47 protein-coding genes and 1 pseudogene (2 of these 48 only partly in view) are annotated in these 57671 nt (G+C 65.9%); 17 read left to right on the top strand and 31 right to left on the bottom strand.

Annotation, left to right across the window (positions count from 1 at the left end; translation table 11 throughout):
• The 4 genes from nirB to LQV39_RS04385 all read right to left on the bottom strand — a co-directional run.
• Window positions 1–1830, bottom strand: partial view of a nitrite reductase large subunit NirB gene (gene nirB, locus LQV39_RS04400; RefSeq protein WP_230020526.1) — the 5' portion only. Its footprint begins 714 nt before the window's first position; only the first 1830 of its 2544 coding nucleotides appear in the window; it begins with the start codon at window positions 1828–1830; its stop codon lies off the left edge, out of view.
• Between the two features lie 13 nt (window positions 1831–1843).
• Entirely contained in the window at window positions 1844–3136 is a 1293-nt protein-coding gene (locus LQV39_RS04395) for an MFS transporter (protein ID WP_230020525.1), read from the bottom strand.
• A 213-nt stretch (window positions 3137–3349) separates the two neighbouring features.
• Window positions 3350–4513 carry a CmpA/NrtA family ABC transporter substrate-binding protein gene (locus LQV39_RS04390; RefSeq protein ID WP_230020524.1) on the bottom strand — a complete coding sequence of 388 codons (1164 nt, stop codon included), beginning with the start codon at window positions 4511–4513 and terminating at the stop codon, window positions 3350–3352.
• A 103-nt stretch (window positions 4514–4616) separates the two neighbouring features.
• Window positions 4617–5249 (bottom strand): ANTAR domain-containing response regulator, encoded by a 633-nt coding sequence (locus LQV39_RS04385; protein WP_230020523.1) that lies wholly within the window; start codon window positions 5247–5249, stop codon window positions 4617–4619.
• Between the two features lie 211 nt (window positions 5250–5460).
• Between LQV39_RS04385 and LQV39_RS04380 the strand changes: the two genes are divergently transcribed.
• From LQV39_RS04380 to LQV39_RS04365, 4 genes are all read left to right on the top strand, one after another.
• Complete coding sequence (locus LQV39_RS04380; RefSeq protein WP_230020522.1) at window positions 5461–5700, top strand: hypothetical protein; 240 nt, start codon at window positions 5461–5463, stop codon at window positions 5698–5700.
• A gap of 13 nt (window positions 5701–5713) precedes the next feature.
• Window positions 5714–5857 (top strand): hypothetical protein, encoded by a 144-nt coding sequence (locus LQV39_RS04375; protein ID WP_230020521.1) that lies wholly within the window; start codon window positions 5714–5716, stop codon window positions 5855–5857.
• A 169-nt stretch (window positions 5858–6026) separates the two neighbouring features.
• Window positions 6027–8426, top strand: a complete 2400-nt coding sequence (locus LQV39_RS04370; RefSeq protein ID WP_230020520.1) for a prolyl oligopeptidase family serine peptidase — start codon at window positions 6027–6029, stop codon at window positions 8424–8426.
• Window positions 8427–8480: 54 nt separating this feature from the next.
• On the top strand, window positions 8481–10715 hold the full coding sequence (locus LQV39_RS04365; RefSeq protein WP_230020519.1) for a hypothetical protein: 2235 nt from the start codon (window positions 8481–8483) through the stop codon (window positions 10713–10715).
• An 18-nt stretch (window positions 10716–10733) separates the two neighbouring features.
• On the opposite strand, the gene LQV39_RS04360 is transcribed toward LQV39_RS04365, so the two are convergent.
• The 3 genes from LQV39_RS04360 to LQV39_RS04350 form a co-directional block, all read right to left on the bottom strand.
• Complete coding sequence (locus tag LQV39_RS04360; RefSeq protein WP_230020518.1) at window positions 10734–11252, bottom strand: DUF2726 domain-containing protein; 519 nt, start codon at window positions 11250–11252, stop codon at window positions 10734–10736.
• Window positions 11253–11319: 67 nt separating this feature from the next.
• The gene (locus tag LQV39_RS04355; RefSeq protein ID WP_230020517.1) at window positions 11320–12552 is read right to left on the bottom strand and encodes a M20/M25/M40 family metallo-hydrolase; all 1233 of its coding nucleotides are present in this window, start codon (window positions 12550–12552) and stop codon (window positions 11320–11322) included.
• Window positions 12553–12570: 18 nt separating this feature from the next.
• Entirely contained in the window at window positions 12571–13791 is a 1221-nt protein-coding gene (locus LQV39_RS04350; protein ID WP_230020516.1) for a urate hydroxylase PuuD, read from the bottom strand.
• Between the two features lie 119 nt (window positions 13792–13910).
• Between LQV39_RS04350 and LQV39_RS04345 the strand changes: the two genes are divergently transcribed.
• From LQV39_RS04345 to LQV39_RS04335, 3 genes are all read left to right on the top strand, one after another.
• Window positions 13911–14849 (top strand): LysR substrate-binding domain-containing protein, encoded by a 939-nt coding sequence (locus LQV39_RS04345; RefSeq protein ID WP_230020515.1) that lies wholly within the window; start codon window positions 13911–13913, stop codon window positions 14847–14849.
• 94 nt (window positions 14850–14943) lie between these two features.
• Entirely contained in the window at window positions 14944–16689 is a 1746-nt protein-coding gene (locus tag LQV39_RS04340; protein ID WP_230020514.1) for an allantoate amidohydrolase, read from the top strand.
• 198 nt (window positions 16690–16887) lie between these two features.
• Window positions 16888–18093 carry an ammonium transporter gene (locus LQV39_RS04335; RefSeq protein ID WP_230020513.1) on the top strand — a complete coding sequence of 402 codons (1206 nt, stop codon included), beginning with the start codon at window positions 16888–16890 and terminating at the stop codon, window positions 18091–18093.
• Window positions 18094–18105: 12 nt separating this feature from the next.
• On the opposite strand, the gene LQV39_RS04330 is transcribed toward LQV39_RS04335, so the two are convergent.
• The 10 genes and pseudogenes from LQV39_RS04330 to LQV39_RS04280 all read right to left on the bottom strand — a co-directional run bounded on the left by LQV39_RS04330 (window position 18106) and on the right by LQV39_RS04280 (window position 33301).
• On the bottom strand, window positions 18106–19419 hold the full coding sequence (locus LQV39_RS04330; RefSeq protein ID WP_230020512.1) for an NRAMP family divalent metal transporter: 1314 nt from the start codon (window positions 19417–19419) through the stop codon (window positions 18106–18108).
• 75 nt (window positions 19420–19494) lie between these two features.
• Window positions 19495–21068: pseudogene (locus LQV39_RS26475) on the bottom strand (protease pro-enzyme activation domain-containing protein).
• A gap of 47 nt (window positions 21069–21115) precedes the next feature.
• Window positions 21116–23074, bottom strand: coding sequence for an MHYT domain-containing protein (locus LQV39_RS04315; RefSeq protein WP_230020509.1), 1959 nt, complete (start codon window positions 23072–23074; stop codon window positions 21116–21118).
• A 148-nt stretch (window positions 23075–23222) separates the two neighbouring features.
• Entirely contained in the window at window positions 23223–24464 is a 1242-nt protein-coding gene (locus tag LQV39_RS04310; protein WP_230020508.1) for a Zn-dependent hydrolase, read from the bottom strand.
• Window positions 24465–24581: 117 nt separating this feature from the next.
• Window positions 24582–26003: a dihydropyrimidinase gene (gene hydA, locus LQV39_RS04305; protein WP_230020507.1), complete on the bottom strand. Its 1422-nt coding sequence runs from the start codon at window positions 26001–26003 to the stop codon at window positions 24582–24584.
• Window positions 26004–26047: 44 nt separating this feature from the next.
• Window positions 26048–27535: an NCS1 family nucleobase:cation symporter-1 gene (locus LQV39_RS04300; protein ID WP_230020506.1), complete on the bottom strand. Its 1488-nt coding sequence runs from the start codon at window positions 27533–27535 to the stop codon at window positions 26048–26050.
• A 105-nt stretch (window positions 27536–27640) separates the two neighbouring features.
• Complete coding sequence (preA, locus tag LQV39_RS04295) at window positions 27641–28915, bottom strand: NAD-dependent dihydropyrimidine dehydrogenase subunit PreA (RefSeq protein ID WP_230020505.1); 1275 nt, start codon at window positions 28913–28915, stop codon at window positions 27641–27643.
• Window positions 28903–30276 carry an NAD(P)-dependent oxidoreductase gene (locus LQV39_RS04290; RefSeq protein WP_230020504.1) on the bottom strand — a complete coding sequence of 458 codons (1374 nt, stop codon included), beginning with the start codon at window positions 30274–30276 and terminating at the stop codon, window positions 28903–28905. The genes preA and LQV39_RS04290 overlap by 13 nt, the downstream gene beginning before the upstream one ends.
• Window positions 30277–30475: 199 nt before the next feature.
• Window positions 30476–31972, bottom strand: a complete 1497-nt coding sequence (locus LQV39_RS04285) for a CoA-acylating methylmalonate-semialdehyde dehydrogenase (RefSeq protein WP_230020503.1) — start codon at window positions 31970–31972, stop codon at window positions 30476–30478.
• 12 nt (window positions 31973–31984) lie between these two features.
• Window positions 31985–33301: an aspartate aminotransferase family protein gene (locus tag LQV39_RS04280; protein ID WP_230020502.1), complete on the bottom strand. Its 1317-nt coding sequence runs from the start codon at window positions 33299–33301 to the stop codon at window positions 31985–31987.
• A 170-nt stretch (window positions 33302–33471) separates the two neighbouring features.
• Between LQV39_RS04280 and LQV39_RS04275 the strand changes: the two genes are divergently transcribed.
• From LQV39_RS04275 to LQV39_RS04260, 4 genes are all read left to right on the top strand, one after another.
• Complete coding sequence (locus LQV39_RS04275) at window positions 33472–34956, top strand: PLP-dependent aminotransferase family protein (RefSeq protein ID WP_230020501.1); 1485 nt, start codon at window positions 33472–33474, stop codon at window positions 34954–34956.
• A gap of 10 nt (window positions 34957–34966) precedes the next feature.
• A complete protein-coding gene (locus LQV39_RS04270) occupies window positions 34967–35647 on the top strand; it encodes a TetR/AcrR family transcriptional regulator (RefSeq protein ID WP_230020500.1) in 681 nt (226 codons plus the stop codon).
• On the top strand, window positions 35640–36194 hold the full coding sequence (locus tag LQV39_RS04265) for a GNAT family N-acetyltransferase (protein ID WP_230020499.1): 555 nt from the start codon (window positions 35640–35642) through the stop codon (window positions 36192–36194). The genes LQV39_RS04270 and LQV39_RS04265 overlap by 8 nt, the downstream gene beginning before the upstream one ends.
• Before the next feature lie 164 nt (window positions 36195–36358).
• The gene (locus LQV39_RS04260) at window positions 36359–37558 is read left to right on the top strand and encodes a transposase (protein WP_230020498.1); all 1200 of its coding nucleotides are present in this window, start codon (window positions 36359–36361) and stop codon (window positions 37556–37558) included.
• Here LQV39_RS04260 and LQV39_RS04255 read toward each other — a convergent pair.
• From LQV39_RS04255 to LQV39_RS04235, 5 genes are all read right to left on the bottom strand, one after another.
• On the bottom strand, window positions 37555–37968 hold the full coding sequence (locus LQV39_RS04255) for a VOC family protein (RefSeq protein WP_230020497.1): 414 nt from the start codon (window positions 37966–37968) through the stop codon (window positions 37555–37557). The genes LQV39_RS04260 and LQV39_RS04255 overlap by 4 nt on opposite strands.
• A gap of 31 nt (window positions 37969–37999) precedes the next feature.
• Window positions 38000–38398: a VOC family protein gene (locus tag LQV39_RS04250; protein ID WP_230020496.1), complete on the bottom strand. Its 399-nt coding sequence runs from the start codon at window positions 38396–38398 to the stop codon at window positions 38000–38002.
• Between the two features lie 112 nt (window positions 38399–38510).
• Window positions 38511–39128 (bottom strand): glutathione S-transferase family protein, encoded by a 618-nt coding sequence (locus LQV39_RS04245; protein WP_230020495.1) that lies wholly within the window; start codon window positions 39126–39128, stop codon window positions 38511–38513.
• Between the two features lie 60 nt (window positions 39129–39188).
• On the bottom strand, window positions 39189–39881 hold the full coding sequence (locus tag LQV39_RS04240; protein ID WP_230020494.1) for a YafY family protein: 693 nt from the start codon (window positions 39879–39881) through the stop codon (window positions 39189–39191).
• Window positions 39878–40414, bottom strand: coding sequence for a DinB family protein (locus LQV39_RS04235; RefSeq protein WP_230020493.1), 537 nt, complete (start codon window positions 40412–40414; stop codon window positions 39878–39880). Before LQV39_RS04235 ends, LQV39_RS04240 begins: the two co-directional genes overlap by 4 nt.
• Window positions 40415–40580: 166 nt before the next feature.
• Here LQV39_RS04235 and LQV39_RS04230 point away from each other — a divergent pair, with 166 nt between their 5' ends.
• The 4 genes from LQV39_RS04230 to LQV39_RS04215 are packed head-to-tail and all read left to right on the top strand — an operon-like array spanning window position 40581 to window position 42998.
• Window positions 40581–40835 (top strand): hypothetical protein, encoded by a 255-nt coding sequence (locus LQV39_RS04230; protein WP_230020492.1) that lies wholly within the window; start codon window positions 40581–40583, stop codon window positions 40833–40835.
• A 12-nt stretch (window positions 40836–40847) separates the two neighbouring features.
• A complete protein-coding gene (locus tag LQV39_RS04225; RefSeq protein WP_230020491.1) occupies window positions 40848–41738 on the top strand; it encodes a sensor histidine kinase in 891 nt (296 codons plus the stop codon).
• Window positions 41738–42523 (top strand): LytTR family DNA-binding domain-containing protein, encoded by a 786-nt coding sequence (locus tag LQV39_RS04220; RefSeq protein ID WP_230020608.1) that lies wholly within the window; start codon window positions 41738–41740, stop codon window positions 42521–42523. The genes LQV39_RS04225 and LQV39_RS04220 overlap by 1 nt, the downstream gene beginning before the upstream one ends.
• A gap of 52 nt (window positions 42524–42575) precedes the next feature.
• A complete protein-coding gene (locus LQV39_RS04215; protein ID WP_230020490.1) occupies window positions 42576–42998 on the top strand; it encodes a VOC family protein in 423 nt (140 codons plus the stop codon).
• Here the strand turns inward: LQV39_RS04215 and LQV39_RS04210 are convergent.
• Window positions 42995–43780 carry a DUF2076 family protein gene (locus tag LQV39_RS04210; protein WP_230020489.1) on the bottom strand — a complete coding sequence of 262 codons (786 nt, stop codon included), beginning with the start codon at window positions 43778–43780 and terminating at the stop codon, window positions 42995–42997. The genes LQV39_RS04215 and LQV39_RS04210 overlap by 4 nt on opposite strands.
• Before the next feature lie 60 nt (window positions 43781–43840).
• Window positions 43841–45727, bottom strand: a complete 1887-nt coding sequence (locus tag LQV39_RS04205; RefSeq protein WP_230020488.1) for an ABC transporter ATP-binding protein/permease — start codon at window positions 45725–45727, stop codon at window positions 43841–43843.
• 333 nt (window positions 45728–46060) lie between these two features.
• On the opposite strand from LQV39_RS04205, the gene LQV39_RS04200 reads away from it, so the two are divergent.
• Window positions 46061–47224: a PEP-CTERM sorting domain-containing protein gene (locus tag LQV39_RS04200; protein WP_230020487.1), complete on the top strand. Its 1164-nt coding sequence runs from the start codon at window positions 46061–46063 to the stop codon at window positions 47222–47224.
• A 4-nt stretch (window positions 47225–47228) separates the two neighbouring features.
• Here the strand turns inward: LQV39_RS04200 and LQV39_RS04195 are convergent, their stop codons facing one another.
• The 7 genes from LQV39_RS04195 to xapA form a co-directional block, all read right to left on the bottom strand.
• Window positions 47229–48830, bottom strand: coding sequence for a murein L,D-transpeptidase (locus tag LQV39_RS04195; RefSeq protein ID WP_230020486.1), 1602 nt, complete (start codon window positions 48828–48830; stop codon window positions 47229–47231).
• Between the two features lie 51 nt (window positions 48831–48881).
• Entirely contained in the window at window positions 48882–49286 is a 405-nt protein-coding gene (locus LQV39_RS04190; protein ID WP_230020485.1) for a cytidine deaminase, read from the bottom strand.
• 104 nt (window positions 49287–49390) lie between these two features.
• On the bottom strand, window positions 49391–50713 hold the full coding sequence (gene deoA / locus LQV39_RS04185; RefSeq protein WP_230020484.1) for a thymidine phosphorylase: 1323 nt from the start codon (window positions 50711–50713) through the stop codon (window positions 49391–49393).
• Window positions 50714–50847: 134 nt separating this feature from the next.
• A complete protein-coding gene (locus tag LQV39_RS04180; protein ID WP_374199400.1) occupies window positions 50848–53226 on the bottom strand; it encodes an aldehyde dehydrogenase family protein in 2379 nt (792 codons plus the stop codon).
• A 16-nt stretch (window positions 53227–53242) separates the two neighbouring features.
• Window positions 53243–54211, bottom strand: a complete 969-nt coding sequence (gene deoC / locus LQV39_RS04175; RefSeq protein WP_230020483.1) for a deoxyribose-phosphate aldolase — start codon at window positions 54209–54211, stop codon at window positions 53243–53245.
• Window positions 54208–55401 carry a phosphopentomutase gene (locus tag LQV39_RS04170; protein WP_230020482.1) on the bottom strand — a complete coding sequence of 398 codons (1194 nt, stop codon included), beginning with the start codon at window positions 55399–55401 and terminating at the stop codon, window positions 54208–54210. The genes deoC and LQV39_RS04170 overlap by 4 nt, the downstream gene beginning before the upstream one ends.
• A gap of 117 nt (window positions 55402–55518) precedes the next feature.
• Window positions 55519–56355 (bottom strand): xanthosine phosphorylase, encoded by an 837-nt coding sequence (gene xapA, locus LQV39_RS04165; RefSeq protein WP_230020481.1) that lies wholly within the window; start codon window positions 56353–56355, stop codon window positions 55519–55521.
• A gap of 322 nt (window positions 56356–56677) precedes the next feature.
• Here xapA and LQV39_RS04160 point away from each other — a divergent pair, with 322 nt between their 5' ends.
• On the top strand, window positions 56678–57671 hold the 5' portion of the coding sequence (locus LQV39_RS04160; RefSeq protein ID WP_230020480.1) for a carbohydrate kinase. 107 nt of this gene lie beyond the right edge of the window; 994 of the gene's 1101 nt are visible here — the first part of the coding sequence; it begins with the start codon at window positions 56678–56680; the stop codon falls past the right edge of the window.

The raw sequence follows: 57671 nt of genomic DNA, 5'->3' as shown, positions 1-57671 counted from the left end.
GCGGGCGCCGAACATGTCGACCCGCGCGCCGCCCGTGATCTTGGTGTACAGGCCGTATTTCTTGGCCACCTGCCCCACCGCGATCAAGCCGTCCGGCGTGACTTCGCCGCCCGGCATGCGCGGCACCACGGAATAGGTGCCGTCCTTCTGGATATTCCCGAGGAAGTAATCGTTCGAATCCTGCAGGCTGGCGTGTTCGGGCTTCAGCACGAAATCGTTCCAGGTCGAGGCCAGGATATTGGCGGCGACCGGCTTGCAGATGTCGCAGCCCAGGCCCTTGCCGTGCTTGCCGAGCAGCTCGCCGAAGCTCCTGATCTGGCCGATGCGCACCAGGTGGTGCAGCTCCTGGCGCGAATAAGGGAAGTGCTCGCACAGGTGATTGCTGACGGCCAGCCCGGCCTTCACCATCTCCGCCTTCATGATCTGGTTCACCAGCGGCACGCAGCCGCCGCAGGAAGTGCCGGCCGTGGTGCAGGCCTTGACGGCAGCGATATCGCAGGCGCCGCCCGCCACCGCGTCAAGGATGGCGCCCTTGCTGACGGCATTGCAGGAGCAGACCTGGGCCGTGGCCGGCAAGGCATCCACGCCGATGGCCGGCGCCATACCCCCTTCGCTCTGCGGCAGGATCAGGAACTCAGGCGCGCCTGGGAGCTTCAGGCCGTTCAGCATGGTCTGCAGCAGATTGCCGTATTCCCCGGCATCGCCGACCAGCACCGCACCCAGCAGGCGCTTGCCGCAATCGGAAACCACGATTTTCTTGTACACGCGCTTGCGCTCGTCGCTGAACTGGAAGCTGCGGCTTCCTTCAGTATGGCCGTGCGCGTCGCCGATCGAGGCGACATCGACGCCCATCAGTTTCAGCTTGGTGCTCATATCTGCGCCGGCGAAGGTCCCTTCCTTGCCGAGCAGCGCACGCGCCACGGTGCGCGCCATGTCGTAGCCCGGGGCCACCAGGCCGAAGGTCTGGCCCTGCCAGGCCGCACACTCGCCGATCGCGTAGACGTGCCGGTCGGATGCCAGGCAGGCGTCGTCGATGGCGATGCCGCCGCGCGGGCCGAGTTCCAGTCCGCAGGCGCGCGCCAGCTCGTCGCGCGGACGGATGCCGGCCGAGAACACGATCATGTCGGTCTCGAGGAAGCTGCCGTCGGCGAATTCCATGCGGTGGGCGGCGCCTTCGCCGTCGACGATGCGCAGGGTGTTCTTCTGCGTGTGGACCGTCACGCCCAGTTCCTCGATGCGGCCGCGCAGCATGCGCCCACCCAGCTCATCGACCTGCACCGCCATCAGGCGCGGCGCGAATTCGACCACGTGGGTGTCGAGCTGCATGTCGCGCAGGGCCTTGGCGCATTCGAGGCCCAGCAGGCCGCCGCCGATCACGACGCCGGAACGCGCCTTGGCGCCGCTTTCGCGGACGACCCAGGCCAGCATCGCTTCCAGGTCTTCGATGGTGCGGTAGACGAAGCAGCCGGCGCGCTCGCGGCCCGGCACTGGCGGCACGAAGGGCGAGGAACCGGTGGCGAACACCAGTTTGTCGTAGCCGAGGACTTCGCCGCTGGCCAGGGTGACGGTTTTTGCCAGGCGGTCCACCGCCGTCACCTTCGCGTTCAGCTTCAAGCTCAGGCCCGGGCGTTCGAAAAAGCCCGGCGCCACCAGCGACAAGTCGTCGGCGCTGCGGCCGGCAAAGAATTCCGACAGGTGCACGCGGTCGTAGGCGGGACGCGGTTCTTCACACAGCACGGTGACATCGAAGGCCGACGCGCTGGCATCGCCGTACAGGGTTTCGAGGAATTTGTGGCCCACCATGCCGTGGCCGATGACGATCAGTTTCATGATTCAAGAGTCCTTATGCAGCGGCAGGCGCCGGGGTTTCAGCCGCGGCGGCGCCGAAGCGCACGCCGATGGCGCACACGCTGGCCACCAGCACCACGCCGCCGAGGATGAGCAGGGTCTGGCGCACGTCGCCCGTGCCTTTCATGAGGAAGCCGGCCAGCACCGCGCCGACGTTGCCGCCGGCGCCGACGATGCCTGCCACGCCGCCCAGCGCCTTGCGGTTTACAAAGGGCACCAGCGCATAGGTGGCGCCACAAGCCATGTGGGTGCACATGCCGAAGGCCAGCATCGCCACGATGGCCAGCGACACGCTGGCGATCTGCGAGAACCAAAGCAGGCCCAGGCCCTCGCCCACCATCAGGATGAAGAGCAGGTTGACGCGGCTGTTCAGGCTCCCTTTCGCGGCCGCCTTGTCGGACAGCCAGCCGCCGAGGGCGCGGGCGAACAGGGCCAGCAGGCCGAAGCTGCCGGCCGCCATCCCCGCTTCCTTCAGGGAGAGCTTGAAGTGGTCGACGTAATAGACCGCGGCGACGTTGTGGATGAACAGTTCGATGCCGAAGCAGGCGCCGTAGGTGACGAACAGCAGCCACGCGCGGTAGTTGCGGCAGGCCTCGATGAAGCTCGCCATGCCGCCCTTGCCGCTGGCTTCGAAAAGGATGTCGGCTGCGCGCAGCTCGGCGTAATTCCCTTCCGGGCAGTCCTGGGTGAACTTCCAGTAGACCACCGCCATCGCCAGCATCAGCACGCCCGGCACCAGCAGCGCCACGCGCCAGCCCATGGTCTCGCTCACGCCCAGCATGATCACGGCGCCCATCAATAAAGGCATGCTGGCCTGGGCGACGCCGCCGCCGCTGTTGCCCCAGCCGGCCGCCGCCGCATTGGCGGTGCCGACCACGCGCGGGCCGAACATCACCGAGGTGTGGTACTGGGTGATCACGAAGCTGGCGCCGACCGCGCCGATCCCGAGCCGGAACAGCAGGAAGCTTTCGTAGCTCTGGGCCATGGCCACGCCCAGCACCGGAATCGCGCCGATGGCCAGCAGGCCGGTATAGGTCTTGCGCGGACCGAAGCGGTCGCACAGCGGGCCGACCAGCAGGCGCACGAGGATGGTGATGGCGACCGCCGCGATGTTGATGTCGGCGATCTGCGAGATCGACAGGTGGAACTCGCCTTTGATGACCGGCATCAGCGGCGCGCAGGCGAACCAGGCGAAGAAGCAGACGAAGAAGGCCACCCAGGTCAGGTGGAAGGCACGCATCTGCGGCGTATTGAAGGAGAACAGCTTGATGTTATTCGCTTTGGCCATGAATCGCTCCCGAAAAAAGAAAGGCGCCCGCTGCCTGGCCGAGCACGTGATGCGTGTTCGGGTGCAGCGGACGCCGTTGTCCTGTGCGCCGGTCCTTCGTTGGACCGGCTGGTGTTCATGGGGATCGCCGTTGATCCTCGATGGGAGTGTTTGCAAGAGCCGTGCCAGAAGCGCTTCCCTCAGGCGCGGGCGGCAATCCTCAGTGCATGCGCTTCATTGCGGTGCACCATGCGCGAAAAGGGGGCGCGGGGCTGCACCGTCAAAGGCAGAGATATAAGCGCGTGGGTCGCAGCCATTCCAGACCCGGCCGTCCATCAGTACGGAAGAACGCAGGAGGCCCGCAGGCGCCGCCACGCCCGCCAGCTCGGCGGCTTCGCGGTACAGGCCGACCCGGTTCACGCGGGCGGCGACGGCCAGGTAATCCGGGTCTTCGCGCAGCAGGCCCCAGCGCCGGTGCTGGGTCATGAACCACATGCCGTCGGACAGCCAGGGGAAGTTGGCCTCGCCATGCGCGTGGAAGTGCAGCGGATCGGGGTCGAGCCAGCCCCGTCCCAGGCCGTCTTCGTAGCGGCCCTGCAGGCGCCCGGCGATCAGCTCGCGGCCGGCGTTGACCCAGGCCGGGCTGGCGAGGATCTCGGCGGTGGCGTCGCGGTGCCCGGGCGAGGCGTCGATCCAGCGCCCCGCTTCCAGCAGCGCCCCCACCAGCGCGCGACAGGCTTGCGGATTGGCGTCGGCGAAAGCGGCGGTGGCGCCCAGCGCCTTGCCGGGATGGTCGGGCCAGATGTCCTGGCTGGCCGCCACCGTGACGCCGCAGCCGTCCTGCACCGCCCGCGCGCCCCAGGGTTCGCCGGCGCAGAAGCCGTCGATATGACCGGCCGCCAGGCTGGCCGCCATCTGCCCCGGCGGCACGGTGGCGGACTGGATGTCGCGCAGCGGATCGATGCCGGCCGCGGCCAGCCAGTAATACAGGAACATCGCGTGGTTCCCGGTCGGGAAGGTGTGCGCGAACGTGAATTTGCGGCGGTTGCGGCGCATGTGGGCCGCCAACGATGGGCCGTCGAACACGCCCTGCTCCGCCAGCGCGCGCGACAGGGTGATGGCCTGGCCGTTGCGCGACAAATTCATCAGCACCGCCATTGGCACGGCGCGCGAGCCGATGCCCATCTCGACGCCATATATGAGCCCATACAGCACGTGCGCGGCGTCCAGGCTGCCTGCGATCAGGCGGTCGCGCATGCCTGACCAGGAGTGCTCGCGGCTGAGAACCAGCTTGATGCCATGTCTTTCGTCGAGGCCAAGCACGGAAGCCATCACCAGCGGGGCGCAGTCGGTGAGCGGCATGAAGCCGGCGCGGATGGGGGTGAATGATGAGGTCATATTAGTTTCCCACCGTCGTTCCCGCGAAAGCGGGAACCCATACTGAGCCGAACGAAGACGCTCTGCATGGATTCCCGCTTCCGCGGGAATGACGTATTAATGTTTACAGTAGGTCTTCCACATCCAGCACGCGCTGCGCCACTTCCCCCAGCCTCAGCTTCCGGTTCATCGCCATGCTGCGCAGCCGCTGGTAAGCCTGCTCCTCGCTCAGGCCGCTGCGCGCCATCAGCACGCCCTTGGCTTTTTCCACTAACCTGCGCTCGGCCAGCTGGCGCCGCGTGTCGGACAACTCATCCAGCAGCTTGCGCTCGCGCCGGAAGCGCGCCAGGGCCACGTCCAGCACGGGCTTCACGCGCTCGGCCTGCAGCCCGGCCACGATATAGGCCGAGACGCCGGCATGCAGTGCGGCGTCCATGCTGGACGGGTCCTGGTCGTCGGTGAACAGCACGATCGGGCGCGGCTCGTCGCGGGTGGCGATCACGATGTGCTCGAGCACGTCCCTGGCGTCGGATTCGCTGTCGATGATGATCATGTCCGGCTGGATCTGGGCGATCCGCTCGGGCAGGAAGATATCGGCCGGCAGCGAGGCGACAATGTCGTAACCGGATTCCAGCAGTCCGATGCGCAGCGCGGTATTGCGTTGCGCCTGGGCCGCCATGGCCTGTTCGCCAGCGCCGGGCGCGGTGTTGACCACGAGGATGCGCAGGGTGGGCCGGACGGTAGGTGGCGATTTCATGCCAATGGGATATGCAATTTTCGGGCCAGACCCCTACGCGACTATCCGCCGAGATATTTCTGAAACGAATATCAGAGCCAAAGACGGACCACAGTTTTCTTTCAGAAAACATTCATGAAACTAATGAAGAACATCACAAACTAAAAGTTCCCTTATGTCTGAAGTCTACCTATACTGCACCGCAACAACACAGTATTTATCGGAGAACTTCATGAGCACCGCAACGATCACCCAGGCGCAGGACAAGGGACTGCGCCACCAGTTTGCAGAGACCGCCCGCACCATCCGCGCCTTCGCGATCGAACTCTATGTCGCCCACGGCGGCTGGTTCTCGCACGACGCCAAGCGCGCCGAGCAAACTTCGCGCCGCCAGCTGTTGTCGCTGGCCGCCGCTGCCGAATCCCATAGCCCGGCCCTGTCGGCCGAACTGCGCAACTTCGCTTCCAAATAACAAGGACACCATCATGACTCCAGTCGAATACGTCACCGTCGCCATCTCGGCCCTGGCCATCGTTACCCGCATCGTGTTCTTCATCCGCAACCCGTCCGTGACCACCCCGGCCGAACTGTGGATTGCCGATCACCCCCAGCTGAAGGAACTCGGCTAAGCATTACCTGGTCGTACCGCTCGCTTCTCCGCGCCCGGCATTGGCCGGGCGTTGTCGTTTACGGGCGTACGTACGCAGGCATGCGACGCATGCATACCTAATTCCCACCCTGCATCAATGTCGGCTGAGCTAGAATGTTTTTTTGCAATTTCTACTCCGACAACCGACGATGCGCCTTCCTCTCTCCGCTTCCGCTCTCACCGTCCTGGCCGCGCTGCTGGCCACCCCTGCAACAGCCGCGACGCCGGTAACGCTCGACCAGGCCATGGCCCATCCCGACTGGATCGGCACGCCCGTGGAAGCCGCCTGGTGGAGCTGGGACGGCAAGCAGGTCCTGTACAAGCAGAAGCGCACCGGCTCGCCGCTGCGCGACATCTGGCAGACCGGCGCCACCGCCGGCATCAACAAGGCACGCCTGGTCGGCGACGCCGAGCTGTCGAAAATCGACAGCCCCGACGTGGCCTACAACCGCGAGCGCACCCGCGCCATCCTGCTGCGTAACGGCGACCTGTTCGAGCGCGACCTGAAGACCGGCGAGCTGGCGCAGATCACGCGCGCCAGCGGCGTGGCCATCGGCGGCGTGCAGTATTCCGCCGACGGCCGCAGCGTGCAGTTCCGCGTCGGCGACGACTGGGCCAGCTGGGACCGCGCCAGCCGCCTGATCGCGCCGCTGGCGGTGCTGCGCGCGGCCAAGGATCCGAATGCGGCGCCGGAAGCGGACGCGCTGCGCGACATGCAGCTGCGCCTGATCGCCACCCTCAAGCGCCAGAAGGATGAGCGCGAAGCCCAGCGCAACCGCGCGGAAGAAGAACGCCGCGCCGACCCGACCCGCGCCCCCGCCCCGATCTACCTCGGCGACAAGCTGGCGATCGTGACTTCGCACCTGTCGCCGGATGGGCGCTGGGCACTGGTGGTGACCGGTCCGAAGGACGCCGACAAGGGCCGCGTCGGCAAAATGCCGCGCTACGTGACGGAATCCGGCTACGAAGAGACCTCGGACGAGCGCACCCGCGTCGGCCGCAAGGATCCGCGCCCGCATGGCCTGAAGCTCGTCAACCTGCAGACGCGCGAAGTGAAGGACCTGTCCTTCGACGTCCTGCCCGGCATCAAGGACGATCCGCTGGCCGCCTTGCGCGCCGAGCACAAGCTCGACGCGCTCAAGGGCAACCGCCCGGTGAAGGTCGGCTTCGGCGGCGAAACGGTGGTCTGGAGCCCGAACGGCGCGAATGCGGCGGTGATGCTGCGCTCGGTCGACAACAAGGACCGCTGGATCGCCACCGTCGATCTGCCGCGCGCCGCGCTCAAGCCTGTGCACCGCCTGACCGACCAGGCCTGGGTCAACTTCGACAACAGCGAATTCGGCTGGCTGCCGGACAACGGCACCCTGTGGTATCTGTCCGAGGAAAGCGGCTACTCGCACCTGTACACGCTGGACGCAAGCGGCCGCACCCGCGCCCTCACGGCCGGCAAATGGGAAGCTTCGGATGTAGCCTGGTCGCGCGACGGCGACACCGCCTGGGTCATCTGCAACCGCAAGGACCCGGGCACCTACGAGGTCTGCGCCGTCAACGCCAGGGATGGCGCCACCCGCGAAGTCAGCAGCCTGGATGGCGGCGTCGAGGACTTCCGCCTGTCGCCGGACCAGCGCAAGCTGCTGGTGCATTACTCCGGGCCCTACCTGCCGCCGCAGATCGCCACCCTGCCTTCGAACGGCGGCGAGGCGGTCAAGCTGACCGACACCCGCACGGCCGAATTCAAGTCCCACGACTGGATCCAGCCGCAGTTCGTGACCGTCCCCTCGACCCACGGCGCGGATGCGATCTGGTCGAAACTCTACCGGCCAGCCCGGCTGGAAGCGGGCAAAAAATACCCGGTGGTGATGTTCGTGCACGGCGCCGGCTACCTGCAGAACGTCTCGCACCGCTACACGCCCTACTTCCGCGAGCAGATGTTCCACAACCTGCTGGTACAGAAGGGCTACGTGGTACTGGACATGGACTACCGCGCCTCGAAGGGCTATGGCGCCAAGTGGCGCAACGCGATCTACCGCCAGATGGGCCATCCGGAGCTGGACGACTACCTGGACGGCGTCAACTGGATGGTCGCGAACCAGCAGGGCGATGCGAAGAATGTCGGCGTCTACGGCGGCAGCTACGGCGGTTTCATGACCTTCATGGCGCTGCTGCGCGCACCGGAGGTGTTCAAGTCCGGCGCCGCGCTGCGCCCGGTCACCGACTGGACCACCTACAACCACGAGTACACCGCCAACATCCTGAATACGCCGGACGTCGATCCGGAAGCGTATAAAGTGTCCTCGCCGATCGAGTACGCGCAGAACCTGAAGGGCAACCTCCTGATCGCGCACGGCATGGTCGACGACAACGTGTTCTTCCAGGACTCGGTGCGCATGGCCCAGCGCCTGATCGAACTGAAGAAGGACAACTGGGAACTGGCGCCCTACCCGATGGAACGCCATTCCTTCGTGCAGCCGGAGAGCTGGTACGACGAGTACCGCCGCATCTACCAGCTGTTCGAGCGCACGCTCAAACAGCCGTCATCCACGCAATAACGGTATCATCGGGGCGCCTTCGGGCGCCCTTTTCAATTCAGCTGCCGATATCCCATGCCCGCATCCCGACTGTCCTTCGCCTTCTCGAGCGCCGCCCTGCTGTCCGCCACCGCCGTCCTGGCCCAGAGCCTGCCCGAGACCGGCAAGCTTGACGACAGCAAGGTAACGCAAGCGCGCTACGGCAGCGCAGCGGCGCCGGCCGCCGGCCTGCCGCCAGGCGCGAAGGCGGCGCCACAGGCGAACGCCTCCTCGGCGCCGGCGACCTTCCAGACCACGCCGGACTGGGGCGACGCGATCACGGGCGTGGTCGTGGAAGCGGAGGACGCCGGCGGCAAGGCTTCGATTCCCGTCACCTTTGGCCAGGTGTTCGCGCCGGGCGACCTGAAACGCGGCGATGTTCTGCATGGCCGTTTGGCGGATGGCCGCGCGCTGCCGCTGCAGGTCGACGTCAAGGCCACGCACCCGGACGGCTCGGTGCGGCATGCGGTGATCAGCGCCGTGCTGCCGGGCGCCGGCAAAGCCGGATCGCAGGCGCTGGCGCTGGTGAAAGGCAAGGAGAGCGCCGCCAAGCCCGCCGCGCCGGCCTCCGTACAAGCCTTGCTCGACGCCGGCTTCAGCGCCACGGCCAGCGCCAGCATCGGCGGCCAGGCCTGGACCGCCTCGGCCGACAAGCTGCTGCGCCAGAAGCCCGAGGTATGGCTGGACGGTCCGCTGGTGACCGAATGGCTGGTCTCGGCCCCGCTCAGGAACGAGAAAGGCGTCGAGCATCCGCGCCTGAGCGCGCGCTTCGCGGTGCGCTGGTACCGTGCGCTGGGCAAGGCGCGCGTCGACGTCAGCATCGAGAACGCCTGGGCCTTCCAGCCGGCGCCGCGCAACGAAACCTACGACGCCAGCATCCAGGTGGGCGGCAAGGAGGTGTATGCGAAACAGGACCTGGTCCACTACAACCAGGCGCGCTGGCGCAAGACCTTCTGGTGGGGCGAGGTGCCGGCGGTGCACCTGCGCCACGACAGCGCCTACCTGATGGCCTCGCGCGCATTGCCGAACTACGACCGCTCGGTGCACGTGGCCGACCGCGCGCTGGCCGAGCTGAAGTCGAAATGGAGCGGCGAGAGGACGGAACCGATGGGCATCGGCCTGGCGGTGCCCTACATGCCGACCACCGGTGGGCGCAACGACATCGGCCTGCTGCCCGGCTGGGCCGCGATGTACCTGCTCAGCATGGACAAGCGCGCCGCCGAAGCCACGCTCGGCACGGCGGACCTGGCGGGAAGCTGGTCGGTGCACTACCGCGACCGGAAAACCGGCCGCCCCGTCAGCCTGATCGACTATCCCTACATGGGCATATTCGGTACCGAAGCCGACAAGCGCAACCCGAAGACCGGCAAATCCGAGGCCTTCCCGCCCTGCCCCAAGGACGCCTGCAAGACGCCTTACCACGCGGACGTCTCGCACCAGCCCAGCTTCGCCTACCTGCCGTATCTGCTGACCGGCGACTATTACTACCTGGAAGAGCTTGAATTCTGGGGAATGTACGACGTGTTCGAGTCGGTCCCAGGCTACCGCGATTTCGCCAAGGGACTGGTCAAGCAGGACCAGGTCCGCGGCCAGGCCTGGGCCTTGCGAACCTTGGGCGAAGCTGCCTACATCGTGCCTGACAAGGATCCGCTGAAGGCACATTTCAGAAGCATCGTGAAGAGCAATATGGACTGGTTCAACGCCGCCTATACGGATAATCCGGCCGCCAACAAGTTGGGCTTCATCGCCAACGGCCATGCGATCGAATACAAGAACGGTACCGGTATCGCGCCCTGGATGGACGACTTCTTTACCGCCGCGGTCGGGCATCTCACCGAGCTCGGCGCCGAGGGCGCCGGCCGCCTGCTGGCGTGGAAGGCGACATTCCCGATCCAGCGCATGACGGCGCCGGGTGCATGCTGGACCGGTGCATCGATCTATGCGCTGATCGTGCGCGATTCGTCCAGCGCACCCTTCTACCCGACCATGGCCCAGGCCTGGCGGGCCAGCCAAGCGCCAGGCATCGGCGAACTGGAATGCGGCAGCCCCGCACTGGCGCAGGCCCTCAAGCTCAAGTCCGGCGAGATGATCGGCTATGCTTCCAGCAACACCGGCTTTCCCGCCAACCTGCAGCCGGCGCTGGCCTATGCCGCGGATGCCGGCGGCAAGGCCGGGCAGGAAGCATGGCGCAAGTTCATGGCGCGCAGCGTCAAGCCGGATTACGGGATGGCGCCGCAGTTTGCGATCGTTCCGCGCGGCGCGCAGCCCTGAGCCTCAGATCTCTACCTCTCAGGTCTCTACCGCGACAGGGGCGGCAGCCGGGACCGGTCCAGCAGGAGAAACGGCAGGGGGAAGAACGGCGGCGCGGATCGCAATCGCCGGCGGCTTCTGGCGCGACTGGAACCGGACCGTCCTGTAGCCGCCCTGCTCCAGGCGCCCATCGCGCACCTTGTCCTTCACTTTCGAATGGGTGCGGTCGTCCAGCTCGACCACGGCGACGACTTCGCAGCGCTTGTTGCATACCACGTAGTCGATCCGCTGCTGCGCGATGCGCTGGCGGTCGCCGAAGGCCTGCTTGCGGTCCGTGCTGGCGGATTCGATCAGGGCCGACATGGCGACCTGGGGGAAGATGTAATGCTCAGGCAGGGCCGCCACCAGCCTGCCGAAAAACTCCATCTCGTTCTCCGTCATGATGGGGCGGCGCCTGTATTTCGCCGCGGGCCCGCGCTTGCTTGCCTGGCCCAGTACGAAGCGCATGAGCAGAATGAGCGCCAGCAGCACCGGCATGAGGTAGAAGAGATTGTTCATGACCGGCAGGATAGCAAGTAAGCATGCCCTGAAAATCCTCGCTTTGTCACCGCGCCGGCCGGCGCCTTCACGCTCCCAGCATATCGAGCAGCGTCAGCGCCACCACCTTGGTCGCCTTGCGCAAGTCCTCCAGGTCCAGCTTCTCGTCCGCCTTCTTGGCATTCGATTCGGGTACCGTGCGCGGGCCGGCGCCGTACAGCACGGCCGGGATACCGCGCTCGCCGTACAGGCGCGCATCCGCGTACAGCGGCGTGCCCCTGGCTTGCGGCGCTTCCCCCATCACGGCCTGGCCGTTGCGCTGCAGGCTCTCGACCAGCCGCTGGCCGCCCGGCAGCGGGCGCAGCGCGTGCGAGAGCAGCAGGCGGCGGATCTCCAGGCGGATGCCGGGGCAGTCCTTCACCGCATCCTCGATCAGCGCGCGCACCTGGGCCTCGACCGCCACCGGGTCCTCTTCCGGAATCATGCGGCGGTCCATCTTCATCACCACCTTGCCCGGCACGACGTTGGTGTTGGTGCCGCCGTCGATGCGGCCGACCAGCATGGTCGGCGAATCGATGCCGGGGACTTGCGACTTGATCTTCTTGAGCTCGGGCAGCTGGCCGTAGATGGCGTTCAGGATGCGCGTCGCGGCCTGCAGGGCGTCGACCGCCGTCTCCGGCATCGCGCCGTGGCCGGCCTTGCCGTGCACCGTGATCTCCAGCTGCAGGCAGGCGTTGTGGGCGGTGACGATGTCGTAGGCGAAGCCGGCGGCGATCACGAAGTCGGGCTTCGTCAGTTCCTGCTCGAGCAGCCAGCCGGGGCCGAGCAGGCCGCCGAATTCCTCGTCGTAGGTAAAGTGCAGCTCCAGCGCGCCCTTCAAGGGTGCGCCCAGCGCCTCGAGTGCGCGGGTGGCGAAGATGAAGGTGGCGAAGTCGCTCTTCGACACCGCCGCCGCGCGGCCGTAGATGAAGCCATCCTCGATCACGCCGCCATACGGAGGCTTGGTCCAGCCCTCGCCCGGCGGCACCACGTCGCCGTGGGCGTTCAGGGCCACGGTCGGTCCACCCTCGGCATAGGGCCGGCGCACGATCAGGTTGGTGATGCTCTGCATGCCGTAGTCGCGCACGCGGCCTTCGGGTACGGCGTGCTTTTCGGCCTGCCAGCCCCAGGCCGCCACCTTCCCGGCCACCGCGTCCGCGTGCGGCGCGTTGTTGCCGGGCGGGGTGTCGGTCGGGATGCGGATCATCTCCTGCAGGAAGGCCACCTGTTCATCGAAGTGGGCGTCGATCCACTGCAGCAGTTTTTCTTGTGTCGGTTTCATCAGTTCATTCCCGCTCATTCAGTTCGTTCTTGCACCGCCCTCGAACCAGGCAGCAAGCTGTGCGCGTTCGGCGTCCGTCATGTTCGTCATGTTCGCCAGCGGCATGGCCTTCAGCTGTACTGCCTGCTGGTAGATGCGCTGGGCGTTCTGCGCGATCCCGTGCGGGTCGTCCAGCATCACGCCGGCCGGCGCGGTGGCGAAGCCCGGCTGTGTCGGATGCGCCGCATGGCAGGATACGCAGCGTTGCTGGATGATGCCCTGGACTTGCGCAAACTGTGCGCCCGCGTCAACGCCTGCCGCCGCGGCCGATGCAGCCGGCGGTTTCGGCGCAATCGCAATCGCCACCGCCAGCAGCAGCACCACGCCCACCGCCGGGTACTGCCATTCGACACGGCCCTTGTGGCGCAGGTTGAAGAAGTGGCGGATGAAGACGCCGGCCAGCATGATCCCGGCCAGCACCGCCCAGGCATGCTCGTGGCGATAGGTCATCGCGAAGTGGTTGCTGATCATGATGAACAGCACCGGCAGCGTGAAGTAGTTGTTATGGACGCTGCGCTGCTTGCCGCGGATGCCGTAGATCGGGTCGGGCTTGTCGCCGGCGATCATCGCATTCACCATCTTGCGCTGGCCAGGAATGATCACCATCGCCACGTTGGCAACCATGATGGTGCCGATCATCGCGCCGACGTGGATGTAGGCCGCGCGCCCGCTCAGCCAGTGCGTGAGCACCCAGGTTGCGCCGACCAGCAGGGCGAAGATGACGGCGCCGAAGGCCAGGTCGTGCTTGCCCAGTTTCGAGCGGCACAGCAGGTCGTAGACCACCCAGCCCGCCACCAGGCTGCCGAGGCCGATGCCGACCGCCTGCCAGCTCGACAGGTCGGCCACGCTCCGGTCGACCATCATGGCCTGGGCGTTGAACCAGTAAACGATGATTAAAAGGGCAAATCCCGACAGCCAGGTCGAATAGGCTTCCCACTTGAACCAGTGCAGGTCGGCCGGCAGTTCGGCGGGCGCGACCAGGTATTTTTGCGGGTTGTAGAAACCGCCGCCGTGGACCGCCCACAGCTCGCCGGCGACGCCCTTCTTCGCCAGTTCGCCGCCGGGCGCCGGCGGGCGCAGCGAGTTGTCGAGCCAGACGAAATAGAAGGAAGCGCCGATCCAGGCGATGCCGGTAATGATGTGCAGCCAGCGAACCAGCAAATTCATCCATTCGAGGCCGTACGGAAGCAGGTAGTCCATGAACATCCTTCTGTTGAAACGGATTGCGCGCGATTACCACAAGATAAACCGGTTTCCATTTATTCAACATGAAAAATACCGTATATTCGACATAAGCACACGCATATACGAATCATCACATGAGCAGCCTCCCCCAGCACCTCGACCTGCACCTGATCCGCATCCTCTACCTGCTGCTGGTGGAGAAGAACGTGTCGCGCGTGGCCCTGAAACTGAACCAGCCGCAGCCCTCGATCTCGGCCTCGCTGCGCAAGCTGCGCGAGCTGACCGGCGATCCGCTGCTGGTGCGCGGCGCACGCGGCATGGTGCCGACCCAGCACGGCGAAAGCCTGCTCAAGCCGGCCAAGCGCATCCTCGACGAGACCGAGAGCCTGTTCATCAAGAAGTCGCCCTTCGTGCCCGAGGAGGCGGCGCGCACCTTCCACATCGCCGCGCCCGACTACCTGGACACCCAGTTCCTGCCCAGCGTGGTGGCCTCGATCCGCCGCGGTGCGCCGAACAGCAAGGTGTCCATCCACCACCTGGGCGCGGGCACGGACTACCTGCGCATGCTGTCCGACGGCGAGATCGACCTGGTGATCGCCAACTGGGACGAGCCGCCGGCGCACCTGCACATCTCGAAGCTGTTCGAAGACCCGATCATCTGCACCATGCGCGCCGACAGCGCCTACGCCAGGCGCACCGCCTCTGATGCGATGACGCTCGAGGACTACCTCAGCCTTCCGCACGTGGCGCCCTCGCCCATGCTGCCGGGCTACCACGGCGTCATCGACACCTTCCTGGAGCGCGAAGGCCTGCAGCGCAAGGTGGCGGTCGAGTCGCCCTACTTCGGCCTGATTCCCTACATGCTGACCCAGACCGACCTGGTGCTGACCACCGGCCGCCAGTTCATCCGCTTCTACGAGCGCACGCTGCCGCTGAAGAATTTCACGGTGCCGATCAAGTTCCCGCCGATGCGCTTCTACCAGCTTTGGCACCAGCGGGTGCATCAGTCACCGGAGCACAAGTGGTTGCGGGATCAGGTGACGGCGGCGGCAAAAGCATTGATCAAGCCGTAGGGTGGGCGGCCCCGGCCCACGCGGACGCGCCAACATATATCCATGATCAGGCTTGGCATATGACCGCGACACTTGCAGGATTTATCATCCCATCATGATGACACTCGACCACCTGAACAGCTGCGACCCCGCCACCTTCGCCGACACCCTGCGCGGCATCTACGAGCACTCGCCCTGGATCCCTGGGCGCGCCGCGGCCCAACGCCCCTTCGCCAGCCTGGCCGCCCTCAAGCTGGCGCTGCAGGAAGCCGTCACGCAAGCCACCGAAGACGAGCAGCTGTCCCTGCTGCGCGCCCACCCCGAGCTGGCCGGCAAGGCGGCGATCGCGGGCGAGCTGACGGCGGAATCGACCGGCGAGCAGGCCGCCTCCGGCCTGGACCGCTGCAGCCCCGGGGAGTTCGCGAGCCTGCACCGCCTGAACGCCGCCTACAACGGCAAATTCGGCTTCCCCTTCATCCTCGCGGTGAAAGGCCCGACCGGCAAAGGTCTGACGCGCCAGGCCATCATCGCCACCTTCGAGCGCCGCCTCAAGCACCGCCGCCAGGACGAGCTGCAGGAAGCGCTGCGCCAGGTGCACCGCATCGCCGAGATCCGCCTGAACACGCTGCTGGGTGTCGAACTGGCCTACGGCCCGGCCATCATGCAATGGGCCGAAGAGATCGGCGCCATCTCCGACGACGAGCAGTGCCTGACCTGCGCCTACATGACGCCCGGCCACCGCCAGACCGCGGAAAAGCTGGCGGACTGGATGCGACAGGCCGGCATGGGCGTCCACATCGACGCCGCCGGCAACGTGGTGGGCCGCTACACCGCCATCGATCCGGCCGCGAAAACGCTGATCACCGGCTCGCACTACGACACCGTGCGCAACGGCGGCAAGTACGACGGCCGCCTCGGCATCCTGCTGCCCATCGCGATCGTGCGTGAACTGCACCAGCGCGGCGAACGCCTGCCCTATCACCTCGAAGTCATCGGCTTCGCAGAAGAGGAAGGCGTGCGCTTCCGCTCCACCTTCCTCGGCAGCCATGCGATTACCGGGCATTTCGACCTGTCCCTGCTCGAGCGCCAGGATCTTGAAGGCGTCACCATGCGCGAAGCCCTGCAGCAGGCCGGCCACGACCCGCAGCAGATCCCGGCCATCGCGCGCAACCCCGCCAGCCTGCTCGGCTACGTCGAAGTCCACATCGAACAGGGACCGGTGCTGCTGGAGAAGGGCCTGCCGCTGGGCGTGGTCACGGCCATTGCCGGCAGCTCGCGCTACCTGGTCGAGCTGGAAGGTCTGGCCAGCCACGCCGGCACCACGCCGATGACGATGCGGCGCGATGCCGCCGCGGCGGCCGCCGAGATCGTGCTGCTGGTCGAGCGGCGCTGCTCGGGGCAAGCCTCGCTGGTCGGCACCGTCGGCCAGTTGCAGGTGCCGGACGGTTCGGTCAACGTGGTGCCGGGCCGCTGCCGCCTGTCGCTCGACATCCGCTCGGCTTTTGACGCCGAGCGCATCGCCGCCGTCAGGGATGTCATGGACGGTATCGCGGCCGTCTGCGCACGGCGCGGCATCGAATTCACGGTCGAGCAGCTGGTCGAGGCCCAGGCCGCGCCCTGCGCGCCGCGCCTGATGGACCAGCTGGGCGATGCGGTGCAGCGCGCCGGCCTGCCGCGCTTCGACCTGCTGTCGGGCGCCGGCCACGATGCGATGGCGATGGCGGCCATTACCGAGGTTGCGATGCTGTTCACGCGCTGCGGCAACGGCGGCATCAGCCATAATCCGCTGGAGACCATGACGGCCGACGATGCCGACATCGCGGCCCAGGTATTACTCGACTTTTTACGCCGCTACCGCTGATCGGCGCTGCATCGACCTCCAATAAGCCCATTTTGGCGCACGCGCGCACCGCGGCGGTGCGCGCGCACCCGGGCGGGGCAGCTCGCCCCGCCTGCGCAGCGGCAGTGCATCCTGGCGTCCCCCTTTCACCAAATTGGAACGCTTATTGCTATCAAGAAGTGCTCTAGCAAGCGAACTGCACTTTTTTGGAAATCATGCATGGATGCCTATAAAACCGGGGCCGACGCGCTCTTCATCCTGCTCGGCGGGATCATGATCCTGGCGATGCACGCCGGCTTCGCCTTCCTCGAACTGGGCACGGTACGCCGCAAGAACCAGGTGAACGCGCTGGTGAAGATCCTGATCGACTTCGCCGTCTCGACCATCGCCTACTTCTTCATCGGCTATGGCATCGCCTATGGCGTGCACTTCTTCGGCAGCACGGAGACGCTGACGGCGAAGAACGGCTACGAACTCGTGAAGTTCTTCTTCCTGCTGACCTTCGCAGCGGCGATCCCGGCCATCATCTCCGGCGGCATCGCCGAGCGCGCCAAATTCCATCCGCAGATGGCCGCCACCTTCATCCTGGTCGGCTTCATTTATCCTTTCTTCGAGGGGATCGCCTGGAACAACCGCTTCGGCTTCCAGCACTGGCTGCAGGCCCGCTTCGGCGCGCCCTTCCACGACTTCGCCGGTTCGGTGGTGGTGCATGCGGTGGGCGGCTGGGCCGCGCTGCCCGCGGTGCTGCTGCTGGGCGCGCGGCGCGGGCGCTACGCGAAGGACGGCCGCATCGCCGCCCACCCGCCCTCGAACATCCCCTTCCTGGCGCTGGGCGCCTGGATCCTGACCGTGGGCTGGTTCGGCTTCAATGTGATGAGCGCGCAGACCCTGGACAAGATGAACGGCCTGGTCGCCGTGAACTCGCTGATGGCGCTGACCGGCGGCACCCTGACCGCGTTCGTCATGGGCCGCAACGACCCCGGCTTCGTCTACAACGGCCCGCTGGCGGGCCTGGTGGCGGTGTGCGCGGGCTCGGACCTGATGCATCCGCTCGGCGCGCTGGTGACCGGCGCGGTAGCCGGCGCGATCTTCGTGTCGCTGTTCACGCTGGCGCAGAACCGCTGGCGCATCGACGACGTGCTGGGCGTGTGGCCGCTGCATGGCCTGTGCGGGGCCTGGGGCGGCATCGCGGCCGGCATCTTCGGCAGCCATGCGCTGGGCGGCCTGGGCGGCGTGTCGCTGGTGTCGCAGCTGTTCGGCACCCTGCTCGGCATCCTCATTTCGGGACTGGGCAGCTGGATCGTGTACGGCGTGCTGAAGAAGATGGTGGGCCTGCGCCTCGACCCCGAGCAGGAATTCGACGGCGCCGACCTGTCCATCCACCGCATCAGCGCCACGCCGGAGCGCGAGACCACCTTCCTGTAGCCGGCCGCAGCCTCAGTACAGGAACTCGGCGCCGAACATGGCCAGCACCGCGAGCGCCATCACGCCGGTGCACAGCCAGCCGAGCGCGCGCAGGAGGCCCCTGATTTTCAGGGCGCCCATGATCCGGGTGCTGGAGGCCACCGCCATCATGATCACCATGACCGGCACCGCGATCACGCCGTTCAGCACCGCGCTCCAGTACAGCGCCTTGATCGGATCGATGGGGACGAAGTTGATGCCGACGCCGGCCAGGGTAGCGACGATGATGATGGCGTAGAACTTGCGCGCCGCCGAGAATGTGCTATCCAGGCTGCTCTTCCAGTGGAAGGTGCCGGCCATCGCATAGGCCGCCGAGCCGGCCAGCACCGGAATCGCCAGCAGCCCGGTGCCGACGATGCCGGCCGCGAACAGCACGAAGGCCAGTTCGCCGGCCACCGGCTTCAGCGCCGACGCCGCCTGGGCCGAGGACTGCAGGTCCACCGCGCCGTGCGCATGCAGGGTCGTCGCCGTGGTCAGCATGATGAAAAAAGCGACCAGGTTCGAGACCGCCATGCCGACCAGGGTGTCGAAACGGATGCGCCGGAACTGGGACTTGACCTGTTCCGGCGCGCGCCGCAGCGGCTGGGCGTCGGCGTCGGCGCGCAGCTCCTCGACTTCCTGGGCGGCCTGCCAGAAGAACAGGTAGGGACTGATGGTGGTGCCGAACACGGCGACGATCGTGGTCAGGTATTCCTTGTGCCACGCCGGCTGCGGCCATACCGTCGAACGCAGCACCCCGGCCCAGGGCACGCGCACCACGAACACGGTGGCGACGTAGGCCAGCAGCACCAGGGTCAGCCACTTCAGCAGGTTGACGTAGCGCTGGTAAGGGACGAACACCTGCAGCAGCACCGACAGCAGGCCGAAACCGACCGCATAGTAGTGGGGCTTGCCGGGCGCGACGAGCACCATGGCGTCGCCCATGGCCGCGATGTCGGCCGCGATATTGATGACGTTCGCGATCAGCAGCAGGCCGACGATCAGCCAGACCAGCTGGCACGGCGCGAAGCGCTGCAGGTTGGTGGCCAGCCCGCGTCCCGTGACCCGGCCGATGTGCGCGCTGATCACCTGGATCGCCACCATCAGCGGATACGTGAGCAGCAGGGTCCACAGCAGGTTGAAGCCGAAGCGGGCGCCGGCCTGGGAATAGGTCGCGATGCCGCTCGGGTCGTCGTCGGCGGCGCCGGTGATCAGTCCCGGCCCCAGCCTCGACAGCCATGCGGAGACTTCCGGCGATGGCTTGTCGCCGGAGGCGTCAACGGCAGGTTCGGCATCTCGGGAGTTCATGCGTGCACTATGCCGGACGGCGCCGGGGCCGTCCGTACGTACGCGCACGCAACACCGCTATTGCGCGTCCGCGCTCTAGCCGCCCAGCGCCTGAAGGAGCTTGCTGTCGACCGGCGAACCCCAGCCGGTGCAGGCGTCCCAGCCCGGTGCCGCCGCATAGGCGCCGTTGTTCCCGGCGCCGATGTCGTGGAAGGCACCCTGGCCCGCCACCGGCCCGTAGAGCAGCGGATTGAGCCAGCCGACCGGCGTTTCCAGGCGCTGGTTGAAGCGCGCCACCAGGCCGGCCCACAGCGGCGAGACCGCGCTGGTGCCGCCCACCACGAAGTTCAGGAAGTCCACGCGCACGCGGTAGCCGGTGGATGGCGAGGCATTCCCGGCGACGTCGGGCAGGCCGCGGCCGATGCGCCCGCCCTGGTTCGCGGAGCGCGGCACGTTCGCACCATCCTGCCAGGCCGGCAGCGCGAACACGTCGCTGACGCCACCGCCGGTGGCGCTGGTCTGCTCATCGTCGTTCCACACTGTCTCGCTGGCGATGCTACCGCTGCTGGCGACCAGGCGGGTGCCGCCGCAGGCCAGCACGTAAGGGCTGGAGGCCGGGAAGTCGGCGTGCGCCAGGCCGTCCGGCGTGCCGTTTTGCGGATTCTGGTCGCTGGAGCCGGCGTCGCCGGAAGCGCAGCACACCGTCACGCCCAGGGCGGCGGCGGCCTGGAAGGCCTGGTCCATGGCCTGCAGGCCCTGCTCCGTCCAGTCCTTCTCGGGAGCGCCCCAGCTGATCGAAATCACCGAGGGTTTATTGACGCTGTCGTGCACTGCCGCGCCGATGGCATCGACGAAACCCTGCTCGCTGTTCGGCGCAAAGTAGACGGCGATCGACGCGCCCGGCGCCACCGCGCCGGCGATCTCGATGTCGAGCATCACCTCGGCATCCGCGCTCCACGGCAGCGAGGGGCTGTTGCGGCCGCCGTCCACCGACACCGCCGTTACCTTCGGCGTCGGCAGGCTCAGGCTGCGGAAGTAGGCGTTCAGGTCCGAGCTCCGGTAGCCGCCGCCCAGCTCGATGATGGCGATGCACTGGCCGCTGCCGTCCAGCCCTGCGGGAAGTCGTAGAGCGTGGCGATGTCGGGCGGGGTGAAAGCCGCCGTCGCGGCGCGCTCCTCGGCGGCCTGCATCGCCGGCGTCGAAAAGCGGTAGTAGGGCCGGGCGATGGGCGTGTCCTCGATCCCGAACACGCCTTCGACGATATCGCCCAGTTCCGGCGGCAGGTGGATGGGCGCGGTGCGGCGGCGCGAGATGCCGGCCGCATGCTCGACCCGCTCGATGCCGGTCTGGAAGGCCGCGCCCACCTGCGCCGCGGTGCCGGACAGGACGATGCTGCGCGCGGCCGGCCGGCGCTCGATCACGGCCATGCCGGCCTTGCGGGCAAAGGCTTCGACGGCGTCCATGTCCTCGCCGCTGGCGCCGTGACTGGCCGCGTATTGTTCGCGCGTCAGGTAGCGGCGGCGCGCAAGCTCGGCCTGCACCGCATGCAGCGGCAGGTCCGCGCGCGGGCGCAGCATCACGGTGATCTGGAATCGTTCGTCGGCCGGCACCGGGCCGATCGACTGCGCATCGGCCACGGGAGCCGGCATGCTGCCTGGAAGTTTGACCATATAGACCTCGCTCAAAATAACCAGTGTGCGCGCCACTTACAGCGAGGTTATTGATCGACGCTAAGTCCTACCACCTGTGCGATATGGGCCACCAGCGAACCCGGTTCGACCGGCTTGGCGAGATAGTCGTTGAAGCCGGCCTGCATCGCCCGGTTGCGGTCGTCCTGGCGTGTGAAGGCGGTCAGGGCGATCGCCGGGATGGCGCCGCCGGCGCCGGCCGAACGGCGGCGGATGCGGCGGATCAGCTCGAAGCCGTCGACGTCGGGCATGCCAATGTCGCTGACGATCACGTCGGGCCGCTCGATCTCCAGCAAGGCCAGGGCCTTGCCGGCGCTGGACGCGGCCATGATGGTGGCGCCGCTGTGCTGGAGGATCTGCTGCAGCACGTCGAGGGTGTCGGTGGCGTCGTCCACCAGCAGCACCTTGACCCCGGCCAGGTCGCCCTGCACCTGCGCGCGCGGCGCGGCGGCGGGCTGCGGCGGGGGCGCTACCTCGGCTTCGGCCAGCGGCAGGCGCACGGTAAAGGTGGTGCCGGCATGCGTGCCCGGGCTGGAGACGGCGATGGTCCCGCCGTGCAGCTCGATCAGCTGGCGCGCGATCGACAGGCCCAGTCCCAGGCCGCCGTGCTTGCGGGTGATGGAGGCATCCTGCTGGCGGAAGCGGTCGAACACATAGGGCAGAAAATCGGGCTCGATGCCGATGCCGGAATCGGCCACGCGGATCACCACGTCCTGGCCGTCGCGGCCCAGCATCACCTGCACCATGCCGCCGTTGGGCGTGAACTTGACCGCGTTCGACAACAGGTTCCACATCACCTGCTGCAGCCGGTTCGGGTCGCCCAGCACGGTGCCTAGGCCACGGGCGACGTCCACGCGCAAGTCGATGCGCTTGGCCACCGCCGCCGGGTGCACGGTGCCGAGGGCCGCCTCGACCACCTTGTCCGGCTCGATCAGCTGCACGTCCAGGCGCAGGTTGCCGGAAATGATGCGGCTCATGTCGAGCAGGTCGTCGATCAGCTGGCCCTGGGCGCGCGCGTTGCGCTCGATGGTTTCCAGGCCCCGCTTGACGGTCTCGTCATCCTTCCCGCCGCGCTGGAGCATGCTGGCCCAGCCCAGGATGGCGTTGAGCGGGGTGCGCAGCTCGTGCGAGAGGGTGGCCAGGAATTCGTCCTTCAGGGCGCTCAGGCGCTCGGCCTCGTCGCGCGCGGCGCGCTCGCGCATGAGCAGGTCCTCGCGCTCGGCGGCCGTGGCCTGCGAGATCTCGAGTACGCGCGCATTGGCTTCCAGGCGTGCATCGAACAAGGAGGCCAGCATGGCGAAGCCCAGCACGCCGAAGGTCGCGATCACCACCAGGGTCGCCAGGCCGTCATGATTGACGCCGCCGCGCGCGGCCATGCAGATGCTGTCGAGCGGGAAGCTGGCGGCGGCCATGCCGGTGTAATGCATGCCGACGATGGCGGCGCCCATCACCACCGCCGCGCCCACGCGCGGCAGCCAGACGTGCGGCACGTTATGGCGCAGGCGGAAGGCGATCCACAGCGCCAGGCCGGAGGCGGCGATGGCGATCGCCACCGACAGCGCGAACAGCCATGGGTCGTAGACGATGCCCGGCTCCATGCGCATGGCGGCCATGCCTGTGTAGTGCATGGCATTGATGCCGATCCCCATCAGGACCGCGCTGACGGCCAGGCGCGTCGGCCCCAGCTCGGCACGGCTGACCTGCCACAGGGCCAGGCAGGATGCGGCGATCGGGAGCAGCAGCGAGGCCAGGGTCAGCGTCAGGTCGAAGGCGATCGGGATCGGCAGGCGGAAGGCCAGCATGCCGACGAAGTGCATGGCCCAGATGCCCGAGCCCATGGCGATGGCGCCGCCGAAGACCCAGGCGACGACGGCGCGCCCACGCGATTCGCTCACGCGGCCGGCCAGGCTGAGCGCGGCATAGGACGCCGCGATCGCGACCAGGATGGAAATCAGGACCAGCGGTGTTTCGTAATGTCCAGTCAGCATCGTCAAACACCCGTCGGGGACTGAGAATCGGAGTAGCAACTTTGAACAGTATGCTACGACTTCCTCAGCTTCGGAGAGAAAGAAACATCCGAAGCGAAATTGTTACTACTTTGCAACAATTCCGCCCTCTGCGCCGCACGATTGTGTGCTAGCCCGTCGCGCGCCCTGCCCGTTCCAGCATCGCGTGAAGCAGCACGTTGCAGCCGGCTTCCAGGTGGTCCGGGCGGGCGTCTTCGATCTCGTTGTGGCTGATGCCGTCCTTGCAGGGCACGAAGATCATCCCGGCCGGCGCCAGGCGCGCTACGTAGATGGCGTCGTGGCCGGCGCCCGAGACCACGTCCATGGTCGAGTACCCGAGGGTTGCGGCGGCCTTGCGCACCGCGCCCACGCAATCCGGGTGGAAGGGACAAGGCGGATAGTAGGAGACGCGCTCCAGCTGGATCTTCAGCCCGGTCTCGCTGACCGTGCGCTGGATGAAGGCTGTCATCTCCTCGTGCATGGTATTCAGGAGTTCGTCGTTCACGTTGCGCAGGTCGATGCTGAACTTGACCCGGCCCGGAATCACGTTGCGGCTGTTGGGGAAGACCTGCACCATGCCGACCGTACCGCGGCCATAGGGCGGGTAGCGGTTGGCGATCGCCACCGTCTCCTGCATGATGGTGGTGGCCACCTGCAGCGCGTCGCGGCGCAGGTGCATCGGGGTCGGACCGGCATGCGCCTCCATGCCCTCGACCGTGCAGTCGTACCAGGACAGGCCCATCACGGCCGGCACCACGCCGATCACCTTGTCCTCGTCTTCCAGCACCGGGCCCTGCTCGATGTGGGTCTCGAAATAGGCGCCGATCGGATGCTCGCCCGGGGTCTGCTCGCCCTGGTAGCCGATTCTCGCGAGTTCTTCGCCGACGCTCTTGCCGTCGACGTCGCGCGCGGCATACGCGGTCTCCAGGCTGAAGGCGCCGCAGAACACGCCCGAGCCCATCATCACCGGCACGAAGCGCGAGCCTTCCTCGTTGGTCCAGAAAGCGACTTCGATCGGGGCTTCGGTTTTGATGTTCAGGTCGTTCAGGGTGCGCACCACCTCGAGACCGGCCAGCACGCCGTAGTTGCCGTCGAACTTGCCGCCGGTCGGCTGGGTGTCGATGTGGCTGCCGGTGACGATGGGCGGCAGCGATGGGTTCCTGCCCTCTCGGCGCATGAAGACGTTGCCGATCTTGTCCACCGTGATGCTCAGGCCTGCTTCCTGCGCCCACTGCACGACCAGGTCGCGGCCCTGGCGGTCGAGGTCCGTGAGGGCGAGGCGTTTCACGCCGCCCTTGTCGGTGGCGCCGATTTGGGCGAGGTCCATCAGGGAGGTCCAGAGGCGGGAGCCGTTGATGCGGAGTTCGGTCATGGTGCTTCCTTTATTGTTAGCAGCAAAACCGTCATTCCCGCGCAGGCGGGAATCCAAGTTGGACGAGCAGACGCAAGGCATGCAGCACTTGGATTCCCGCCTTCGCGGGAATGACGTTCAGAGTGCGGTGGCGCTATTCGCGGTCGCTTTGGCACTAGTCGCAGTAAACGCCGGCCGCTCCACATACCGCCCAGCCCCCTCCTCCGCCCGCAAATCCCCATCCGCATACGCCACGCGCCCGGCAGCCACCGTATGCGTCGGCACCCCACGCACCGTCCTGCCCTCGAACACATTGAACCCGCCCTTCGAATGCTGGGTCGCGGCGGACAAGGTCCGCGTCGCTTCCGGATCCCACACCACGATGTCGGCATCGGCGCCCGCCTGGATGATGCCCTTGCGCGGATAGATGTTGAAGATCTGGGCCGCGTTGGTCGAGGTCACCTTCACGAACTCGGAGGGCGTCAGGCGGCCGGTGTTGACGCCGGCGTCCCAGACCACGGCCATGCGCTCCTCGACGCCGCCGCAGCCGTTCGGGATGCGCGTGAAATCGTCGGCGCCGGCCGCCTTCTGCTCGGCGCAGAAGGTGCAGTGGTCGGTGGCGGTGGTGTGCAGGTTCCCGCCCTGCAGGCCCTGCCACAGCGCGGTCTGGTGGTGGCTGGAGCGGAACGGGGGACTCATCACGAAGGCGCGGGCATAAGCCGGGTCGGGGTTGGTATAGACGCTGTCGTCGATCACCAGGTGGCCGGCCAGGGCTTCGCCGTACACGCGCTGGCCGTGCGCGCGGGCGCGAGCGATGGCTTCCAGCGATTCGGCGCAGGACACGTGCACGATGTAGACCGGGGTGCCGAGCACGCCGGCAATCGCAATGGCGCGATTCGCGGCTTCGGCTTCCACCGCCGGTGGGCGCGACAGCGGATGCGCTTCCGGTCCGCGGATACCCTTGGCCAGCAGTTCGCGCTGCAGCTGGTAGACCAGTTCGCCGTTCTCGGCATGCACGGTCGGGATCGCGCCCAGCTCGAGGGCGCGGCGGAAGCTCTTCACGAGGGTCTCGTCGTCGGCCATGATCGCGTTTTTATAGGCCATGAAGTGCTTGAAGCTGTTCACGCCATGTTCCCTCACCAGGGTCCCCATGTCCGCGTGCACCGACTCGTCCCACCAGGTGACGGCCACGTGGAAGGTGTAGTCGGCGGCCGCCTTTTTCGCCCAGCCGCGCCAGGTGTGGAAGGCCTCCATCAGCGGCTGCTTCGGATCGGGGATCACGAAGTCCATGATGGTGGTGGTGCCGCCGGCCAGCGCGGCCGCGGTGCCGCTATAGAAATCGTCGGCGGTGACCGTGCCCATGAAGGGCAGCTGCATGTGGGTGTGGGTGTCGATCCCGCCGGGCATCACGTACTGCCCGCCGGCGTCGACCACCGTGCTGCCTGCCGGCGCTTCCAGGTTCTCGCCGACGGCGACGATCTTGTCGCCGCTGCACAGCACATCGGCACGGAACGCGCGGTCGGCGTTCACGACGGTACCACCGCGAATCAATACACTCATGAATAGCTCCTGGTGTCATGGTGGGCACCCCGTGCCCACGGTCGTCAATCGAGCGGGCGCGCGGCGGCCATCGCCGGCACCGCCCTGCCCTTCATCATCAGGCCGTACACCACCGCGGCGATCGCGATGCCGACGAACCATGCATAGGTATATAAGGTCTTGAATGCGGCGCCGACGTCCGGGAAGGATTCTGGAAAGGCTGCGTTCAGGAAGCCGGGAATGTTCGGCAGCACGCCGGCCACGAAGGCGACGATGGCGGCCATGTTCCAGCCGCTCCTGTATGAATAGATGCCGTCCTCGCGGTACAGCTGCTCGACCGCCAGTTCGGTCTTGCGGATGAAGTAGTAGTCGATGATCAGCACCCCGGCGATGGGCCCGAGCAGCGCCGAGTAGCCGATCAGCCAGGTGAAGATATAGCCCTGGGTCGATTCCAGGATCTTCCAGGGCATCATGGCCAGCGCGATCCCGGCCGTGAGGTAGCCGCCCGTGCGGTAGGAGATCTTGCGCGGCGCCAGCGCGGAGAAGTCGTAGGCCGGACCGACCAGGTTGGCGGCCAGGTTGACGCTGACGGTATCGACCAGCAGCACGATCAGCGCGATCAGCACGGCGGCGCCGGTCATGCGGCTGGCCAGGTCGACCGGGTCCCACAGCGCCTTGCCGTACAGGACCACGGTGGCCGAGGTGACGATCACGGCCAGCGCCGCCAGCAGGCCCATGGGCACCGGCAGGCCGATGGTCTGGCCCACCACCTGGTCGCGCTGGGTGCGGGCGAAGCGCGTGAAATCCGGGATGTTCAGCGCCAGCGTGGCCCAGAAGCCGACCATGGCCGTCAGCGAAGGCCAGAAGGTGGGCCAGAACTGCCCAGCCTTCTTGCCGCCTTCGACAAAGGCCGAGGGTTGATCGAGCAAGGGGCCGAAGCCGCCGGCCTTCTGGTAGACCCAGCCGAGCAGCACGAAGCAGATCGCGATCTTCAGCGGCGCCGTATAGGTCTCCAGCTTGCGGATCGCGTTCATGCCGTGGACGATGAAGTAGAACTGGATCGCCCAGAAGGCCAAAAAACACCCCAGCTGGGCGCCGTTGATGCCCAGGCCGGCGATCTTCGCTCCACCGATCTCGTGCCCGGCCATCACGCCCAGCAGCGTGTAGATCATACTGCCGCCGAACCAGGTCTGGATGCCGTACCAGCCGCAGGCGACGATGGCGCGCATCAGCGCCGGTAGCCGCGCCCCGCGCGTGCCGAAGGAAGCGCGCGCCAGCACCGCGTAGGGAATCCCGTACTTGGTGCCGGCATGCCCGATCAGCAGCATCGGCAGCAGCACGATGGCATTCGCCAGGAAGACCGTGATCACGGCCTGGTAGGCCGACATGCCGGCCTCGATCAGGCTGGCGGACAGCGTGTAGGCCGGAATGCACATCACCATCCCGACCCACAGGGCGGCGAAGTGATACCAGCGCCAGGTGCGCTGGGCGGCGTTGGTGGGGGCCAGGTCTTCGTTCCAGAGGTCGGTGTGTGCGGCTGGGTCCATGCTCATCGGGTCAGGTCTCCATCGTCAGGAACAGTTCCGTAGGGTGGGCACGCCGTGCCCACGCGGATGCCGGCGAAATGCACACGTCCGCGTGGGCGGGGGCCGCCCACCCTACGTTACCACCTCTGCGCGAGGATTTCGAGGATCCTGCGTCCAGTTCATGGCCGGCAGGCCGGTCGGCTGCGGCACCATCGTGATGCAGCTCTCGACCGGGCAGGTGATTTCGCACAGGTTGCAGCCCACGCAGTCGGCCGGCTTGACCTCGTAGCGGCGCGCGTTGCCGTCCACCAGCCGGGCGATCGCCTGGTGCGAGGTGTCCTCGCAGGCGACGTAGCACTTGCCGCACTGGATGCACTTCTCCTGGTCGATGCTGGCGATGACCTGGTAGTTCATGTCCAGGTATTTCCAGTCGGTGGTGTTGGGCACGGCCTTGCGCGAGAATGCGGCGATGTTCTCGTAGCCCTTGCGGTCCATCCAGCGCGACAGCCCATCCTTCATCTCTTCGACGATGCGGAAACCGTGCAGCATCGCCGCGGTGCAGACCTGCACCGAGCCGGCACCCAGCGCGATGAACTCGGCTGCGTCGGTCCAGCTGCCGATGCCGCCGATGCCGGAGATCGGCAGATTGCGGGTCATGGGATCGCGCGCGATCTCGGCCACCATGTTGAGCGCAATCGGCTTCACCGCCGAGCCGCAATAGCCGCCGTGGGTGCTGGCGCCGCCGACCACCGGATAGGCCACCATCCGGTCCAGGTCGAGGTGGGTGATGGAGTTGACGGTGTTGATCAGCGAGACCGCATCGGCCCCGCCGGCCAGTGCCGCCCGTGCCGGCGCGCGCACGTCGGTGATGTTGGGTGTCAGCTTCACGATCACCGGCAGCTTCGTATAGGTCTTGCACCAGCGCGTGACCAGCTCGATCAGGTCGGGCTGCTGGCCCACGGCCGCGCCCATGCCGCGCTCCGGCATGCCGTGCGGGCAGCCGAAGTTCAGCTCGATGCCGTCGGCGCCGGTGGCTTCGACCAGCGGCAGGATCTCGCGCCACGGCGCTTCTTCGCAGGGCAGCATCAGCGACACGATCATCGCCCGGTCCGGCCATGCCTTCTTGACCGCCGTGATCTCTTCCAGGTTCAGCGCCAGGCTGCGGTCCGTGATCAGCTCGATGTTGTTGAAGCCGATGACTTCCCGGTTCTTGCCGTGCAGGGCCGAGTAGCGCGAAGAGACATTGACGGCCGGCGGGTCCTCGCCCAGGGTCTTCCAGACCACGCCGCCCCAGCCGGCTTCGAAAGCCCGCACCACGTTGTAGGCTTTATCCGTCGGCGGCGCCGAGGCCAGCCAGAACGGGTTCGGCGACTTGATGCCGCAAAAATCGATGCTCAGGTCGGCCATGCTGCCTCCGCTTTGGACTGGATGTCGTGATGGATGGCCAGCGCGGCCAGCTTGCCGTGCTGGACCGCCTGCACCGTCAGGTCCTGCCCCGGCGCGACGCAGTCGCCGCCCGCGTAGACGCCCGGCAGCGCGGTGCGCAGGCAGGCGTCCACGACGATCTTGTCGGTGCGTTCGATTTCCCGGGCCAGCGGGTCGACCAGCGCCGCCAGTCCCATGCCCTGGCCGATGGCCTTGAACACGGCGTCGGCGGCGATCTCGATGATGCCGCCGGTCGCCACCAGGCGGCCGTCCTGCATGCGGGTCTCCTCGAAGCGCATGCCGCGCACCCGGCCGGCATCGTCGAGCAGCACTTCGAGCGGCGCGGCCCAGGTGCGCATGCGCACGAAGTGGGCCTTGGCGATGTCGATCTCGTGGCCGGTCGCGCTCATGGCTTCGAAGCCGCGGCGGTAGACCAGCGTGACTTCCTCGGCGCCCAGGCGTTTCAATTGCACCGCCATGTCGATCGCGGTATTGCCGGCGCCGATGACGATGGCGCGGCGCGGCACCGGCAGCGCGGACAGGTCGTCGGACTGGCGCAAGGTGGCGATGTAGTCGACCGCCGCCATCAGGCCGGGCGCGTTCTCCCCTAGCAGGCCCAGCTCGCGGCTGGCGGCCAGGCCGAGGCCGAGGAAGACGGCGTCGTAGCGCGCGTGCAGTTCGGCCAGCTGCAGATTGTGGCCGAGGGCGTAGCCGTGCCGGATCTCGATGCCGCCGATGGAGAGCAGGAATTCGACTTCCCGCTGGGCGAAGTCGCCGGGCAGCTTGTACTTGGCGATGCCGTATTCATTCAGGCCGCCGGATTTCTCGCGCGCCTCGAACACGACCACGTCATGGCCCAGCATCGCCAGCCGGTGCGCGCAGGACAGGCCGGCCGGGCCGGCGCCGACCACGGCGATGGTCTTGCCGGTGGAAGGCGCGCGCTTGAACGGATGGCCGTCGAACTGCGCGTTGTCGATGGCATGGCGCTGCAGCAGGCCGATCTTGACCGGCTGGCCTTCGGCGTCGTGGTTGCGCACGCAGGCGTCTTCGCACAGGATCTCGGTCGGGCACACGCGCGCGCAGCTGCCGCCGAAGATGTTGGCCTGCAGGATGGTGGTGGCGGCGCCGTCGACGTTATGGTCGTGGATGTTGCGGATGAAGCTGGCGACGTCGATCCCGGTCGGACAGGCGCGCGTGCAGGGCGCGTCATAGCAGTAGAGGCAGCGGGCGCTTTCGATGGCGGCCTGGCGGGCCGTGAGCGGCGGCGCCAGGTCGGTGAAGCGTTCGGACAATGCGTCGTGCGTGCTGCCTGCTTGTGGCAGGTAGTGGAGTGACTCGATCATTTGTGCATCCCTTTGCTTATGTTTTATGTCGTGGTGCGGGAAATGCTGTGGTGCTGGATACGGCTACTACGCCGTCGTTCCCGCGAAAGCGGGAACCCATGCTGAGGCTCCGAAAGCTGTACCAGATAATCCGTCGTCATCAGTATCGACATACTCAGCATGAATTCCCGCCTTCGCGGGAATGACGGGCTAACGGTGCTTATTTCATCTGCGGGAATGCAAACTCCACCCCCGAACTCGCCGTATTCGGCCACCGCTGCATCACCGCCTTGTGCCGCGTATAAAACCGGACCCCCTCCGGCCCATACGCATGGTGATCCCCGAACAAACTCTTTTTCCAGCCGCCGAAGCTGTTGAACGCCATCGGCACCGGCAGCGGCACGTTCACGCCCACCATGCCCACCTGCACCTGGCGCACGAATTCGCGGGCCACGCCGCCGTCGCGGGTGAATACCGCGACGCCGTTGCCGTATTCGTTCCTGTTGATCAGCTCCAGTGCGCTGCCGACGTCCGGCATGCGCACCACGCACAGCACCGGGCCGAAGATCTCTTCCTGGTAGATGCTCATCTCGGGCTGCACGTGGTCGAACAGTGTGCCGCCGACGAAAAAGCCTTCCTCGAAGCCGGCCACGCGGTGGCCGCGCCCGTCCACCACCAGGGTCGCGCCCTGCTCCACGCCTTCGCCGATCAGCTTTTCGATGCGCTGCTTGGCCGCCTGCGTGACCACCGGGCCCATCTCCGCGCCCTGGCTCATGCCCTCGCCGATCTTCAGCGCCTTCGTGCGTTCGGCCAGGCGCTCGACCAGCCTGTCGCCGGCGTCGCCGATCGCCACCGCCACCGAGATCGCCATGCAGCGCTCGCCCGCCGAGCCGTAGGCCGCGCCGATCAGGGCGTCGACCGCCATGTCCATGTCGGCATCCGGCATCACCACCATGTGGTTCTTGGCGCCGCCCAGCGCCTGCACCCGCTTGCCGGAGGCGCTGCCGCGGGCGTAGATGTATTCCGCGATCGGGGTCGAGCCGACGAAGCTGAGTGCCTGCACGTCCGGATGGTCGAGCAGCGCGTCGACCGCGGCTTTATCGCCCTGGACCACGTTGAACACGCCGTCCGGCAGCCCGGCTTCCTTGAGCAGGCGCGCATGCAGCAGCGATGCCGACGGGTCGCGCTCGGAAGGCTTCAGCACGAAGGTATTGCCGCAGGCGATGGCGACCGGGAACATCCACATCGGCACCATCACCGGGAAGTTGAAGGGCGTGATGCCTGCGACCACGCCGAGCGGCTGGCGCATCGACCAGGCGTCGATGCCGCGTGCGATCTGGTCGGTGAATTCGCCCTTCAGCAGCTGCGGGATGCCGACCGCGAACTCGACCACCTCGATGCCGCGCGCCACCTCGCCCTGCGCATCGGCGAAGGTCTTGCCGTGCTCGCGCGTGACCATGGCCGCGAATTCGTCGGTGTGCTGCTGGCACAGCTGCAGATATTTGAAGAGCACGCGCGCCCGCGCCAGCGGCGGGGTCGCGGCCCAGGCCGGGAAGGCCTTGTGGGCGGCGGCGACAGCGGCATTCACGTCCTCGGGCGAAGCCAGCGCCACGCGGGCGCAAGGCTGGCCCAGCGCCGGGTTATACACGTCGGCATGGCGTCCGGATGCGCCCTCGACCTCGCGGCCGCCTATGAAATGTTGGATCGTCTCGTTCATGATGTTCTTTATTCAGTCCAGGTTGCGGAGTACGTCGGCCAACTTGCCGAACAGCTCGTCGATGTGTTTTTTCTCGAGAATCAGCGGCGGCGACAACGCGATGATGTCGCCCGTGGTACGGATCAGGACACCGTCTGCGAAGGCTTTCTTGAATGCCGAGTAGGCGCGGGCGCCCGGCTTGCCGGCGATCGGCTCCAGCTCGATGCCGGCCACCAGGCCGATGGTGCGGATGTCGATCACGTGCGGCAGGCCGCGCAGCGCATGCACGGCGTCTTCCCAGTAGGGCTGGATCGCTTTCGCGTTTTCCAGCACGCCCTGCTCCTTGAACACCTCCAGCGTGGCGATCGAGGCCGCGCAGGCCAGCGGGTGGCCGGAATAGGTATAACCGTGGAACAGCTCGATACCCGGCGGCGCTTCCATGAAGGCGTCGTGGATGAATTTTTTCGAGAACACCGCGCCCATCGGCACCACGCCGTTGGTGAGCCCCTTCGCCGTGGTCATCATGTCCGGCTCGACGTCGAAATAGTCGACCGCGAACGGCGTGGTGAGCCTGCCGAAGCCGGTGATGACCTCATCGAAGATCAACAGGATCCCGTGCTTGGTGCAGATTTCGCGCAGGCGCTTCAGGTAGCCCTTGGGCGGCACCAGCACGCCGGTGGAACCCGATACCGGCTCGATGATCACAGCGGCGATGGTCGACGGGTCGTGCAGGGCGACGATGCGTTCCAGCTCGTCGGCCAGCTCAACGCCGAAATCCGGCTCGCCGCGCGAGAAGGCATTTTTCAGCAGGTTGTGCGTGTGCGGCAGGTGGTCGACCCCAGGCAGCAGCGGGCCAAAGCTCTTGCGATTGGGGCCGATGCCGCCCACCGACAGGCCGCCGAAGCCGACCCCATGGTAGCCGCGCTCGCGGCCGATCAGGCGGGTGCGGCCGCCCTCGCCGCGCGCCTTGTGGTAGGCCAGCGCCATCTTCAGGGCGGTGTCGACCGCCTCGGAACCGGAGTTGGTGTAGAACACGTGGCCGAACTTGTGGCCGGTGTATTCCATCAATTGTTCTGCTAAGTCGAACGCCGCCGGGTGGCCCATCTGGAAGGTCGGCGCAAAGTCGAGCTGGCCGACCATTTCGCTGACGGCGGCCACGATCCTCGGCTGCGCATGCCCGCAGGGCACGCACCACAGGCCGGCGGTACCGTCGAGGATGGCGTTGCCGTCCACGTCCTTGTAATACATGCCTTCCGCCGATACCAAGAGGCGCGGATTGGCCTTGAAGTCGCGGTTGTTCGTGAAGGGCATCCAGAACGACGACATCGATTGCGGCTTGGACTCATTCATATTTGTCTCTCTCCCTGGTGTCGGCCAAAAGATTTACCAAATGGCAAAATCATCGTGCAATAATAGTCAGCAAGACAAGGGCGGCACATATACACAACCGGCGAAATCGGCCAACCGTACTGGCAGCATAACCTGTACAGTTTCCGGCGTCGCACCGGAAGGAGTCGGCAATGGCTGTATCTGGGGAACACCAGCGCGAAGTCCTGAATGAGCAAGATCCTGCCGCCAAGGACGGGAAGGCAGACTCTGCCTGGCCGGTGCTGCCCATCGCCCGTCAGCGCCGCGGCAGCCTGGTCGACCAGATCGTTGCGGCGATCATCGGGATGGTAAATCGGCGCGAACTACGCGTCGGCACCAAAATGCCCTCGGTTCGACAATTCGCAAAGGTCAACGCCGTCAGCACCTTCACAGTGGTCGAATCCTATGACCGCCTGTTGCACCTGGGCGTGCTGTCCTCGCGCCGCGGTTCCGGATTCTTCGTCGCGCGCTGCGGTCCCGATGCGCCGCAGCAGGCCTGCGCGCCTTCCGCCGCCGCAGCCGTCGATGCCCTGACTCCCGACCTGTATTCCGGCCAGTCCGATGCGCTGCCGGTCGGCGCCGGCTGGCTGCCGCCCGAGTGGTATGGCGAATCGACGATCCTTGATGCGGTGCGCCACGCGATGAAGATCCCGGCCGGCCGCCTGCGCGGCTACGGCCATCCGCTCGGCTTTCCGTCGCTGCGCCAGCACCTGTCCGCGAGCCTTTCCGCCGAACTGTGCGCGGTCGAACCCGAACAGATCCTGCTGACCCACGGCGCCACCCACGCTTTCGACCTGGTGCTGCGCACCCTCACGCGCCCCGGCGACGTGGTGTTCGTCGAAGATCCGGGCTACAGCAACCTGCTGGCCCTGGTGCGCCACCACGGCTGCGTCCCGGTCGGCATTCCGCGCGGCGCGGCCGGCCTGGACATGGAGGCGCTGGCGAGGGAGGCGGCCGCCCATCACCCGAAGCTCATGTTCGTCAACACGGTGCTGCAGAATCCCCTCGGCACTTCGCTGTCGCAGGCCCAGGCGCATCGCCTGCTGGCGCTGGCCGAACAATACGATTTCTGGCTGGTCGAGGACGACATCTACCGCGAACTGGCCGCGCCCGGCGAAGCCTCGCTGGCGGCGATGGATGGCCTGCGCCGGGTGATCCGCATCGGCAGCTTTTCGAAGACCCTGTCCCCGGTGCTGCGGGTCGGCTCGATCTGCGCGTCCTGCTCGCTGATCCCGGAGCTGGTGCGCGTCAAGATGCTGACCGGGCTGACGACCTCGGAGGTCAACGAGCGCGCCGTGTTCGACGCCGTCAGCAGCCGCGTCTACCGGCGCCAGGTCGAGCGCCTGGCGCAGCAGCTGATCGACGCTGGCGCGCGCGCCCAGGAGCGCCTGCTGGAGGCCGGTCTGCAACCATTGGCGCGTCCGCGCGGCGGCATGTTCGTCAGCGCCGGCTGGACGGCGCCCGCCACGCCCGGACAGAACGCCCGCACGATCGCCGAACGGGCGCTGCGCGCCGGCATCCTGCTCGCGCCCGGCGACTTCTTCTGCCTGCACGCGCCGGCCACGCCCTGGTTTCGCTTCAACGTCGCCTACGCGGCCGAACCGCAACTCCTCGACTTCCTCCGCACCTGCCTCTGACGCCATCGCCATGACCATCACAATCAACGAGACCAGCACCGAACCTGCCAGCGCCGCCCTCCCCGGCAAGCGCGTCCAGCACCGCGAGGAAGTCGAGAGCACGATCCTGCGCGAAGCCGTGCGCCTGTTCGCCGAGCGCGGCTTCGAAGGCACGCCGATCGCGGAAGTGGCCGAGCGCGCCGGCCTGTCGAAGCAGAACCTGATGTACTATTTCCCGACCAAGCAGGCGCTGTACAAGCGCGTGCTGGACGATGTGCTGGACGACTGGCTGGCGCGCATGGCCAGCCTGGCCGACCCCGACCAGGACCCGGCCGACGTGCTGCGCGCGTATGTGGCGGCCAAGCTGCGCTTCTCGCGCGAGCAGCCGCTGGCCTCGCGCGTGTATGCGATGGAAGTGATCGGCGGCGCCACCATGTACGGCGAACAGATACGCCACCGCGTGGTGCCGCTGCTGCGCCAGGACATCGCCGTGTTCGAACGCTGGATCGCGGACGGCCGCATCGCGCCCGTGAATGCCACGCACCTGCTGTTCGCGGTGTGGGCGATGACCCAGTCGTATGCGGACTTTTCGGCGCAGATGGCGCTGGTGCTGGGACGCGCCGAGTTGACGGCGCAGGATTTCGAGGAAGCCGAACGCGTCATCACGGCGATGGTACTGTCACTCACCGATCAAGGAAACAAGCATGCCTGAACTGAAGCCTGTCATTCTCACCACCGAGCGTCTGCGCCTGCGCTGGATGACGGAAGCCGACATCCCGGCCCATTACGCCATCTTTTCCGACCACGACGTGGCGCGCTACTGGAGCCGCGAACCCTGGACCGACATCGCCCAGGCCGAGGAATCGATCAAGACCATCCTGGCCGCCCACGCGGACGGCAGCGAGGCGCGCTTCGGCATCGAACTGCTGTCCACCGGCGAATTGATCGGCAACGTGGGCCTGCACCACTTCTTCGAGCAGAACCGCCGCTGCGAGATCGGCTACGCGCTCGGTAGCCGCCACTGGGGCCAGGGCTATGCCACCGAGGCGCTGCGCGCCGCTATCCAGTACGGCTTCGACGCCCTGAACCTGAACCGTATCGAAGCCGACATCGACCCGCGCAACGTCGGCTCGGGCCGGGTACTGGAAAAGGTCGGCTTCCGCAAAGAGGGCTTCATGCCCGAGCGCTGGTTCGTGTTCGGCGAGTTTGCCGACACGGTGAACTACGGGCTGTTGAAGCGTTACTGGGACGAGGCCTGAGGATAAAAATTTGCTCGCAACTTTCTTAAATCTGAACGATCTTCTTTAAATTGCGTGGTTTCATTTCCACTACCACCGCGCCGAATAAGGAAGGTCACCATTGCGTCCGAGCACAGAAAACTAAAACGGAACAATGACAGATATTTGGCTGTCGAAGGTGCACTATGTTCCTTGCGCATCGTATCCGACTCGACCCGAACAACGTGCAGGCGACCCACTTCGCGCGCGCAGCCGGCACTGCGCGCTTCGCCTATAACTGGGCACTGACCGAGTGGGAGCGACAGTATGAACTGTGCAAAGCCGATCCCTCGCTGCCGAAGCCGAACGAAGCAGCCCTACGACGCCAGCTTAATGGTATCAAGCGTGAAAAATTTTCGTGGATGTTGGAAGTGACGAAGAGCGCGCCTCAGATAGCCATCATGCAGCTGGGACGTGCGTTCGAAAACTTCTTTGCTAAGCGTGCTCGCTATCCAACGTTCCGGAGAAAGGGACGCGACGATCGCTTTGCTCTGAGCAACGACCAGTTTCGAGTTGAAGACCGCTACATCCGCGTTCCGAAGCTGGGTTGGGTCCGCATGCGCGAAGCGCTGCGGCTTACCGGGCGAATCCTTTCTGCCTCAATCTCGCGCTCAGCAAGCCACTGGTACGTAAGCATTACCGTTGACACCTCGGACCCATCTTTGCCTCCAACCGAAAATCAAGGTGTGGTAGGTGTGGATCTGGGGATCACTGCGCTAGCCACTTTATCGACGGGCGAGAAGTTCGCAGGTAGGAAGGCACTGCGCATTCTGCTTGGGCGACTCCGTCGCTTGTCACGAAATTTGTCACGCAAAGACAAAGGGTCTTGCAATCGAGCCAAGGCAAAGCTGAAACTGGCCAAACTGCATGTGAGGATCGCCAACATTCGCCGCGACAGTCTGCACCAGCTGAGTACAAGAATCACGCGGCGTTTTCATACAATCGTCATCGAGGATCTAAACGTCAAAGGGATGCTGACCAACGGTCGGCTTGCGCGCGCAATCGTCGACATGGGCTGGACCGAGCTGCGCAGGCAACTCGAGTACAAGTCGGCTTGGCGCAGTGGCCAAGTCGTTGTGGCGGATCGTTGGCATCCCAGCAGCAAGACTTGCTCGAGCTGCAGATACAAGATGGAGACGCTTGAGCTGAACATGCGACATTGGACGTGCCCGGGCTGCGGCGCGTTACACGACCGCGATGTCAACGCAGCCATCAACCTGAAAAACATGGCGGTCAGTTCGACCGTGTCTGCCTGTGGAGGGGAAGGCGCTGGTCTCGTGTCCAAGCACGAGGCGAAACCGTCCCCGATGAAGCAGGAATCCGACAGTAATCCTAGCTACGGCTAGCTTTGCGTAAGTTCGGAGGAACGGTTCATCCAGACCAGATTCCACAAATGGCCGTCGATGTCCTCGAATCCCTGGGTGACCATGAAGCCATGGTCTTCCAGCGGATGCGGGGTGCGGCCGCCGGCGGCGACGGCCTTCTCCACTAGGCTGGCCACTTCGTCGCGGTTGTCGAGCACCAGGCAGACGATGACTTCGTTGGCTTCCTTCGCCTGCACCACCGGCTTGTCGATCAGGGAGCGGAAGAAGTCCTCGGTCATCAGCATGGCGCTGATGCGGCCTTCCTCGATGATCACGTTGGCCGCGTGTTCGCCGGACATCTGCGGATTGAAACCGAAGCCCAGGCTGGCGAAGAAGGCCTTCGATTTTTCCAGGTCCTTGACCGGCAGGTTGAAAATGACTTGCTTGCTCATGACGTCTCCTCTTTTTAAGTGATCGAAAAAATCAGGCTTGCGGCGCCATCCACACGAGTTCCCATATGTGGCCGTCCAGGTCCTCGAAGGCGTGGGCGTACATGAAGCCGTGATCCTGCGACGGGCGCGGCGTGCGGCCGCCGGCGGCGACCGCCTTGGCCACCAGGCCGTCGACTTCCTCGCGGCTCTCGCAGCTCAGGCAGACCAGCACTTCGGTCGCTTCCTTCGCCTGCACGATGGGCTTGTCGATGAAGGTCTTGAAGAAGGGCTCCGTTAACAGCATCGCATAAATGCTGCCCTCGGCGATCACCATGCAGGCCCCGCTGTCGTTGGTGAACTGCGGGTTGAAGCTGTAGCCGAGGGCATTGAAGAAGGCCTTGGACTTGTCCAGGTCCTTGACCGGCAGGTTGACGAAGATTTGCTTGTTCATGACATCCCCATTGTTGAAAGCTGAGTTAAAAACCGCTGCTACATGCTGACGACGAGCGATAATGGGGGAAATCGACAAGCTTGTGAAAATATTTTTTTACCAGACCGCTTATTTACCAGACCGATTCCGTATTGCTCCAGGCCGGCAGCGCTTGCACCCGCTCGAACCAGGCCAGCAGGTGCGGATAGTCGTCCAGCGGCAGGCGCGCCCGCTCGCGGACCATCAGCGAGGCCGCCACCGCATAGTCGGCCAGGGTCACACCATCCCACACCAGCCAGCGGCGGCGCGCCAGGTGCTTGTCCAGCACCGCGGCCGCCTGGGCCAGGTCGGCGGCGCCGCGGGCCAGCTCGTTGACGTCGGCATCCTGTCCGGTCACCATCTTCTTCCACACGTTTTCCCAGGCGATCACGCCGATCGCCGGTGCAAAGTGCTGGCAGGCCCAGAACATCCAGCGGTTGACGTCGGCGCGGCCCAGCGGATCGGTCGGATACACCGTCTGGCCCGGCTTGCTGTCGGCGAGGTACTGCATGATCGCGCAGGATTCCCATAGTACGAAGCCGTCGTCGATCAGCACCGGGATCTTGTTGTTGTCGTTGATTTCCATGAGGCGCCGGCGGTCGGCCTCGCTCATCAGGTTGCACTCGACCAGATCCAGCTGGATGCCGAGGTGGTCGGCGGCCATCAGGACGCGGCGGGCGTTGGACGAATACGGGTGATAGTAGAGCTGCATTGCCATTCTCCTTCAGGTTGAGAGTCTGGCAATGTTAGGCAAAAGCCATGACAGATCCTGTCAGGAGTGGTCTGGGATATCGTGCAGCGCCCGCCACTGCTTCAGCAGCGCATGGCGCGGCGTCGGGTAGCGCTCAAAGCCCAGTTCGGCGTCGACGATGCGGTCGATGCGGAAGTGGCGGATCGCGTCGCGCAGCTCGCACCACGCCGCCATCACGCGGCGCTCCTGGAAGAAGGCCAGCGCGAAGGGCCAGACCACCCGTTCCGAAGCAGCGTCCTTTTCGTCGCGGTAGGCGATGCGCAGTTTGCACTGGCGGCGGATCGCTTCGCGCGCCGGCTGCACGAAGGGCTCGGGCGCCGCCGGCTGCGGCCCGGCCGGCACCCACAGGCTCATCTCCGCCATGTGGTCACGCAGGTCGCGCGGGGTGGCGGTGGCGATCTTGGCCAGCGCCTTGTCCGCCGCCGCGCTCAGGGCCGCATCGCCCTGGTGACGCACCCAGCGCGCGCCCAGCACCAGCGCCTCCAGCTCGTCGGCGTCGAACATCAGCGGCGGCAGGAAGAAGCCGGTGCGCAGCATGTAGCCGACGCCCGCCGAACCGTCGACGGGCGCCCCCAGCTGGGCCAGGGCCTGGATGTCGCGATAGATGGTGCGCTCGGAAACGCCGAGCTTTTCCGCCAGCTGGGCGGCGGTGACCGGGCGGCGGTTGCCGCGCAGGGCGTCCATTAGTTGGAAGAGGCGGCTGGTGCGGGTCATGGCGCGTCCGGTAGCAGCAGCACCAGGTCAGTCGCGCCGATATCGATGCTCAGCTGCGAAAATAGCGTGCTGGCCTGGCCGCGGTGATGCGTCTGGTGATTGAAAACGTGCAGGAGCACGTCGCCCAGGACTTTCCGGCCTTTGAAGCCATTCCTTGAGCTCCATTCGAGCGTTTCGCCCAATTGGGAAGAATCGACTTCCGCGCAGAAGGCGATGATCGCCTCGTCCAGCGTGGCCCTGAGTGCGCCCAGCCCGGCCAGGTTTCCGCACAGCGGCGTGGCCGGGAAGGCAGGCTGCGGCAACTGGTCCATGCAATGCAGCGACGCCAGGCCCGGCAGAAGGCTCGAAATGCGCTTGAACCAGAGGATGTCGCCGATCGCGATGTGGTTGAGCGTGCCGAAGACCGAGCCGAAAAACGCGCCCCGGTTCCGATGCAATTCCTCCTCGGACAGCCCGCTCGCCGCCTCGTACAGCTTCCGGTTCATCCATTGGTTGTACGAAGCCAGGTGAGCGAAGGTGGCGTTGGTGTGCATGGTGTGAAAGAATATTGGCGGTTTGCAATATTACAATAGCTGTCCATTTATCTGTCTGTATGACCGGTCATCCCATGTTTCCGGCATTTTGTCGGACACCGGTAGAAGCTTGCGGATTGCGCGATTACAGTAACTCCATCGAACATCACCACAGGAGTAGCACCTCATGAAAAGCGCAAACTTCAAAACCTTCTGCGACAGCATGGAAGACGTCGCCCGCGACATCGTGCGCGCCTGCCGCAAGGGCGTGCGCAGCATCGCCGCGATGCCGCTGCCGGCCATGATCGCCTGCTGCATCCTGCTGGCTTTCGTGATCAGCATCCTGCCGCTGGCCCTGTTCCTGTTCATCCTCTTCATGGGCGTGAAGGTGGTGGCCGGCGCCTTCGTCATCGACCGCCGCCGCACTGTGCGCGAGCAATAAGGAGTCCGTATCATGCGTGCCAGCGAGATCAATTCCGGGCTCGACTTCCTGCGCGACGCCTTCCGCGAAGCCAGCGTGCTGTGGTGGCGCTTCTTCGACTGGCTGGCGGTGGTCGAGTGGCGCCAGCTGGCCCTGACCTGGTTCCTCGCGCTGATGGTCTGCGTGCCGCTGAACGTGCCCGAGCCGGCGGTCTGGTATGTGATCGTCTCCTTCGGCGTCAAGGTGCTGGCCGGCGGCAAGCGCAAGGCCGAGCTGGTGGCCAAGGAAGCGACCATGCAGGCGAATGTCGCCACGCTGGAGCGGCGCCTGATGGAAGCGCAGATGGCGGCCCTGCAGGCTCAGGTCGAGCCGCACTTCCTGTTCAACACCCTGGCCCTGATCGGCCAGCTGATCGAAACCGATCCGCCTGAAGCGGCGCGCGTGCACGCCCACCTGATCGAATACCTGCGCTCGACCCTGCCGCAGATGCGCGCCCGTGACGGCGGCACGCTGGGCAAGCAGGTCGAACTGTCGAAGGCCTACCTGGCGATCATGCAGGCGCGGATGAAGGAGCGCCTCAACGTGCGCTTCGAGGTGCCGGACTTCCTCGGCAGCGCGCCCTTCCCGCCGATGATGCTGCAGACCCTGATCGAGAACTCGATCAAGCACGGCCTGGAGCCGAAGATCGCCGGCGGCACCGTCACCGTGCGCGCCTACGTCGACGGCTTCACCCTGCACGTCGAGGTCTGCGACGACGGCATCGGCATCGACCCGCACGCCGACGACGGCATCGGCCTGGCGAACATCCGCGAACGCCTGCAGCTGCTGTATGGCGCGAACGCCGAGCTGGTGATCCACACCCCGCCCGCCGGCGGCGCCTGCGCCCTGATCAAACTGCCCTACAAGATGATGGAGACCGCATGATGAACGACGGCGCACTCACCGCCATGATCGCCGACGACGAAGCGCCGATGCGCGACCTGCTGCGCGCCCGCCTGGCCGCGGTCTGGCCGGAACTGCGCATCGTCGCCGAGGCCGCGAACGGCGTCGAAGCCGTGGCGCTGGGCGAGCAGCACAAGCCGGACATCGCCTTCCTCGACATCCGCATGCCGGGTCTGAACGGCATCGAGGCGGCGCGCCAGCTGTACCAGCGCTCGCACATTGTGTTCGCCACCGCCTACGACCAGTACGCGCTGGACGCCTTCGAACAGGGCGCGCTCGACTACCTGCTGAAGCCGGTGAGCGCGGAGCGCCTGGCCACCACCTGCGCGCGCCTGCGCAGCCGCATCCAGGCGCACTCGCCGGTGCAGCCGGACATCGGCCAGCAGCTGGCGAAGCTGACCTCGCTGTTGGAACACAAGGGCACCGAAAAGCCGAAGGCCGGCTACCTGCGCTGGATCCAGGCCCAGGTCGGCGCTAGCCTGCGCATGGTGAGCACGCGCGAGGTCCTGTTCTTCCAGTCCGACGAAAAGTACACACGGGTGCAGACGGCCAGCGCCGAATTCCTGATCCGCAAGACGCTGAAGGAGCTGGCCGAAGAGCTCGACCCGGACGAGTTCTGGCGCATCCACCGCTCGACCCTGGTGCGCGTGGACGCCATCGGCGAAGTCGCGCGCGACCTGCGCGGACGCCATATGCTCAGGCTGCGCGGCCATCCCTTCGAACTCGAAGTGAGCCGCAATCACACCTATCTGTTCCAGCAGATGTGAATCGCCCTGCTCCGCTGGTAGGATGAGCGCATCATCCTACCGAGGAGTTGCCATGCCATCCGTAGCCATTCCCTGCATGCGTTACCGCGACGCGCCCGCCGCCATCGACTGGCTGTGCCAGGCCTTCGGCTTCGAATGCCAGATGATAGTGCCGGGCAGCGGCGACGCCATCGCCCACGCCCAGCTGACGCTGAACGGCGGCATGATCATGCTCGGCTCGGTCAGCAACGACAACGAATACGGCAAGCTGCTGGTGCAGCCGGACCAGATCAACGGCCGCCAGACCCAGACCGTCTACCTGCACGTGGAGGATGCGGACCGGATCTGCGAGCGCGCGCGCACCGTCGGCGCCCTCATCCTGCAGGAGCCGGCCGATGCCGCATACGGCAGCCGCGAGTTCATGTGCCGCGACCCCGAAGGCCACATCTGGAACGTGGGGACCTACGATCCCTGGAAGCCCGCGACAGATAATTAGCCGAACAGGCCCTCGTCGGAACCATCGCCATCGAAGAAGCCGCCCGTGCTGTCAAGCGTGCCGCTATCGTCCAGGCCACTGTCGAACAAGCCTTCCGAGGCGACGTCGCCTGAGCCGCTGTCCAGCAGATGGTTGCCGGAGCCGCCGCCGATGTCGCCCAGGCCGGCCTGGTCGGCCAGCGCACTGCCCGACTGGTCGCTGAACAGGTTGTTGCCCGGGTCGTCGCCGTTCAGCAGGTGGTTGCCGCCGCCCTGATCATGGTGGTGGAACATGTTGTCCAGGCCATGGAACAGGAAGTTGCCTGCGGCCACGCCGGCGGCCGTCGCCGCGATCGAGCCCAGCAGGCCGCCGCCACCGCCCAGGAAGCCGCCGGAACGGGAGCCGAACATGCCGCCCATCATCGACGGTTGCTGGTATTGCGGCTGGTATTGCTGTGGCGGGTAATCGCGCGGGTCGCGATAGTATTCGCGCCGCTCCTGCTGCATCGGTGCACTTGCGGGACGCGAACCGCCGCTATTCCCCCAGGCATTCGCATCCAGGAAGCGCCTGTCGCCCTGCTGGACGTTCTGCAGCTGATTTTGCAGCTGTGCAATCTGCTCTTTCGCATTGTTCAGCGCCTGCTCCTGCAGCAGCGAGCGCTGCACCAGCAGGTAGGCGGCGTCGGGCTGCTGGGCGACCGCGCGCTGGATCAGCGCATCGGCTTCCGGGTCTTTCTGGATACCGCGCGCCTGGATCAGCTGGCTCAGGAAATCGTGCAACATCTGTGAATCTTGCGGGCTCATGACTTTGCCTCCTTAATATGATTCCGGATAGGCCTTCATGTTGAGGGCGTGATCAGGATTTCAAGTCGCCGCAGCCACTTTACGCGCTTGCCGCGCCGGCTGCGGATTCGGGTTCGGGTTCAGGTTCGGGTTCGGGTTGCCGGCGCCGGCGCGCGCCCCGGCGGCCGGCGCATCGAATGCAAACGCGCCAGCCTCATGCACCTCCCACGCGCCCTCGCCCGTCAGGTGCAGCACGTGGGTGTGGTGGCGCAGCACGGCGGGCCGGTGGGCGATGCTGATCAGAGTCGTACCGCTGTCGCGCAGGCGCGCGTAGAGCGAGGTTTCGTTGGCGCTGTCGAGCGCGCTGGTCGCTTCATCGAGGATGACGATGCCCGGCGCATGCACCAGCACGCGGCCGAAGGCCAGGCGCTGCTGCTCGCCCACCGACAGCAGCTTTTCCCAGTCCTCCACCGCATCCAGGCCGCCCACGCGCTCGGCCAGGCGCGGCAGGTGGACCAGCTCCAGGATCTCCAGCAACTGCTCGTCACTGAGGTCCGTATCTGCGCTGGGATAGATCAGCTGGCTGCGCAGCGTGCCCGCCTGCAGGTAGGGCTGCTGGGGCAGGAAGAAACAGTCTTCGATGGGCGGATGGTGGATCGCGCCGCTACCGGTGTGCCACAGGCCCGCGATCGCCCGCAGCAGCGAGCTCTTGCCGCAACCGCTGTCGCCGGTGATCAGGAGCGCATCGCCGGGCTTCAGCACCAGGTTCAGTTCCTTGATCAGCACGCGCTCCGATTGCGGCGGATGCAGCGTCAGGGCTTCCAGCGTCAGGTGCCGGGCCGGGTGGCGCTGGATGCGCGGGTGCGCGCCCTCGTCGGGGTACTCCTCGGCCACGCCGGGCAGCACCAGCTCGGACAAAGCCTGCAGGCGGCCGATGCCGGCCACGAAGCGGCTCAGGCTCTCGAAATTGTCGACGATGACGCCCACCGCGCCCAGCACCGCGGTGAAGGCGCCGGCGGCCTGGATCGCCCGCCCCACTTCCAGCTCTCCCGACAGCACGCCGTCGGCCAGGATCACGCCCGGCAGCACCAGGGTCAGCTGGCTGAAGGTGCGCTGGAAAAAGTTGAGGTTGCGCTGCTTCCGGATCAGGCGGGCGAAGTTGTTGATCACCTTGTCCAGCTTGCTGTCGATGTGGGCCCGCTCCTGCGCTTCGCCGCGGTAGAAGGCGATCGATTCGGCATTCTCGCGCACACGCATCAGGCTGAAGCGGAAGTCCGCCTCGCGCCGCAGCTGCCAGAAATTCAGGTGGATCAGCGGCGTGCCGAAGACCCACAGGGCGATCGCGGTGCCGACCGTCGCATACACCGCCAGCACGCCGACCAGCAGGTGCGAGATCGACCACAGCACGGCGCTGAAGGCGACCAGCTGCATGATGGAACCCAGGAAGATCAGCAGGAAGTTGATCGACCTGCCCGTAAAGGTGTTGATGTCCTCGCTGATGCGCTGGTCGGGGTTGTCGATGCCGCTGTCGGACCCGAGCTCATAGTATTTGCGGCCTTTCAGGTAGCCGTCGAGGAAGCGGCCGGTGAGCCAGCGCCGCCACTGGTTCGCGAACAGGTCGCGCATGTAGTAATAGAAGGCATAGACCGGCACCGCAAAGGCCAGCACGAACAGGCACATCCGCACCGATTTCCAGAAGCGGGGGCCCTCTTTGGCGGCCAGCGCCGAGGTCATTTCGCCGGACTGGTCGTTCAGCATGACCGCCAGCTTGGTCTCGACCAGCATCAGCACGATCAGGAGCAGCAGCAGAACCCAGGCTTTCTTCTTTTGCTCGCCCAGCCAGTACGGTTTCGCCACGCTGAGGAATTGCTTCCACGCGTCAACAGACAAGGGAGCGGCGCGGCGGCGCTTGGGGGCCGGACCTTCATCGGTCTCGGCTTCGGTGAATGCAGAAGATAGCTTGCTCATGGTGGCGCCGCCGTGTTTGCATGTTTACGCCCCCAGCATAGGAGCAGGCATGAGCTCGTTCAGTGCGGAAACAGACATAGCAGGCGTGTGTGGCAGCGCGCGTTCGCCATTCCAAGTGTCAAGTTTGAGCTTGGCCATAAGGCTTTAACAAGCAAAAACATTGACACAAATTAATGTCGGTTTTTTTTACACAATATTTACGAAACACATTTAACAAACGTAAATACAATTTAAATCAGATATTTAAATTGCAGGCACGATAGTTGCTTAATAAAACCTAGCTCTTCAGTATGTCTACCAATCCGGATAAAAGAGATAGAAGAAAGGTCCAAAATGTCACTTAAGCCGCTCACCGCAGTTGTTTCGAGCTATATCGCACTTCTAGCCGTGTCGACCAGTGCACATGCTGGCGTCGTCACGTCGAGCCAGGGTTTCACGGCGACCGTATCGGCGCCTTCTTTGAGCGGCGCCGGGAAGACGAGCCAGAAAACGTCGGTGATGACGAGCTTCAACCAGTTCGATGCCAGCCAAGGTGTTCTGACCGGCGTGAACGTCGGCACGAAGACCGCTGCGACCAGCGTGCAGAACACCAGCGTCGATTTCAGCTACAACAGGAATACGCCAAACGGCACGACCACCGGCACCGTGCAGAGCACGATCGGCTTCAACGCTGCAGGCGCAAGCGATAGCGCAGCGTCAACGCCAAGCAAAACGACAGTGAATTGCACACGTACGGTGGCGGCGCCCAACACGGCGGCAAAGTGCGGAAGCGGTCCTGTAGTGAACACCAACAACACCGTTGCAACGGCATCGGGCAAGTCTTCCGGCGCCATATCCGATGACCTCTCCAAAACGGTCGACAACGCCTACCTGAACGATTATGTGGGCGCTGGCAAGGTCGATGTCACCGAGTCGCTCGAAGTCAGCTCCAGCAATTCAGGTGCCATCAGCGGCGCCACTGTGACGACCAAAGCGAACGCCACCTGGAACGGCACGACGACGCTGAGCTATATCTACCAGGACCATGCAAGCGCCGGCTTCGGCGGTATCGCCGGCAATACGCTGGACCTGGATTTCGGTTCGTACAATTTGGGCGACAAGGTCGGCAGCCTCAATTTTTCGCTGGCCAATCTGCTCGGCGACCGCGTCGCATTGAGCCTGATCGGTATCAGCCAGACTGGCGACACCGCCAATCAGTTTTTGACAAACCTTGCAACGTTCGACGACTTGATCGCGGGCGATAGCACCCTGTTCCAGGCTGACTTCTCGGCAAGCGCGGTGGGCATGCACTACGCCACCTACCTTCTGACCTTCGGCGACTACGCACCGGACGCAGCGTCGAACAGCCTGTACTCGGGATCGACCTTGACCCTGAATCTGTACGGTGCAGTCATGGCGCCGACGAACCAGCACGTCGACGTGCCAGAACCGGCGTCGATCATGCTGCTGGGCCTGGGCGCTGCAGCCTTCGGCTTGAGCCGCAAGCGCCGTCGTTGAGTCGTCAGTGCGCCGCGGCGGCGGTCTTGCCCTGCCGCGCCGCCAGTTCCTGCTCGAGCGTCGCGTCGCGGCCGTAGATATCGGCGACGAACATCGGGCTGCCCTCGTTGTCGACGATGGCGGTGGCGTAGAGAATCGCGACCGGCACCGCGTGGACCAGGTCGACGTGCCGCGTCGGCCCCGGCTGCAGCGCGTCCTGGATGGCGTCGGCGCTCCACTTGCGCTGCCCGCCCAGCACGAACTGGGCCAGTGCGGCCGGATGCTCGACGCGGATGCAGCCATGCGACAGGTCGCGCCGGCTGCGCTCGAACAGCTCGCGCGCCGGCGTCGAATGCAGGTAGATGTCCATCGGATTCGGCATCGCGAACTTGATCGCGCCCAGCGAATTCTTCGGACCCGGGCGCTGGCGCACGCGCGCCTTTCCTGCCTTGAGCTCGGCCACGCTCGCTCCCTGGGGCACCGTCTCCATGTCGTGCTGCTTCAAATAGGCAGGGTTGCGCTCGAGCCTGGGCAGGATCTCCCTGTCGAGAATGCTGCGCGGGACGTTCCAGTAAGGGTTGAATTCGAGGTAGCGCATCTGTCCCACGAACAGCGGCGTCTCGGTCTTCACCGCGGCGCCGACCACCACCCGCATCTCGAGCGGCGGCTCGGCGCTGCCGTTCTGGAAGGCCCACAAGCGGTACATCGGCAAATCGACGACGATCAGCGGGCCGGGGCCGAAATCCGGCAACCAGCGCAGGCGCTCGAGGCTCAGTTCGAGCTGGCGCACACGGCGCGCGGGCGGCACATTGAGCGCGGCGACGGTGCCGCGGCCCAGCACGCCGTCATCGAGCAGTCCATGGCGGGCCTGGAAGCGCCGGACACCCTCTTCCAGCTGCTCGCTGTAGATGCCCTCCGCCGGCGGCGGCGTATTGGCCGGCAGGTCGCCCAGCAGCACCAGGCGCTCGAACAGCGCCTGCGCGGCCGGATAGACGCCGCCGGAAGTGAGCTTGCCGCCCGGCGCCGGCAATGCCGGATACGGCTTCCTGGCCAGCGCGCGGTATTGCGCCAGCGCCGCCTTGACCTGCCCGTACTGGCGGATCTGCGGCTCGGCCGCCTTCACCGCGGCCTGCAGCTTGCCGCCGGCGAGGCCGGTACGCAGGCGCTCGACCGGGTCGTACTGCTTCAGGCGCGGATCGGGAAGACGGGTATGGTATTCGGAACGCACGCGGCCGACGCGCAGGTCGGCCAGGTAGTGCAGCATCGCCGAGGTGAGCGCGACGTCGAACTTTGCGGCATCGGCGCCGCCTGCGCTCAGCTGCTTCTGCAGCGCGTCGGCGCCGTAGTCGCGCGGATCGAGGCCCTGCAGCGCGGCCTGGCGCAGCACCCACAAGGCTGCGGCAGCGGTCGACGGATTCCAGGCGGGCGTGTATTTGCGCGGCGCGTAGAAGCGCTCGAGCCAGCCGCGTTCGTCGTAGGGTCCCGTGGGCGTTACAGGGCTTCGTGTAGCCTGGACAGCCAGGTCATGGATGACGGCGGGGATAGGTTGTGCGTAGGTGCTACAGGGTGCAAGCGCCGCAACTGCGCAAAACGCGAGCGCGGCGCCGATTTTCTGGCTGAATTTCATCGGTACATCCGGACATCGGCAACCGGGCGTTGCCGACGTCCATCATACCAGTTACTTGTTCAGATCCCAGCCACCGAAGGCGTTCGGGAGCTGGCCGGCCGCGGTGGTCTCCATCAGGTCGCCCTTCAGGTTGGCCAGCACCACAGGCAGCTCGTTACCGCCCAGCTCCAGGGTCACCTGGCGGCAGGCGCCGCAGGGGGCAATCGGGCCGTCGGTGTCGCCGATCACGGCCAGGGCCGTGAAATCGCCAGGCTTGTAGCCGCTGGCGATGGCCGAGAAAAAGGCCGTGCGCTCGGCGCAGTTGCACAGGCCGTAGGAGGCGTTTTCCACGTTACAGCCGCGGAAAATACGCCCGTCCCTGCATTCCAGCGCGGCGCCGACCTTGAACTTCGAGTACGGGGTGTAGGCCAGTTCGCGGGCGGCGCGGGCTTCTTCGATCAGTTTTTCGTATTTCATGAGCTTACCTTTTGCCGTCATCCCCGCGAAAGCGAGGATCCATACTGAGTAAATCGATCGGCTCAGCATGGATTCCCGCTTTCGCGGGAATGACGGGGGTTTATTTACGGACGAATCGTTTTATAGATCATCGGCTGCGCAGCCGGTGCTTCGGCCGCGATGCGATAAGCCGCCTGCACCTGGCGCACCGCCTGCTCTGCCGCCTCCTGGGTACGCGCATGCACCAGCGCGATCGGCTGGCCGGCGTCGACCTTGTTGCCCAGTTCGATCAGGTCGGTCAGGCCGACGGCGAAGTCGATCGGGTCCTGCGGACGGATACGGCCGCCGCCCAGCGCCACCACCGCCAGGCCCAGGCCGCGGCAGTCGGTCGCGTATGCGTAACCCGATTCCAGCGCCGGCACCGGCACCACGATCGGGGCCTTGGCCAGGTGCGCATCCGGCTTGTCCATCAGGTCGGCCGGGCCGCCCAGGGCGGTCACCATGCGCGCGAAACGCTCGGCGGCTTCGCCCGAATCCAGCGCGTGCTGGAGCTTGGCGTTGGCTTCTTCGTGATTTGCAGCGAGGCCCGAGATGACCAGCATCTCGGCGCATAGCGCCATCGTCACTTCATGCAGGCGCGCCGGGCGCGATTTGCCGGTCAGGTAGTCGATCGCGACGCGCACTTCGACCGCATTGCCGGCGGCCGGGCACAGCGACTCGTTCATGCCGGTCAGGATCGCCGAGGTCTTCGTGCCGGCGCCGTTGCCGACCTTGACGATGGACTCGGCCAGTTCCACCGATTTCTCGTAGGTCGGCATGAAGGCGCCGCTGCCCGCCTTGACGTCCATGACCAGCGCGTCCAGGCCCGCCGCCAGCTTCTTCGACAGGATCGAACCGGTGATCATCGCCACCGATTCCACGGTCGCCGTGGTGTCGCGGATGCTGTAGAAGCGCTTGTCGGCCGGCGCCAGCTGGGCGGTCTGGCCGATGATGGCCACGCCGACTTCCTTCACCACCTTCTTGAAGAGTTCCGGATCGGGGACGGTCGAGTAGCCGGGGATCGAATCGAACTTGTCCAGCGTGCCGCCGGTGTGGCCCAGGCCACGGCCCGAGATCATCGGCACATAGCCGCCGCAGGCCGCGATCATCGGGCCCAGCATCAGCGAGACGACGTCGCCGACGCCGCCGGTCGAGTGCTTGTCGACCACCGGACCCGGCAGGTTCAGCGACTTCCACTCCATGACCTGGCCGGAATCGCGCATCGCCAGCGTGAAGGCGACGCGTTCGTCCATGTTCATGTCGTTGAAGTAGACGGCCATCGCCAGGGCCGCGATCTGGCCTTCGGTGACTTCACCGTTGGGGATGCCGCGCACGAAGAACTGGATTTCTTCCTTGCTCAGGATGCCGCCGTCGCGCTTTTTGCGGATGATTTCTTGGGGGAGGAACATGAGATGCTTCCTTAAGTGTTAGCTCGTAAACGTCGTTCCCGCGGAGGCGGGAACCCAAGTTTGTTCGCGTTACGCTAGCTGAACTTGGGTTCCCGCCTACGCGGGAACGACGGTTTTGCGGTTCCGTGTCGTGATTAAACGCCGTAAGGAATCCACACGTTTTTGACCTGCGAAGCATGCTGCAGCACCGTCTTGCCGCAAGCCTGCTTCGCATCGAACCAGTCACGCCCTTTCGCGCCGCCGGTCCAGGTGCGCTTCAGCGACTCAGCCGACAAACGCTCGACTTCAGCGCAGCCCTCGGCCGAACCGTCGTGGCGCCACACGGCGTCCACGTCGAAGTGCGAAGCCAGGGTGCGTGCCAGTTCGTCGGCGGAGCCGGTGACGATGTTCAGCGCGCCGCCCGGCAGGTCGGAGGTGTCCAGCACCTGGTACAGGTCCAGCGCCGACAGCGGATGCGCTTCCGACGGCACGGCGATCACGCGGTTGCCCAGCGCGAGGGCCGGGGCGACCAGCGAGATGAAGCCCAGCAGCGGGTTCTCGTTCGGGCAGATGATGCCGATCACGCCGACCGGCTCGTTCAGCGCCACGGTGATGCCGTGCATCGGCGGCTGGTGCGCCAGGCCGTCGTACTTGTCGGCCCAGGCAGCCCAGTAGAACAGGCGCTCGATCGAGGCCTGGACTTCCGCGGCCGCGTTCTTCGAACCGGTCTGCTGGGCGATGCGCGACGCGAATTCGTCGGCGCGCACGGCCAGGTTCTCGGCGATGTAGTACAGGACTTGCGCGCGGTTGTGCGCGGTGGCCTTGGACCAGCCGGCGGCCTTGTGCGCGGCTTCGACGGCGTTGCGGATGTCCTTGCGGTTGCCTTCGCCGATGTCGGCAAGGAAGGCGCCGTTCGCGCCGTTGATCGCGCGGCTGTAGGCGCCGTCAGGGCGTGCCTGCTTGCCGCCGATGTAGAGCTTGGCGGTGCGGTCGACGGCGAACGGGACGCCCTCTTCCACCGGCTTCACTTTGCCCTTTTCAGGCGCGAGCGGCGCGGCCGGGCGGCGGTCTTCCGCCAGCGGGGTCAGGTACTCGTACATGCCCTCTTTGCCGCCTTCGCGGCCGAAGCCCGATTCCTTGTAGCCGCCGAAGCCGCAGGCTGCGTCGAACTGGTTGGCGGTGTTGATCCACACCACGCCGGCCTTGATGGCGGGCGCCACGTCCAGCGCCAGGCTGATCGACTCGGTCCACACGCAGGCGGCCAGGCCGTAGACGGTGTTGTTGGCCAGCTGGACCGCTTCACCCGGGGTACGGAAGCTCATCGCCACCAGCACCGGGCCGAAGATTTCAGTCTGGGCCACGGCGGCCGAGGTCGAGGCGCCGGTGATTAGGGTCGGCAGGAACCACGAGCCGCCGACCGGCATCTCGCAGGACGGCTGCCAGATTTCGCAGCCCTCTAGACGGGCCGATTCGACCAGGCCATTGATGCGCTGCTGCTGCACCGGATCGACCAGGGCGCCGATATCGTTCGACTTGTCCAGCGGCGAGCCGACGCGCAGGTTCTGCATGCGCGCCTTGACCTTGGCGATGAAGCGCGGGTACACGGACTCCTGCACCATCAGGCGCGAGCCGGCGCAGCAGACCTGGCCCTGGTTGAACCAGATCGAATCCACCAGGCCTTCGACGGCGGCGTCCAGGTCCGCATCTTCGAAGACGATGAAGGGCGACTTGCCGCCCAGTTCCAGCGACAGCTTCTTGCCGGTGCCGGCGGTGGCCTTGCGGATGATGCGGCCGACTTCGGTCGAGCCGGTGAAGGCCAGCTTGTCGATGCCCGGATGATTGACGATGGCTTCGCCCACGCGGCCGTCGCCGGTGACGATGTTGACCACGCCGGCCGGCACGCCTGCCTGTACGCAGATTTCAGCAAATAACAGCGCCGTCAGCGAGGTGAACTCGGCCGGCTTGAAGACGATGGTGTTACCGGCGGCCAGGGCCGGGGCGATTTTCCATGCCAGCATCAGCAGCGGGAAGTTCCACGGCACGATCTGGCCGACCACGCCGACGGCGCGGTAGTCGGCGAATTCTTCCGACTGCAGCTGGGCCCAGCCTGCGTGATGGTAGAAGTGGCGTGCGGCCAGCGGCAGGTCGGCATCGCGGGTTTCGCGGATGGTCTTGCCGTTGTCCAGGGTCTCGAGCACGGCGAACAGGCGCGAGTGCTTTTGCAGCAGGCGGGCCAGCGCGTACAGCACCTTGGCGCGGCCGTGGCCGCCCATGGCGACCCAGCCCGGCTGGGCGCGGCGTGCGGCCGCAACGGCGCGCTCTACGTCCTCGAGCGTGGCCTGGCTGACTTGCGCCAGCTCGCTGCCGTCGGCCGGGTTGAAGGAGCCGAAGGTCTCGCTGGCTTCAGTCCAGGCGTTGTCGATGAACAGGCCGAAACGGCGGCCGTGCTGGTCCAGCCACGCTTGCGCTTCCTTGGTGCTTTCGGGTGCGGGACCGTAATCCATAGTCTGAAGAATCTCTTTAATAGTAGGCATGACGAATCCGTGAGTCTTAAGGTTGCGCGTGGCGGTGGGCGGCCGAGTAGAAGCCCGTGACATGGTGCTCGAGCTGACGCTCGATGTCGGTCAGGAGGCTGGAGGCGCCGATGCGGAACAGGTGCGGTTCCAGCCACTCGTTGCCCAGCTCTTCCTTCATCACGGTCAGGTACTGCAGCGCGGACTTGGCGGTGCTGACGCCGCCGGCCGGCTTGTAGCCGACCTTGAAGCCGGTCTGCTCGTAGTATTCGCGGATCGCGCGCACCATCACCAGCGACACCGGGATCGTCGCGTTGACGCCTTCCTTGCCGGTCGAGGTCTTGATGAAATCGGCGCCCGCCATCATGCAGACCCACGAAGCCTTGGCCACGTTTTCCAGGGTGACCAGGTCGCCGGTCGCCAGGATCGCCTTCACGTGCGCTTCGCCGCAAGCCTGGCGGTAGGCCAGCATTTCGTTGTACAGCGCCTGCCAGTTGCCGGTCAGGACGTGCTGGCGGGTGATCACGATGTCGATCTCGGTCGCGCCCGCGGCCACCGACAGTTCGATCTCGCGCAGCTTGGTTTCCATGCTCGACAGGCCGGCCGGGAAAGCGGTCGACACGGCGGCGATCGGCATGCGGCCCTGCAGCACCTGCACCGCCGGGGCGATCATCTCGTGGTACACGCAGACGGCGCCGGTCTGCAGGCTGTCCAGGCCCAGTGCCTGCATCAGGTCGGTGCGCAGCGGGCGCATCGCCTTCATGCACAGGCGCTCGACGCGGCCCGGGGTGTCGTCGCCGGACAGCGTGGTCAGGTCGATGCACTGGATGGCTTTCACCAGCCAGGCAGCCTGGTAGTCCTTCTTGACCGTGCGGCGGTTCGCCAGGCTGGCGGCGCGGCGGTCGGCGGCGTTGCGGTTGACCTTGAGGTGGTTGATCCAGCCCAGGTCGAGGCCGATGGCCGTGTTGCGCGCATTGATCACTTTAGAATCGAGGTTCGGGCTCATAAAAGGGCAGTTCCGTTCGAGAGAGGTTTGACGCCGAGGTGTTTGGCGAGCGTTGCGCCGATATCGGAGAAGGTGTCGGCCACCGGCAGCTCCTGTGCGGGCGCGGCCGGGCCGAAGAACAGCATCGGGATGTGTTCGCGGGTGTGGTCCGAGCCGGGCCAGGTCGGGTCGCAACCGTGGTCGGCGGTGATCACGGCCAGGTCGCCTTCCTTCAGTTTGGCGATGAACTCGGGCAGGCGCGCATCCAGCTCGTGCAGCGCGTTCGCATAGCCGGCCACGTCGCGGCGGTGGCCGAAGTGCATGTCGAAGTCGACGAAGTTCACGAAGGTGAGCGACTTGTCGCCAGCGGTGTCAAGCACTTCCAGCAGGCGGTCGAACAGGGCCATGTTGTCGGCGCCCTTGATCAGTTGCGTAACGCCCTGGCCGGCGAAGATGTCGCTGATTTTACCGAGGGCGATGACTTCGCCGCCGGCGTCCTTGACGTGGTCCAGCAGGGTCGGCGCGACCGGCGGCACGGCGTAGTCGTGGCGGTTGCTGGTGCGCTTGTAGCTGCCATTGCTGCCGACGAAGGGACGCGCGATCACGCGGCCGATGTTGTAGGGCTTGACCAGCTCGTAGGCGGCTTCGCAGACTTCGTACAGGCGCTCCAGGCCGAAAGACTCTTCGTGCGCGGCGATCTGCAGCACCGAGTCGGCCGAGGTATACAGGATCGGCTTGCCGCTCGCGACATGCTCGTCGCCCAGCTCCGTGATGATGGTGGTGCCGGAGGCGTGGCAGTTGCCCAGCCAGCCCGGCACGCCGGTCAGCTCCTGCAGCTTGTCGGTCAGCTCCTTCGGGAAGCTCGGCACGGTTTTCGGGAAGTAGCCCCAGTCGAACAGCACCGGCACACCGGCGATTTCCCAGTGGCCGCTCTGCGTGTCCTTGCCGGTCGACTGCTCGCGGGCGACGCTCCAGGCGCCGGTAAAACCTTCGCGTTTATCGAAGCCGGCCGGCCATGCGCCGCTGGCTTTATGGGCGGCGGCGCCGAGGCCGATGCTTTCCAGGGCCGGCAGCGACATTGGCTTGCCCTCTTTAGCGGCCCACTCGGCGATGTGGCCGAGGGTGTTGGCGCCAGTGTCGCCGTACTTGTCGGCGTCAGGCAGCGCGCCGAGGCCGAAGGAGTCAAGCAGGAGGATGAATGCGCGTGACATATAGTTATCTCATATAGAAATTACTAGCTCGTCGCCCCCGCGAAGGCGGGGGTCCAAGTTTGCCTGCGTTTCGGCTGCTCGACAAACTTGGGTTCCCGCCTTCGCGGGAACGACGGTTTAAGCGTTAGCGGTCGTACCCAGACGTTCAATAAACGCATGCATCAAGGCCACCAGGTCCTTGGCCGCAACGGCAGCATACTTCAGGGTCTGCTCGTGCGACAGCGGGAACGGCGTCAGGCCTTCGGCCAGGTTGGTGATGGCCGAGACGCCGGCGACCTTCAGGCCGCAGTGGCGCGCGGCGATCACTTCCGGGACCACCGACATGCCGACCACGTCGGCGCCCATGGTGCGGAAGGCGCGAATTTCCGCTGCCGTCTCGAAGTGCGGGCCCGGGGTCGACAGGTAGACGCCTTCGTGCAGGGTGATGCCCTTCTCCGCCGCCACGGCCTTCACCATGTCGCGGGTCTCGGCATCGTAGGCATTGGCCATGCTGAAGAAGCGCGGGCCGAAGCGGTCGTCGTTCGGGCCGGCCATCGGGCTGCCCGGCAGCAGGTTGATGTGGTCGGCCAGCACGACGATGCTGCCGGCGTCGACTTCAGGACGCAGCGAGCCGGCGGCGTTGGTCACGAACAGCAGTTCGCAGCCGATCAGTTTCAGGGTACGGACAGCGGACGTCATCACGCTGGCGCCATAGCCTTCGTAGAAGTGGCCGCGGCCCTTCATGCAGGCGACCGGCACGCCGGCCAGGGTGCCCAGCACCAGTTCGCCGGCGTGGCCGTGCACGGTGCTGATCGGGAAGCCAGGCAGGTCGGCGTAGCTGATCGCCACCGCGTCCGTCATCTGCTCGGCCAGCACGCCGAGACCGGAGCCGAGGATGAGCGCCACGCGCGGCGTAAATCCGGGCTTGCGGGCGCGGATGACGTCGGCGGCTTCGAATGGGGTGTTGCTGAGCATGGATGGCTTCCTTGTGATATCGCTGGATTGGAGTGTATTGCTGAGTGACCGGAGAGGCTGTTACTGCAGGTGTTGCACTTAAAGCGGGAGCCCGGTGCACCAAATTAATCGAACTATGCATTATCGTGGATTGGTATGGCAAATACCAAATTTCTGCTCGATTTATATGAACAGGGTATAAATGAGCTATCCTACATATTCGCTGGCGCATACATGGTATTGCCGAGCGCAAATAGCGATAGAAACATCGCGCATTGACGCTCGACAAACAAGTGTTTAACATCACAAACAATTGTTTACAGTCGTTTCGAAGCCCTCTACCGTGACCGAGCACTCAAAAAAACAACAGTTGTTCGAGCTGATCCGCGCGAATCCCTTCATTTCGCAGCAGGAGCTGGCCGACAGCCTGGGCCTTTCGCGCTCGGCCGTGGCCGGCCATATCGCCGGCCTGATCCGTGAGCGCAAGCTGCTCGGCCGCGCCTACGTGCTGCCGGACCGCCGCCCCGTCACTTGCATCGGCGCGGCCAACCTCGACCGCAAGCTGCGCTCGCTGGCCGGCATCGCCCTGCACACCTCGAACCCCGCCAGCCAGAGCGAATCCTTCGGTGGCGTCGCCCGCAACATCGCTGAGAACCTCGCGCGCCTGGGCACGCCGGTTGCCTTATTGACTGCGACCGGCAAGGACAGCTCGGGCGCCGCCCTGCTCGCCCATGCGCAGGCCCTCGGCATCGATACCGGCGGCACCCTGCAGATCGAGGGCGCGGCCAGCGGCACCTACACGGCGGTGCTGGACCAGGATGGCGAGATGGTCGTCGCGCTGGCCGACATGGCCTTGTACGAGCGCCTCGACCCGGCCTTCGTCGACTCCTGCCAGACCCGGATCGCGACCAGCGCGCTGGTGGTGGCCGACCTCAACCTGCCGCTGGAAAGCGTGGATACCGTGATCGCCCAGGCCCGCCGCGCGGAAGTGCCGCTGGTGCTGGTGGCGGTGTCCGAGCCGAAGATGGCGCGCCTGCCCAAGGATTTATCCGGCGTGCGCCTGCTGATCCTGAACCGCGGCGAACTCGCGGCGCGGGTCGGACGCGAGCTCGCCGGCGAAACGGACTTCGACGCCGCGGTGACTGAGGTGCGGGCCCAGGGCGCGCGCGACCTGATCGTCACGCGCGGCGCCGAGGGCGTGATGTATACCCGCGGCGGCGACATCGTGCGTTTGTATGCGCACGGCGCCGAGGTGGTCGACGTCACCGGCGCCGGCGATGCCTTCGCGGCTGCCGTCTGCTGGTCGCTGATCCAGGACGGCGACGATCTGGAACTCG

Source organism: Massilia sp. Bi118 (genome assembly GCF_918697865.1).
GTDB lineage: Bacteria > Pseudomonadota > Gammaproteobacteria > Burkholderiales > Burkholderiaceae_D > Telluria.
This window is presented reverse-complemented; position numbering and strand designations above follow the sequence as displayed.

Bases quoted from the DNA above. Each gene is read 5' to 3' on its own strand.
- LQV39_RS04220 (WP_230020608.1), top strand. From the start codon at position 41,738: ATGAACGACGGCGCACTCACCGCCATGATCGCCGACGACGAAGCGCCG.
- LQV39_RS04235 (WP_230020493.1), bottom strand. From the start codon at position 40,414: ATGCACACCAACGCCACCTTCGCTCACCTGGCTTCGTACAACCAATGG.
- LQV39_RS04170 (WP_230020482.1), bottom strand. From the start codon at position 55,401: ATGTCACGCGCATTCATCCTCCTGCTTGACTCCTTCGGCCTCGGCGCG.
- LQV39_RS04240 (WP_230020494.1), bottom strand. From the start codon at position 39,881: ATGACCCGCACCAGCCGCCTCTTCCAACTAATGGACGCCCTGCGCGGC.
- LQV39_RS04390 (WP_230020524.1), bottom strand. From the start codon at position 4,513: ATGACCTCATCATTCACCCCCATCCGCGCCGGCTTCATGCCGCTCACC.
- deoC (WP_230020483.1), bottom strand. From the start codon at position 54,211: ATGAGCCCGAACCTCGATTCTAAAGTGATCAATGCGCGCAACACGGCC.
- LQV39_RS04300 (WP_230020506.1), bottom strand. From the start codon at position 27,535: ATGAGCATGGACCCAGCCGCACACACCGACCTCTGGAACGAAGACCTG.
- LQV39_RS04275 (WP_230020501.1), top strand. From the start codon at position 33,472: ATGGCTGTATCTGGGGAACACCAGCGCGAAGTCCTGAATGAGCAAGAT.
- LQV39_RS04365 (WP_230020519.1), top strand. From the start codon at position 8,481: ATGCCCGCATCCCGACTGTCCTTCGCCTTCTCGAGCGCCGCCCTGCTG.
- LQV39_RS04360 (WP_230020518.1), bottom strand. From the start codon at position 11,252: ATGAACAATCTCTTCTACCTCATGCCGGTGCTGCTGGCGCTCATTCTG.
- LQV39_RS04195 (WP_230020486.1), bottom strand. From the start codon at position 48,830: ATGAAATTCAGCCAGAAAATCGGCGCCGCGCTCGCGTTTTGCGCAGTT.
- LQV39_RS04375 (WP_230020521.1), top strand. From the start codon at position 5,714: ATGACTCCAGTCGAATACGTCACCGTCGCCATCTCGGCCCTGGCCATC.
- hydA (WP_230020507.1), bottom strand. From the start codon at position 26,003: ATGAGTGTATTGATTCGCGGTGGTACCGTCGTGAACGCCGACCGCGCG.
- LQV39_RS04210 (WP_230020489.1), bottom strand. From the start codon at position 43,780: ATGAGCCCGCAAGATTCACAGATGTTGCACGATTTCCTGAGCCAGCTG.
- preA (WP_230020505.1), bottom strand. From the start codon at position 28,915: ATGGCCGACCTGAGCATCGATTTTTGCGGCATCAAGTCGCCGAACCCG.
- LQV39_RS04255 (WP_230020497.1), bottom strand. From the start codon at position 37,968: ATGAGCAAGCAAGTCATTTTCAACCTGCCGGTCAAGGACCTGGAAAAA.
- LQV39_RS04265 (WP_230020499.1), top strand. From the start codon at position 35,640: ATGCCTGAACTGAAGCCTGTCATTCTCACCACCGAGCGTCTGCGCCTG.
- LQV39_RS04250 (WP_230020496.1), bottom strand. From the start codon at position 38,398: ATGAACAAGCAAATCTTCGTCAACCTGCCGGTCAAGGACCTGGACAAG.
- LQV39_RS04395 (WP_230020525.1), bottom strand. From the start codon at position 3,136: ATGGCCAAAGCGAATAACATCAAGCTGTTCTCCTTCAATACGCCGCAG.
- LQV39_RS04200 (WP_230020487.1), top strand. From the start codon at position 46,061: ATGTCACTTAAGCCGCTCACCGCAGTTGTTTCGAGCTATATCGCACTT.
- xapA (WP_230020481.1), bottom strand. From the start codon at position 56,355: ATGCTCAGCAACACCCCATTCGAAGCCGCCGACGTCATCCGCGCCCGC.
- LQV39_RS04225 (WP_230020491.1), top strand. From the start codon at position 40,848: ATGCGTGCCAGCGAGATCAATTCCGGGCTCGACTTCCTGCGCGACGCC.
- LQV39_RS04180 (WP_374199400.1), bottom strand. From the start codon at position 53,226: ATGCCTACTATTAAAGAGATTCTTCAGACTATGGATTACGGTCCCGCA.
- LQV39_RS04315 (WP_230020509.1), bottom strand. From the start codon at position 23,074: ATGCTGACTGGACATTACGAAACACCGCTGGTCCTGATTTCCATCCTG.
- LQV39_RS04310 (WP_230020508.1), bottom strand. From the start codon at position 24,464: ATGACCGAACTCCGCATCAACGGCTCCCGCCTCTGGACCTCCCTGATG.
- LQV39_RS04345 (WP_230020515.1), top strand. From the start codon at position 13,911: ATGAGCAGCCTCCCCCAGCACCTCGACCTGCACCTGATCCGCATCCTC.
- LQV39_RS04190 (WP_230020485.1), bottom strand. From the start codon at position 49,286: ATGAAATACGAAAAACTGATCGAAGAAGCCCGCGCCGCCCGCGAACTG.
- LQV39_RS04285 (WP_230020503.1), bottom strand. From the start codon at position 31,972: ATGAACGAGACGATCCAACATTTCATAGGCGGCCGCGAGGTCGAGGGC.
- LQV39_RS04230 (WP_230020492.1), top strand. From the start codon at position 40,581: ATGAAAAGCGCAAACTTCAAAACCTTCTGCGACAGCATGGAAGACGTC.
- LQV39_RS04350 (WP_230020516.1), bottom strand. From the start codon at position 13,791: ATGGACTACCTGCTTCCGTACGGCCTCGAATGGATGAATTTGCTGGTT.
- LQV39_RS04385 (WP_230020523.1), bottom strand. From the start codon at position 5,249: ATGAAATCGCCACCTACCGTCCGGCCCACCCTGCGCATCCTCGTGGTC.
- LQV39_RS04340 (WP_230020514.1), top strand. From the start codon at position 14,944: ATGATGACACTCGACCACCTGAACAGCTGCGACCCCGCCACCTTCGCC.
- LQV39_RS04280 (WP_230020502.1), bottom strand. From the start codon at position 33,301: ATGAATGAGTCCAAGCCGCAATCGATGTCGTCGTTCTGGATGCCCTTC.
- LQV39_RS04335 (WP_230020513.1), top strand. From the start codon at position 16,888: ATGGATGCCTATAAAACCGGGGCCGACGCGCTCTTCATCCTGCTCGGC.
- LQV39_RS04260 (WP_230020498.1), top strand. From the start codon at position 36,359: ATGTTCCTTGCGCATCGTATCCGACTCGACCCGAACAACGTGCAGGCG.
- deoA (WP_230020484.1), bottom strand. From the start codon at position 50,713: ATGTTCCTCCCCCAAGAAATCATCCGCAAAAAGCGCGACGGCGGCATC.
- LQV39_RS04370 (WP_230020520.1), top strand. From the start codon at position 6,027: ATGCGCCTTCCTCTCTCCGCTTCCGCTCTCACCGTCCTGGCCGCGCTG.
- LQV39_RS04205 (WP_230020488.1), bottom strand. From the start codon at position 45,727: ATGAGCAAGCTATCTTCTGCATTCACCGAAGCCGAGACCGATGAAGGT.
- LQV39_RS04290 (WP_230020504.1), bottom strand. From the start codon at position 30,276: ATGATCGAGTCACTCCACTACCTGCCACAAGCAGGCAGCACGCACGAC.
- LQV39_RS04245 (WP_230020495.1), bottom strand. From the start codon at position 39,128: ATGCAGCTCTACTATCACCCGTATTCGTCCAACGCCCGCCGCGTCCTG.
- LQV39_RS04355 (WP_230020517.1), bottom strand. From the start codon at position 12,552: ATGAAACCGACACAAGAAAAACTGCTGCAGTGGATCGACGCCCACTTC.
- LQV39_RS04380 (WP_230020522.1), top strand. From the start codon at position 5,461: ATGAGCACCGCAACGATCACCCAGGCGCAGGACAAGGGACTGCGCCAC.
- LQV39_RS04270 (WP_230020500.1), top strand. From the start codon at position 34,967: ATGACCATCACAATCAACGAGACCAGCACCGAACCTGCCAGCGCCGCC.
- LQV39_RS04330 (WP_230020512.1), bottom strand. From the start codon at position 19,419: ATGAACTCCCGAGATGCCGAACCTGCCGTTGACGCCTCCGGCGACAAG.
- LQV39_RS04215 (WP_230020490.1), top strand. From the start codon at position 42,576: ATGCCATCCGTAGCCATTCCCTGCATGCGTTACCGCGACGCGCCCGCC.